Annotated in this window: 54 protein-coding genes and 2 pseudogenes (2 of these 56 only partly in view); 28 read left to right on the forward strand and 28 right to left on the reverse strand. The window is 59.5% G+C overall.

Annotated elements, in window-relative coordinates; all coding sequences use genetic code 11:
• Both QTL94_RS16650 and QTL94_RS28345 read left to right on the forward strand, forming a co-directional pair.
• On the forward strand, nucleotides 1-851 hold the 3' portion of the coding sequence (locus tag QTL94_RS16650) for a mandelate racemase/muconate lactonizing enzyme family protein (RefSeq protein ID WP_289802563.1). Its footprint begins 301 nt before the window's first position; only the last 851 of its 1152 coding nucleotides appear in the window; the start codon falls outside the window, past its left edge; its stop codon occupies nucleotides 849-851.
• Between the two features lie 192 nt (nucleotides 852-1043).
• Nucleotides 1044-1166: a hypothetical protein gene (locus QTL94_RS28345; protein ID WP_354666064.1), complete on the forward strand. Its 123-nt coding sequence runs from the start codon at nucleotides 1044-1046 to the stop codon at nucleotides 1164-1166.
• 474 nt (nucleotides 1167-1640) lie between these two features.
• On the opposite strand, the gene QTL94_RS16655 is transcribed toward QTL94_RS28345, so the two are convergent.
• The 3 genes from QTL94_RS16655 to QTL94_RS16665 all read right to left on the reverse strand — a co-directional run bounded on the left by QTL94_RS16655 (nucleotide 1641) and on the right by QTL94_RS16665 (nucleotide 4022).
• On the reverse strand, nucleotides 1641-2051 hold the full coding sequence (locus QTL94_RS16655; RefSeq protein ID WP_065690389.1) for a VOC family protein: 411 nt from the start codon (nucleotides 2049-2051) through the stop codon (nucleotides 1641-1643).
• 148 nt (nucleotides 2052-2199) lie between these two features.
• Nucleotides 2200-2799 (reverse strand): Crp/Fnr family transcriptional regulator, encoded by a 600-nt coding sequence (locus QTL94_RS16660; RefSeq protein ID WP_065690478.1) that lies wholly within the window; start codon nucleotides 2797-2799, stop codon nucleotides 2200-2202.
• A 470-nt stretch (nucleotides 2800-3269) separates the two neighbouring features.
• Complete coding sequence (locus QTL94_RS16665; protein WP_289802564.1) at nucleotides 3270-4022, reverse strand: SDR family oxidoreductase; 753 nt, start codon at nucleotides 4020-4022, stop codon at nucleotides 3270-3272.
• A 97-nt stretch (nucleotides 4023-4119) separates the two neighbouring features.
• Here QTL94_RS16665 and QTL94_RS16670 point away from each other — a divergent pair, with 97 nt between their 5' ends.
• Entirely contained in the window at nucleotides 4120-5025 is a 906-nt protein-coding gene (locus QTL94_RS16670) for an AraC family transcriptional regulator (protein WP_289802565.1), read from the forward strand.
• Nucleotides 5026-5249: 224 nt separating this feature from the next.
• Here the strand turns inward: QTL94_RS16670 and QTL94_RS16675 are convergent, their stop codons facing one another.
• From QTL94_RS16675 to QTL94_RS28350, 3 genes and pseudogenes are all read right to left on the reverse strand, one after another.
• Complete coding sequence (locus QTL94_RS16675; protein WP_289802566.1) at nucleotides 5250-5546, reverse strand: type II toxin-antitoxin system RelE/ParE family toxin; 297 nt, start codon at nucleotides 5544-5546, stop codon at nucleotides 5250-5252.
• Nucleotides 5543-5869 carry a type II toxin-antitoxin system ParD family antitoxin gene (locus QTL94_RS16680; RefSeq protein WP_289802567.1) on the reverse strand — a complete coding sequence of 109 codons (327 nt, stop codon included), beginning with the start codon at nucleotides 5867-5869 and terminating at the stop codon, nucleotides 5543-5545. Before QTL94_RS16680 ends, QTL94_RS16675 begins: the two co-directional genes overlap by 4 nt.
• Nucleotides 5870-5884: 15 nt before the next feature.
• Nucleotides 5885-6067: pseudogene (locus QTL94_RS28350) on the reverse strand (DUF4172 domain-containing protein); the annotation flags it as partial.
• Nucleotides 6068-6817: 750 nt separating this feature from the next.
• On the opposite strand from QTL94_RS28350, the gene QTL94_RS16685 reads away from it, so the two are divergent.
• Both QTL94_RS16685 and QTL94_RS16690 read left to right on the forward strand, forming a co-directional pair.
• On the forward strand, nucleotides 6818-8695 hold the full coding sequence (locus QTL94_RS16685; RefSeq protein WP_289802568.1) for a sensor domain-containing phosphodiesterase: 1878 nt from the start codon (nucleotides 6818-6820) through the stop codon (nucleotides 8693-8695).
• A 282-nt stretch (nucleotides 8696-8977) separates the two neighbouring features.
• The gene (locus QTL94_RS16690) at nucleotides 8978-9175 is read left to right on the forward strand and encodes a hypothetical protein (protein ID WP_289802569.1); all 198 of its coding nucleotides are present in this window, start codon (nucleotides 8978-8980) and stop codon (nucleotides 9173-9175) included.
• 1934 nt (nucleotides 9176-11109) lie between these two features.
• On the opposite strand, the gene QTL94_RS16700 is transcribed toward QTL94_RS16690, so the two are convergent.
• From QTL94_RS16700 to QTL94_RS16710, 3 genes are all read right to left on the reverse strand, one after another.
• The gene (locus QTL94_RS16700; protein ID WP_289802570.1) at nucleotides 11110-11706 is read right to left on the reverse strand and encodes a TetR/AcrR family transcriptional regulator; all 597 of its coding nucleotides are present in this window, start codon (nucleotides 11704-11706) and stop codon (nucleotides 11110-11112) included.
• Between the two features lie 2 nt (nucleotides 11707-11708).
• Nucleotides 11709-12173 carry a nuclear transport factor 2 family protein gene (locus tag QTL94_RS16705; RefSeq protein ID WP_065690397.1) on the reverse strand — a complete coding sequence of 155 codons (465 nt, stop codon included), beginning with the start codon at nucleotides 12171-12173 and terminating at the stop codon, nucleotides 11709-11711.
• Between the two features lie 904 nt (nucleotides 12174-13077).
• Entirely contained in the window at nucleotides 13078-14280 is a 1203-nt protein-coding gene (locus QTL94_RS16710; RefSeq protein ID WP_289802571.1) for an MFS transporter, read from the reverse strand.
• A gap of 341 nt (nucleotides 14281-14621) precedes the next feature.
• Between QTL94_RS16710 and QTL94_RS16715 the strand changes: the two genes are divergently transcribed.
• Nucleotides 14622-15527: a LysR family transcriptional regulator gene (locus tag QTL94_RS16715; RefSeq protein WP_289802572.1), complete on the forward strand. Its 906-nt coding sequence runs from the start codon at nucleotides 14622-14624 to the stop codon at nucleotides 15525-15527.
• Nucleotides 15528-15584: 57 nt separating this feature from the next.
• On the opposite strand, the gene QTL94_RS16720 is transcribed toward QTL94_RS16715, so the two are convergent.
• Both QTL94_RS16720 and QTL94_RS16725 read right to left on the reverse strand, forming a co-directional pair.
• Nucleotides 15585-16598 carry an aldo/keto reductase gene (locus QTL94_RS16720; protein ID WP_289802573.1) on the reverse strand — a complete coding sequence of 338 codons (1014 nt, stop codon included), beginning with the start codon at nucleotides 16596-16598 and terminating at the stop codon, nucleotides 15585-15587.
• 573 nt (nucleotides 16599-17171) lie between these two features.
• Nucleotides 17172-18059, reverse strand: a complete 888-nt coding sequence (locus tag QTL94_RS16725; protein ID WP_289802574.1) for an AraC family transcriptional regulator — start codon at nucleotides 18057-18059, stop codon at nucleotides 17172-17174.
• A gap of 132 nt (nucleotides 18060-18191) precedes the next feature.
• Between QTL94_RS16725 and QTL94_RS16730 the strand changes: the two genes are divergently transcribed.
• The 3 genes from QTL94_RS16730 to QTL94_RS16740 all read left to right on the forward strand — a co-directional run bounded on the left by QTL94_RS16730 (nucleotide 18192) and on the right by QTL94_RS16740 (nucleotide 20211).
• Nucleotides 18192-18935: an SDR family NAD(P)-dependent oxidoreductase gene (locus QTL94_RS16730; protein ID WP_289802575.1), complete on the forward strand. Its 744-nt coding sequence runs from the start codon at nucleotides 18192-18194 to the stop codon at nucleotides 18933-18935.
• A gap of 33 nt (nucleotides 18936-18968) precedes the next feature.
• A complete protein-coding gene (locus QTL94_RS16735) occupies nucleotides 18969-19319 on the forward strand; it encodes a nuclear transport factor 2 family protein (RefSeq protein WP_289802576.1) in 351 nt (116 codons plus the stop codon).
• 115 nt (nucleotides 19320-19434) lie between these two features.
• Entirely contained in the window at nucleotides 19435-20211 is a 777-nt protein-coding gene (locus QTL94_RS16740) for a carbon-nitrogen hydrolase family protein (protein WP_289802577.1), read from the forward strand.
• Between the two features lie 583 nt (nucleotides 20212-20794).
• Here the strand turns inward: QTL94_RS16740 and QTL94_RS16745 are convergent.
• The 6 genes from QTL94_RS16745 to ligD form a co-directional block, all read right to left on the reverse strand.
• A complete protein-coding gene (locus QTL94_RS16745; RefSeq protein ID WP_065690410.1) occupies nucleotides 20795-21169 on the reverse strand; it encodes a response regulator in 375 nt (124 codons plus the stop codon).
• Between the two features lie 760 nt (nucleotides 21170-21929).
• Nucleotides 21930-22151 carry a hypothetical protein gene (locus QTL94_RS16755; protein ID WP_065690411.1) on the reverse strand — a complete coding sequence of 74 codons (222 nt, stop codon included), beginning with the start codon at nucleotides 22149-22151 and terminating at the stop codon, nucleotides 21930-21932.
• Nucleotides 22152-22407: 256 nt separating this feature from the next.
• Nucleotides 22408-23490: a DNA polymerase IV gene (gene dinB, locus QTL94_RS16760; protein WP_065690485.1), complete on the reverse strand. Its 1083-nt coding sequence runs from the start codon at nucleotides 23488-23490 to the stop codon at nucleotides 22408-22410.
• 10 nt (nucleotides 23491-23500) lie between these two features.
• Nucleotides 23501-23923 (reverse strand): hypothetical protein, encoded by a 423-nt coding sequence (locus QTL94_RS16765; protein WP_289802578.1) that lies wholly within the window; start codon nucleotides 23921-23923, stop codon nucleotides 23501-23503.
• A gap of 84 nt (nucleotides 23924-24007) precedes the next feature.
• The gene (locus QTL94_RS16770; protein WP_065690413.1) at nucleotides 24008-24781 is read right to left on the reverse strand and encodes an SOS response-associated peptidase; all 774 of its coding nucleotides are present in this window, start codon (nucleotides 24779-24781) and stop codon (nucleotides 24008-24010) included.
• A gap of 56 nt (nucleotides 24782-24837) precedes the next feature.
• Entirely contained in the window at nucleotides 24838-25890 is a 1053-nt protein-coding gene (gene ligD, locus QTL94_RS16775) for a non-homologous end-joining DNA ligase (RefSeq protein WP_065690414.1), read from the reverse strand.
• Nucleotides 25891-26181: 291 nt separating this feature from the next.
• Between ligD and QTL94_RS16780 the strand changes: the two genes are divergently transcribed.
• The 3 genes from QTL94_RS16780 to QTL94_RS16790 are packed head-to-tail and all read left to right on the forward strand — an operon-like array spanning nucleotide 26182 to nucleotide 31632.
• Complete coding sequence (locus QTL94_RS16780; RefSeq protein WP_065690415.1) at nucleotides 26182-26946, forward strand: ImuA family protein; 765 nt, start codon at nucleotides 26182-26184, stop codon at nucleotides 26944-26946.
• Nucleotides 26867-28378 (forward strand): Y-family DNA polymerase, encoded by a 1512-nt coding sequence (locus tag QTL94_RS16785; RefSeq protein ID WP_289802579.1) that lies wholly within the window; start codon nucleotides 26867-26869, stop codon nucleotides 28376-28378. Before QTL94_RS16780 ends, QTL94_RS16785 begins: the two co-directional genes overlap by 80 nt.
• Entirely contained in the window at nucleotides 28375-31632 is a 3258-nt protein-coding gene (locus tag QTL94_RS16790) for an error-prone DNA polymerase (protein ID WP_289802580.1), read from the forward strand. Before QTL94_RS16785 ends, QTL94_RS16790 begins: the two co-directional genes overlap by 4 nt.
• A gap of 153 nt (nucleotides 31633-31785) precedes the next feature.
• On the opposite strand, the gene QTL94_RS16795 is transcribed toward QTL94_RS16790, so the two are convergent.
• The gene (locus QTL94_RS16795) at nucleotides 31786-32055 is read right to left on the reverse strand and encodes a helix-turn-helix domain-containing protein (RefSeq protein ID WP_065690418.1); all 270 of its coding nucleotides are present in this window, start codon (nucleotides 32053-32055) and stop codon (nucleotides 31786-31788) included.
• A gap of 95 nt (nucleotides 32056-32150) precedes the next feature.
• On the opposite strand from QTL94_RS16795, the gene QTL94_RS16800 reads away from it, so the two are divergent.
• Nucleotides 32151-33041, forward strand: coding sequence for a LysR family transcriptional regulator (locus QTL94_RS16800; RefSeq protein WP_289802581.1), 891 nt, complete (start codon nucleotides 32151-32153; stop codon nucleotides 33039-33041).
• A gap of 201 nt (nucleotides 33042-33242) precedes the next feature.
• Nucleotides 33243-33323: pseudogene (locus QTL94_RS28465) on the forward strand (DUF1778 domain-containing protein); the annotation flags it as partial.
• A gap of 74 nt (nucleotides 33324-33397) precedes the next feature.
• On the opposite strand, the gene QTL94_RS16810 reads toward QTL94_RS28465, so the two are convergent.
• The 4 genes from QTL94_RS16810 to QTL94_RS16825 are packed head-to-tail and all read right to left on the reverse strand — an operon-like array spanning nucleotide 33398 to nucleotide 38041.
• Nucleotides 33398-34264, reverse strand: coding sequence for an alpha/beta hydrolase (locus QTL94_RS16810; protein ID WP_083199297.1), 867 nt, complete (start codon nucleotides 34262-34264; stop codon nucleotides 33398-33400).
• Nucleotides 34265-34278: 14 nt separating this feature from the next.
• Nucleotides 34279-35727, reverse strand: coding sequence for an NAD-dependent succinate-semialdehyde dehydrogenase (locus QTL94_RS16815; RefSeq protein ID WP_065690486.1), 1449 nt, complete (start codon nucleotides 35725-35727; stop codon nucleotides 34279-34281).
• A 56-nt stretch (nucleotides 35728-35783) separates the two neighbouring features.
• Nucleotides 35784-37010, reverse strand: a complete 1227-nt coding sequence (locus QTL94_RS16820) for an iron-containing alcohol dehydrogenase (RefSeq protein ID WP_065690420.1) — start codon at nucleotides 37008-37010, stop codon at nucleotides 35784-35786.
• A complete protein-coding gene (locus QTL94_RS16825) occupies nucleotides 37007-38041 on the reverse strand; it encodes an Ldh family oxidoreductase (protein WP_289802582.1) in 1035 nt (344 codons plus the stop codon). The genes QTL94_RS16820 and QTL94_RS16825 overlap by 4 nt, the downstream gene beginning before the upstream one ends.
• Before the next feature lie 110 nt (nucleotides 38042-38151).
• On the opposite strand from QTL94_RS16825, the gene QTL94_RS16830 reads away from it, so the two are divergent.
• From QTL94_RS16830 to QTL94_RS16855, 6 genes are all read left to right on the forward strand, one after another.
• Nucleotides 38152-38832 (forward strand): GntR family transcriptional regulator, encoded by a 681-nt coding sequence (locus QTL94_RS16830; RefSeq protein ID WP_065690488.1) that lies wholly within the window; start codon nucleotides 38152-38154, stop codon nucleotides 38830-38832.
• A 28-nt stretch (nucleotides 38833-38860) separates the two neighbouring features.
• The gene (locus QTL94_RS16835) at nucleotides 38861-40420 is read left to right on the forward strand and encodes a sugar ABC transporter ATP-binding protein (protein WP_065690489.1); all 1560 of its coding nucleotides are present in this window, start codon (nucleotides 38861-38863) and stop codon (nucleotides 40418-40420) included.
• A complete protein-coding gene (locus QTL94_RS16840; RefSeq protein WP_065690422.1) occupies nucleotides 40417-41409 on the forward strand; it encodes an ABC transporter permease in 993 nt (330 codons plus the stop codon). The genes QTL94_RS16835 and QTL94_RS16840 overlap by 4 nt, the downstream gene beginning before the upstream one ends.
• Before the next feature lie 57 nt (nucleotides 41410-41466).
• Nucleotides 41467-42417 carry a substrate-binding domain-containing protein gene (locus tag QTL94_RS16845; RefSeq protein ID WP_141683918.1) on the forward strand — a complete coding sequence of 317 codons (951 nt, stop codon included), beginning with the start codon at nucleotides 41467-41469 and terminating at the stop codon, nucleotides 42415-42417.
• A gap of 62 nt (nucleotides 42418-42479) precedes the next feature.
• A complete protein-coding gene (locus QTL94_RS16850; RefSeq protein WP_065690424.1) occupies nucleotides 42480-43097 on the forward strand; it encodes a DJ-1/PfpI family protein in 618 nt (205 codons plus the stop codon).
• A 454-nt stretch (nucleotides 43098-43551) separates the two neighbouring features.
• Nucleotides 43552-44010, forward strand: coding sequence for a CBS domain-containing protein (locus tag QTL94_RS16855; protein ID WP_275078378.1), 459 nt, complete (start codon nucleotides 43552-43554; stop codon nucleotides 44008-44010).
• Between the two features lie 375 nt (nucleotides 44011-44385).
• Here QTL94_RS16855 and QTL94_RS16860 read toward each other — a convergent pair whose 3' ends face one another.
• Nucleotides 44386-44658, reverse strand: coding sequence for an usg protein (locus QTL94_RS16860; protein WP_065690426.1), 273 nt, complete (start codon nucleotides 44656-44658; stop codon nucleotides 44386-44388).
• Nucleotides 44659-45124: 466 nt separating this feature from the next.
• Here QTL94_RS16860 and QTL94_RS16865 point away from each other — a divergent pair, with 466 nt between their 5' ends.
• On the forward strand, nucleotides 45125-45358 hold the full coding sequence (locus QTL94_RS16865) for a hypothetical protein (protein WP_065690427.1): 234 nt from the start codon (nucleotides 45125-45127) through the stop codon (nucleotides 45356-45358).
• 48 nt (nucleotides 45359-45406) lie between these two features.
• A complete protein-coding gene (locus tag QTL94_RS16870; RefSeq protein WP_289802583.1) occupies nucleotides 45407-45829 on the forward strand; it encodes a hypothetical protein in 423 nt (140 codons plus the stop codon).
• 510 nt (nucleotides 45830-46339) lie between these two features.
• Here the strand turns inward: QTL94_RS16870 and QTL94_RS16875 are convergent.
• From QTL94_RS16875 to QTL94_RS16890, 4 genes are read right to left on the reverse strand one after another with little or no spacing between them, the layout of a single operon-like run.
• Nucleotides 46340-46564 carry a hypothetical protein gene (locus QTL94_RS16875; protein ID WP_065690430.1) on the reverse strand — a complete coding sequence of 75 codons (225 nt, stop codon included), beginning with the start codon at nucleotides 46562-46564 and terminating at the stop codon, nucleotides 46340-46342.
• 22 nt (nucleotides 46565-46586) lie between these two features.
• Entirely contained in the window at nucleotides 46587-46865 is a 279-nt protein-coding gene (locus tag QTL94_RS16880) for a hypothetical protein (protein ID WP_065690431.1), read from the reverse strand.
• A 49-nt stretch (nucleotides 46866-46914) separates the two neighbouring features.
• Nucleotides 46915-47928: a substrate-binding domain-containing protein gene (locus tag QTL94_RS16885; RefSeq protein WP_065690432.1), complete on the reverse strand. Its 1014-nt coding sequence runs from the start codon at nucleotides 47926-47928 to the stop codon at nucleotides 46915-46917.
• A gap of 10 nt (nucleotides 47929-47938) precedes the next feature.
• Nucleotides 47939-49291, reverse strand: coding sequence for an ROK family protein (locus QTL94_RS16890; protein WP_065690433.1), 1353 nt, complete (start codon nucleotides 49289-49291; stop codon nucleotides 47939-47941).
• A 186-nt stretch (nucleotides 49292-49477) separates the two neighbouring features.
• On the opposite strand from QTL94_RS16890, the gene QTL94_RS16895 reads away from it, so the two are divergent.
• The 6 genes from QTL94_RS16895 (at nucleotide 49478) to QTL94_RS16920 (ending at nucleotide 55545) form a co-directional block, all read left to right on the forward strand.
• Nucleotides 49478-50290: a sugar phosphate isomerase/epimerase family protein gene (locus QTL94_RS16895; protein WP_065690434.1), complete on the forward strand. Its 813-nt coding sequence runs from the start codon at nucleotides 49478-49480 to the stop codon at nucleotides 50288-50290.
• 44 nt (nucleotides 50291-50334) lie between these two features.
• Nucleotides 50335-51456 carry a substrate-binding domain-containing protein gene (locus QTL94_RS16900; RefSeq protein WP_083199300.1) on the forward strand — a complete coding sequence of 374 codons (1122 nt, stop codon included), beginning with the start codon at nucleotides 50335-50337 and terminating at the stop codon, nucleotides 51454-51456.
• A 113-nt stretch (nucleotides 51457-51569) separates the two neighbouring features.
• Complete coding sequence (locus QTL94_RS16905; RefSeq protein WP_065690436.1) at nucleotides 51570-52736, forward strand: levoglucosan dehydrogenase; 1167 nt, start codon at nucleotides 51570-51572, stop codon at nucleotides 52734-52736.
• A complete protein-coding gene (locus tag QTL94_RS16910) occupies nucleotides 52733-54307 on the forward strand; it encodes a sugar ABC transporter ATP-binding protein (protein ID WP_289802584.1) in 1575 nt (524 codons plus the stop codon). The genes QTL94_RS16905 and QTL94_RS16910 overlap by 4 nt, the downstream gene beginning before the upstream one ends.
• Nucleotides 54300-55235 carry an ABC transporter permease gene (locus QTL94_RS16915; protein WP_065690438.1) on the forward strand — a complete coding sequence of 312 codons (936 nt, stop codon included), beginning with the start codon at nucleotides 54300-54302 and terminating at the stop codon, nucleotides 55233-55235. The genes QTL94_RS16910 and QTL94_RS16915 overlap by 8 nt, the downstream gene beginning before the upstream one ends.
• A 4-nt stretch (nucleotides 55236-55239) precedes the next feature.
• Entirely contained in the window at nucleotides 55240-55545 is a 306-nt protein-coding gene (locus QTL94_RS16920; RefSeq protein ID WP_065690439.1) for a putative quinol monooxygenase, read from the forward strand.
• A 90-nt stretch (nucleotides 55546-55635) separates the two neighbouring features.
• Here QTL94_RS16920 and QTL94_RS16925 read toward each other — a convergent pair whose 3' ends face one another.
• Nucleotides 55636-56353: the 3' portion of a hybrid sensor histidine kinase/response regulator gene (locus tag QTL94_RS16925; RefSeq protein ID WP_289802585.1), read on the reverse strand. It continues 1988 nt past the right edge of the window; only the last 718 of its 2706 coding nucleotides appear in the window; the start codon falls outside the window, past its right edge; it ends in the stop codon at nucleotides 55636-55638.

Below are 56353 nucleotides of genomic sequence, written 5' to 3' on the forward strand. Positions count from 1 at the left end.
TGGGTGTTCCCGTTCACCAATTGCTGGGAGGCAAGCATCGCGATTGCGTTCCAGCCTTTGCCACTGCCCCGGCCGATCCAGGGCCTGAGATGATTGAGCAGGCCAAGGTCCTTTGGGATGCGGGTTGGAATTGCATACGCTTCGTGCCATGGGGCCAGCATTCGGTAGACGTTTTCGAGCCTCGGGAATCGATCGCCCGCACGGCGCCCTGGATGGTAAAAGCGCGAGAGGAGTTAGGACCGGAAGCGGTCCTTGGTATCGACTATCACCATCGGCTCTCGGTCGCCGAGGCGGCGTCATTCTGCCAGAAGATGCCACGCGCCACGCTGGACTTTATCGAAGAGCCTATCCGGGACGAAACCCCCGAGGCCTATGAGGCCCTGCGGCGGATGACCGACGTGCCTTTCGCCATCGGGGAGGAGTTTTCATCCAAGTGGCAGTTCCTACCCTACATTGAGCGCGATATCCATCAGTTCAACCGTTTGGACATATGCAATGTCGGCGGCTTTACAGAGGCCGCCAAGGTCGCGGCCTGGAGCGAAGCCCACTACGTCGACTTGATGCCGCACAATCCGTTGGGTCCGATATGCACGGCGGCCACCCTTCATCTTGCCGCGGCCGTCCCCAATTTCGCCTGGCTCGAGTGCCGGGCGTCCCCGGTGGAGCAGCTCGGCTTCGATTCGCGTGAACTCTTCCCAGAGCAAGCGGTTCTCGAGGGCGCCCGTTACCGCGTTCCCGACGGCCCCGGTCTGGGGATTGAAGTCAATGAGGAAGCTCTGACAGAGGTCGACTTCCAGTATTTCGAGCCGCCGCACCTCCGGCGTCGCGACGGTAGCTTCACCAACTGGTGAAGAGATAGAGGAGGAGGAAAAGTTGGCAATTTCATGTAGCCGGCAGGGCGCTGAGCGAAGGTCCACGTCGGCTCTCAGAAATTAAGAGAGATTGTCGTCTTATTTCGGCTAAGGTCCTAACGAGCCGCTTGCGCGATCTGCAGGGCCGCGATGTCATTTCTCGACAAGTGATGCCGACCTACACCACCCACTGTGGAATACACGCTGACGGCGCTGGGGAAAGAGCTATTGCCGGCCATAAGGGCGATAGTCGAAGTTGGCACAAAGCTGCATGCGCGGCGAGAAGTGTCGCGAAATCCGCATCTCACGCGGTGAGAGGAGACGTGGTAATCACGATGGTAAAGTTCATGTCGAAGTCTCGTTACTGGTCAGCTACCGCGGCCGCTATCAAAATTTAGGCCGGGCCGTTGATGTGAGGTGGGGGCTTGTAACATGAGCAAGCACTGCAGATTTTGAGCGAAGGAACTTCAATTCGATCCGCTGCATGGGGCGTAGGGCGCTTCCACGACGGATCAGAGGCACCAGCTACTCTTGAAATTGGGCGAAGCGACTGCTCCAGACGATCTCGAGGTTCTGATTTTTCCTCATGCAAACAACCCCCGATAGGTTCCAATCAATAACGCTGCAAAAGCGATCGTGGCGGCAAGACCGCATCCTCAATTTTTAAAATGGCATCGTGCGGCCGCCTGCATTGTGCTCGCCTGCACGATCGCGATGAGGCCCGCAGCGATCGGCGAATAGCGGTTTGTCGACCCGCTAGCGGGTCGACGACTACTGGAATGACTAACATCAGCCACCGGTAGACATCGCGTTCGGATCCATCCACACTGCTTCCCAGACATGTCCATCCGGATCGGCGAGATTGCGATTGTACAGGAAGCCGAGGTCTTGCATCGGATTGATGTCAGCTTCCCCGCCATGTCGGGCGGCAGCCTCATTCATCTGGTCGACCGCCTCGCGGCTCTCGCAGGAGATGGCCAGCATTACTTCGCTCGACGTTGCCGGCGGGATCGGACGGCTGGTGAAACCGCGCCATTTATCGTGGGTGAGAAGCATGACGTTGATCGTCTCGCTCACCACCATGCAGGCCGAGTTATCGTCGCTGAACTGCGCGTTGTTGGTGAAACCCAGGGCTTCGTAGAAAGCCTTGGCCCGAGCCAGGTCGGTCACCGGCAGGTTCACAAAAATCATCTTGGTCATCGTAGAGCCCTCTGGTCGTAGCGGGATACGGCCGAATCGGGGGCAATATCCGTGATTGAAGCCCCGCCATGACCTTCACGGCGGTTGCTTGGCTGCAGAGATGGGGCAATTCGGTCGCGGAAGAATTGATATTTGTTAAGAAATCGCCTCAGCGTTTGTCGGATCTTGTGATCGCGATTGTCTTCCGCAGTCGGCTGAGGCTTTCCGGGGTTATGCCCAACCAAGCGGCGATGTGATGCTGCTTCAGACGCTTATGCAGTTCCGGCTCCCTATGGATGAAGTCGATGTAACGCTGCATCGCGTCGTCATGCCGAAAAGCGATCTCGCCCGGCTCTTTATTGATAATCCAATGGCGTTCCATATAGCTGATGTAAAACGCTGCAATGTCGGGAAAGTCACTCACGAGCGACTTGAAAGCTGCAAAGTCATATTCGAGAACGGTGCTGTTCTCGATCGCCGTAATTGCGAATGGGCTGGGCTTGCCGAGCAGAGTCGCGCTGACCGATGAGGCAATGCGGTTCTCAGGAAAGAAGCATTTAATGACCAGGTCGCCGTCGCGGCCGACATAGCGCTGACACAGAAGGCCTTCGACAACGAAGGCATAGGTCGTCGGTACGTCGCCCGCGCGAATGAAGGGCTCCTCCTTACGATATTGTCTCTGCCGCAGGAGTGACGACCAGGCGAGCTCGGCTTTTTCTGACAGATCGGTGTAGGTCCGGATTTTGGTGAAGAATGCTTCCGTGTTCATGAGCTCAGTCCGTGAGTCGGCGATGGTCTTAGTCTGGCTCATTCATCGTCGTGGCAAAAGACCAATTCGTGTGCTGTGCTCACGTAGAGCGAGACGTTCCGCGGCACTGGGCAAACCAGACCATCATCGTTGCGACACGCCGGTGGCTGGCCAACCGCTCAGGTGCGATCTGGATGATTGCCCGAAGCACCTTTGAATTCGTCGATTTCGGCGATCAGCGACCGGATTTGAGGCGCTATCCGGACGGCCTCCATGTCTAGAAATTCCATTTCAACATCCATTCCCATCCAATCCCTAGACACTCTCAGACACCATTTATCCGTCCGCAAATGGTTCACGGAAACGATCCATGAGGTCTCAGTGACTTAGGTTTCGCAGTACGGCGCCGCGGGCTCAAATGCCTCTAGGAGCCAAATGTGTTGAATTATCACCGCTAGAGAGAAGAGGCAGCCTTTCGGCTGCCGCTTGGCCTACATTCCAGCTTCGGTCATCCAGGCCTCAGCATCAGCCCCTCCAGGAATGCGGAGCGGCGTCTTAGGCTGGGTGGCGGCGCGCCAGACCGCTTCGGCTACATCCCGTGCATAGGTTACCGGGCCTTTATCGTCCTGCACGTTCTTCCCGAACTGCTGTAGGAGTGACGCATAGTCAGGATCATCCAGGCCGCGCAAATGGGGCCGGGCATTGGCGCCAAACTTCGTTTCCGGAGACCGGCCTGGTAAAACGATGTGCACACGAACTCCGAATGGCTCCACTTCCACTGCCAACGACTCGGAGATGGCGTTCACCGCAGCCTTGCTCGCGCGATAGACACCGATGACCGGAAGCGTCCTGACCGTTACCGTGGAGGTGACATTGATAATGACACCCGCCCGACGCTGGCGCATTTGCGGAAGGAAAGCCTGGATCATCGCCAACGTTCCGATCGTGTTGATCTCAAACAACGACCGAACCGTTTCCGGTGTTGTGAGCTCGATCGGCGATGGTGCGCCTAGGCCGGCGTTGTTCACCAGGACATCAACCGGGCCAGCAGCTTTGACGGCCTCCCCGATGCTCGTCGGATCAGTGATGTCGAGGGGCAGCAGTCTAAGACGAGTGGCGGCCGGTAGCACCGCCGCGTCGGGGTTGCGCATCGTCGCGATCACATCCCAGTCGCGTTGCAGAAAGAGCTTTGCTGTTTCCAAGCCAAAGCCGGACGAGCAGCCGGTAATTAGTATCGTAGGCATATATGTCTCCGGATCAAAAGGAACACTCTGACCGTAGTGACCCGCAGCCGGACTTGATATAGGCTGAGATCCTCATTTCTTTAGTATAAGTCTTGATATGGCCGTTGATCCCCTTGCCGAAATCGTCACGTTGCTCCAGCCCGCCGCTCGTTTCTCCAAACTGGTGGAATGCAAGAACGCGTGGCGAATTCGACGTGGGGCCATGGGCGAGCCGTTCTACTCCGCAATCCTGAAGGGCAGTTGTCGCGTCAAGTTCGGGCACGGCGAACCGATCGTTCTTCACGCTGGCGATTTCGTTCTGGCGCCTGCCGCGCACGACCTGGTCAACGAGAGCGTCGAAGCACCGTCGCGCCCGATTGAAACAGTTCCGGTCCAGGTTGCAGAAGGCCATTTTCGCGTTGGTCCCGAGGAGGGGGCCGCCGATCTCGTCATGCGCATCGGACACTGCAGCTTCGGCGCGCCAGACGCCAATCTTCTGGTATCGCTTCTTCCAGACGTGGTCGTCGTCCGTGGAGAACGTCGCCTTACGACGCTGATGGAGTTAATCGGCGAGGAGACGCGGGGGCGACGACCCGCCCGCGATCTCGTGCTCGAGAGACTGCTAGAGGTGTTGTTGATCGAGGCCCTACGGTCAGGGACTGACCACACCGCGGCTCCCGGACTGAGTCGCGGCCTCGCCGACGAACGCCTGTCTTGCGCACTACGCGCGTTTCATGGACGTCCAGCGCATCCATGGACCGTCGCAGATCTTGCGGCGGCTGCGTCTCTCTCACGGTCGGCCTTCTTTTCGCGGTTCAGCCGCATCGTCGGGGTGCCGCCCATGGAGTACCTGCTTGCTTGGCGCATGGCCCTCGCAAAGCAGTTACTGCGTATGGGGGGAATTGGCGTGGACCAAGTGGCGGAACGTGTCGGGTACGGCTCGGCAAGTGCGTTCAGCGTGGCGTTTGCTCGGTACGCGCGCGTCCCGCCGGCGCGGTATGCGCGCACCCATCGAGCGGATTGACCGCAAACAGCAAATTGTTGGAAGTGGCGTCGACCTTGTTCACGCCTGCACCGGCAGAGGCTCCGCCTCATGACGGGATGCCACCCGCTGAATGCGCCACGATACGGACAAAGCAGCGCGCCGATCGAAATAGGCCTTCCGGTAGACGTCGGTCGTCGGTCAATCACAGGGGCGGCGGGTCGGATGATTTAACTTCCCGATAGTGCACCAGCGCAGGCGCTGGTTCATTCCCCGAACAGGATGGCCCCATAGTCGGTGGCGCCATGTAAGATGTGGATGATGACCACCCTTCCGGCTTCGACGCGGTAGAAGATCAGATAGTTTCCATGAACGCGACAACGAATATGATGGTGCTCGTAGCGGGGGACGAGGGCGAAGCCGTTCGGACTATCGACAAGATCCTCACACCTGCTCCGCAGCACCCGAATTAACAACAAGGCGCGCAGTGGATTATTCTCAGCAACATAATCGGCGATCTCCTCAAGGTCATTTTCCGCCTCGCTGGAGAGCTCAAGGATCATGTTGATTTTTCGGCCTTGTCAGCCATCGCACGATATTTGGCGTCGAGACGGTCGAAGACATCGCTCGCCGGTTTCGTTCGGCCAGCGTCCGCATCGGCAATGCCGCGCATGATAGAAGCATCCAGCGCGGCGAGGCGGGTCTCGCGATCCTGAACCAGTCGCACACCTTCACGCAGGACTTCGCTTTTCGAACCATAGCGACCCGTATCGACGAGTGGCTGGATATAGCTTTCGAGCTGTTTCCCAGATCGGCACTGATCGTGCCGTTCTCCATGTAATGTGATGGAGACAAGATAGGCCCGAGGACCGGACCTGTTGTTCATCCAGCTGTTCCCCTCGATCGCTGACGATTTTACAACATCGTCCGTCGACGCCCGTAGAAATGTTGCCTCGCGCGTACGAAAGCCGAGGCTCTCGACGCAGCCAATAAGCCTTCCTTGATCAAGGCGTACGACCGCAATTCTTGATGTCAGGCGGTCAATGTGCCAATCGAAACTTGGCCATAGGGTACTGCCAGATATAAGTCATCTTCTACAAGAAAGCCGATGTGCGGAGAATTTCAAGATTTTCCTCCGTATATTTGCGGAGATTATCATCCGTATTCTCCGCACCCGCTCCAAGGGTGGCATACAAAACAGCATCGGTTTTGCCGCCCTCGCATAACGTCGTTGGCTATGAGGACCGAAACTGGCTGATCAAAACCCACTTTGAGGCAGCCCACAGCCTACCATGAGCCGACGGACTTGCGCAGGTGGCACAATTGGGGCAGAGCGTTTTGAGCTTTGAAAGCACGACGTCTCGCCGCAGCTTTCTCTCGCTCTCGGCGCTGGCGTGTTGCGCCCCACCTTCAGCACCGGCCGGATGGTGGGGCAGCAGTCGACGCCTCACCCAGATGCGATCCGCCCTCCAAGACGCCCACGGCTTTCGAGCCGGCCGTCATGTGCGGCCCGATCGCGGGTGGTGGGTTCCTGATCAGGTGGTTTCCTACCGCAGATCGATTTACGCCACTATCGCCGGCAGGTTATCGATCACGATCTTTGAGCGCCCGGACACTATCGTCGTCGACATCCCCTCGCGTCTCCGCTTCACGACTCGATCCATGCCGGTTCATCCGCTCTGCCGTCGCCGGCCAGGCCCGACAATGCAAGCAAGCGGCTAGGTGCCGAACTCTGGAAAGCTTTCATTCAGCAAAGTCATTGAATGTCTACTCGCCGATAAGTAATTTGCAACCTCAGCTGGATTCAATGCTTTCCAGCCGCATGGAGACATCAATGTTACAAAGCCTGCAAAACATCATCCTCAGAATGGTTGCGCAGGGCGACGAGCTACAAGCGACCTTGGAAAGACTTTGCGTTGAAGTCGAGTACCTTCTACCGGGCGCTGTTGCATCGATACTGACACTCGATGATCAGGGGCGCCTACACCCATGTGTCGGACCCAGCTTGCCTATGAGCTACTCGATAGCGCTTGACAATCTCGAGATCGGCCCGGCGGTTGGTTCGTGCGGATCAGCGGCTTTTCTTGGCGAGGCGGTGATCGTTGATGACATTGAGCATGATCCGCGATGGGCTGAATTCAAGACCTTGGCACTGCCTCACAGTCTCAGGGCGTGTTATTCCAATCCGATCTTTGGCAGCAAAGGCAAGATCCTTGGCACGTTCGCGCTTTATTTTCGGGACGCACGCGCACCTTCTATTCTTGAACAAACCATCGTAGAGAGCTGTTTACCGCTGTGCATGATTGCGATGGAGCGTCACGAGCGGTTGCGGGAATATCGCCGACTTGCCTTCACCGACGTCCTGACCGGGCTACCCAATCGCGCAAAATTCAACGTCGCGATGGACGAAATGTTGCCGGGTGACTGGGCGCTTTTGCTTGTCGATGTCGACAACCTGAAGGTCGTCAACGACACGTTTGGCCATGCGGCCGGCGATGACCTGATTGCATCGGCTGCACGAGGATTGCTGAGCGTCGTCAGCCCTCGGGCCGTCTATCGCCTAGGGGGCGACGAGTTCGCGATCGTCCTCGAACCCGCTTCGGGCACTGAAGCGGAGAATATCGCTGCAGAGTTTGCCCGAAAGGTCCATCAGCCAACCCTATGCGCCGGTCATACGGTGTTTCCATCCATCACCGTCGGAATCGCGCACTCCGAGCAAAGATATTCGGCGGAAGAAGTCCGCCACTTCGCCGACCTCGCCCTTTATCATGCCAAGGACAAAGCCCGCGGTGGCTTTGTGACCTATGACGCGGCATTGACATCGACAATTGCGCAGCGCTACGAAGTTGTGCAGAGCGTAGCGACCGCCTTGAGGGATGATCGTTTCGAAGCCTGGTACCAACCGATCGTCCGCATCGATACCGGAGAGATCGTCGGCGTCGAAGCTTTGGCGCGCATGCGTCTGGTGACCGGCGAGGTGTTGCCGGCCGCCGCTTTCCATGAAGCCACGAAAGATGCCCATGTCGCGGCATCCCTGACACGCACGATGATCAAGCACATTTCGATGGACCTCGGTAGCTGGCTGAGATCGGGTATCCCAATCCAGCATGTGGGGATCAATCTCTCCGCCGCAGATTTTCAATGTGAGGATTTTCCGGAGAGCCTCCAAGCCGCGTTCGCGCGGGAGGGTGTTCCGCTCCATCACGCAATTCTCGAGGTGACTGAATCCGTTTATCTAGGTGGACGAGATCAGATCGTTGCCAAGAAGATCGCCTCGATGCGTGCGGCTGGCTTCAAGATTGCGTTGGATGACTTCGGCACTGGCTTTGCCTCACTCACTCACCTGATCACAATCCCGGTCGACCTGATCAAGATCGACAAATCGTTTACCGATCGGTTGGGTGACGATGATGTGGGTGTAGCGATTGTTGAAGGTATCCTCCATATCGCCAAGCGAATGGGAGTCCCTGTGGTCGCAGAGGGCGTGGAAACGCCTGCGCAGGCCGAAATGCTCCTGACGCGTGGCTGCACCCTTGGCCAAGGATATCTTTATGCCAAGGCGATGCCCGCTTCCGAAATGGGTGTTTTGCTTCGGGCCCGCGGCCAAAAGACGGACAAGGTGGCCGCTCGCGTTAACGTTGGGGGCGCCCCAGGTCGATCCCTGCTGATACAGAAGGGGAAGGCGCGAAGAGTTGACGCCTCCAATTTCTAAAACGTCGGGAACCCGCTATGGCCCGTCTGGCCTCAGCAGACGTGGAGAAAATTTTCGTCACATACGGCAGGAGCGTACTTCCTCAAGACAATGTGCTGCCTACATTTCCCGAAAACGATGAATGGTCCGTAATACTGGAAAGGTCGGGGCGCGTTCTCGCTCGACATAGACACCAACATCCTGACGCCAACGTCGGAGTTCAGGAAGATCTATGGTCTCTCAAAGCGCAGCTGGTGGATATCTCGGCAGTCGAGGCGCGCGTCTTCGATGAGGATAAGGAGATTGGAGCCAACGCCAGGAGCCGCCGCACTGGTCAGTCGCCGCTGGATGTCGAATATTGCATTCGACGGGGGAAATGACGGCCAGAAGCGCGAGATCGCCCGGCGAGGCGAATTCGAGTTCGACCCTGCGGGAAAGCCTGTCCGTTTCGTTGGTGTCGTCCAGGATGTGACGGATGGCCGCAAGACCGGCGAGACCTGAAAAATTGCGAAGCGCGCTTTCGAGCGCTAGCTCAAGCGATACCCAAGCACGTCTGGACGGCGAGGCCCGATGGCCGCTCGACTGTTTCAACGAGCGATTTTACGAGTACGCAGGAAAGCACGCGGGCGAACTGGACGGTGAGCTGTGGATAGGCATCGTTGGCCTGAAGCATGCGCCGAAACAGTCGGAAAAAGTTCGGCTGCCTGACGCTTCCGATGCCGGCAGGCCTGCGATCCGATCTTGGCCCCGCAGGCAATCCTTGACCTCGCGAACTCCGACAATCCTCCTCTTCATCGCCTGCTGGGAAGCGATGCTCTCCGTCGCACACGCAGCAAAATCGATCAGGTCGTCGAGGAGATTGACGCGTGGGAGGCCATCACGCGTTGGACGGATTTCCCAGGGGCATAGGGAGGCCGGTCTGTTCCTGTCCCGGATTTCATCAAGGAGAGGTTTCTCGACCGCGCAAGTTTTCACCCGTCCTATGCCGCGACGAACTTAAAGTGAATACCCGTTCGGTTTAAATTCTAGCGCAGGTTTCTGTAACGGGAAGTCGGGAACAGGGTCCTGTGTTTCGTGACAGGACCCTGTCTTTGAGACAGGTACCAGTAGGGGCGTCGGCACCCATCACAAACGCGAGCGCAGACGACCTTTCCAAGGCCCGAGCTCAGTGCCTAATACGATCCAGGACAGCCACAAGATCACCGACCGAACGGCTGGTGGTCGGCTTTCCACTCCCTCGATCTTGCTCCGATTACGCTAAGAAGACGTATCTAGGCAGACTAAAAAAAGCCGTGAAAAGCGCGGGAAACCCTCGTAAAAAGGTCAATTCCGCGATGGTTGGCCATTGACGCCAGCCAGCTTCGTGAAGCCGCCACATCGTTAACGGGTGAAGTTCCGAGGGGTGCATGTCGAAGGCAGAAGAAGGCCACGTGATTATTTCGAAGGCCGTTCAGAAATGGTATCGCCACTATCAAGTCGCTTGGGATGACGAGGCTTCATCTTTTCTTTGTGATGCCGCCCTCAAACTTACGACAACGGTTTTCGTTCTGTGGAGGAAGTCGCTGACAGGCTCATTAAGACCTATGTTGGCGTCCCCGATACTCGCGTTAATGCCTGTTCTTGAGATTCGGTTCGTTGAGTTGCTAGGTCCAAAATAATCAGCACTCGTCGCCTACGGCAGTTGGGGGTAATTAGTTTGGCGTACAGCGTCCCGCTTCATCACAGGTGAAGAGAGTTTCAAGGCGCACACAGGAAATCAAGCTTGACCGTGCAGTCAACCGTTCAGGCGTCGAAGTTCTCTTCACCCCCAATGCGGCGTCGAACAGGCCTCCAGCCGGGCACACGAGATGCAAATGAAGGGCTTCCCATGACGGGTGTGGCCCCGAGGTTCCATCTCAGCCACCGGGACGGCCACGATTGGATAACCAAAACGCGGCCCCTGAGTGACCGGTCCGCAGGGGCGGTGATCTAGATCCCGGTCGTTGTGGCGCGCTGTCCGTTGTGGCGCATCAAGCGGGATCATACTCCTCGACGTTGCGCATAGCTTTCAGATCTTCTGGTTCCTCTCCAGAGTGGGGACACGCGTGCGCAATTCTTCTTGGACCAGTGGCCAAACTACATTCATCGGTCCTTGACCGTGCCACGGGGGCTTCTGGTAGCGAGCCTCGGATGGTTCTGAGCTCCTGCGGCTGGATCACCTAAGCCTGCTCGGAACGTCCTGAAGCGAGATAGAGCCGGTTCAGAATTGCCTTGACATGTCGAGGCCAAACCTCTGGCTTTGTAATCCGTCGCGATCGACCGTGGCACTGTAACGTCCGGTGATCGTCCCGGCGCGACCAGACGCCAGCGTCATGCCAAGGCCGCTCCGTGAGATCTTCCTAGGATTGTGATAAAGTCCCTCGGCGCGTGTCAGGAACTTGGTGTGTTCATATCCTTCAGGGCAAGCTGTCGCCGGCACCATTGGCCTCGTTGCCTTCAACCACCAATCGTCCACGGAGCTGTTCGATAGCACGTTGAAAAACGGACGGATCGTCCAGTGCCCGAGAAAGAACAATTGCTCCTTGAATAGCAAGAACGGCCTCCTCCGCGAGGATGCGCGACTGTTTCGCGTCACGGCCTTGCCGGGTAAGCGCTGACTGCAACGCGTCCACCCAAGCGATGAAGTAACCCCGAATGGCTTGCGCGAAAAGGTCACGCGTATTGGAAACTGCCAACGCTCCGACAAGGCACACGCGCCTGCCGGACCTGAAATATTGGGCCGTCGAGTCGAGCATTGCTCCGATGGCGCCATTCGCGTTGCGCTCGTTACGCAACGGCGAATAGACGGCATCCTCGAACCATTGGCCGATTTCGTCGAGAACGGCCCGCACCATCTCTTCCTTTCCGTTCGGGAAGAAATGGTAAAGGCTGCCCTTTCCAAGGCCGGTGGCCTTGCCAATCAAGGCAAGGCTTGCACCCTCATAGCCATGTTCGCGGAAAACTTCGGCCAACGGGGCTATAGCGTCGGCTCTTTCAGCGACCATACGGGCCATGATTAGAGGCCCAGATCGCTGAGGCTGGGATGATCATCCGGCCGACGGCCAAGAGGCCAGTGGAACAAACGATCGCTTTCAGAAATCGGCATTTCATTGATGCTCGCGTGTCTGTGCGCCATCAGACCGTCCTCTGCGAATTCCCAGTTCTCGTTACCATACGCCCGGTACCAGCGGCCGCCATCGTCGCGATATTCATATGCATAGCGTACCGCGATGCGGTTGCCTGTGAAAGCCCAAAGCTCCTTGATAAGGCGGTAGTCGTGTTCCTTGTTCCACTTACGTGTCAAAAATGCCTGGGCTTCTTCGCGATTGCTCGCGAATTCCACGCGGTTGCGCCAGCGGGTATCGAGCGTATAGGCGAGAGCGACTTTGCCCGCGTCTCGGGTGTTCCAGCCGTCTTCGGCCAAGCGAACCTTCTCGATGGCAGATTCGCGGGTGAATGGAGGGAGTGGGGGCCGTGACATTTCGATCTCCTTTGTCAATTAATCTGTACCGAGTGGTAATCACTGTACCGATCAGTACAATATGCGAAAGAATGGGGGAGTCAAGCAAGTCTTGCCGCAGCTGAAATATTTCTGAGCGTTTTTCAGTTCGTGGACAGCGTGCGCCGGTTCCCGAAACAGTTCAAAACGAAGCGAGCAGTCCGTACAGCCAGGCGCTCGGACGCACCGGTTTCATGCGAAGAACGCTACGAAACCCGCGATCGAAACGATCACCGGCCGGCCCCAGCGATCGCAGAACGAATATTTCCGGCTATGCGCCCAACCCCCGCCCGTTCCTTCAGATTGGCTGGCATGCCGCTCGCCGCGGAAAAAGGTAATTCTCTAGTATGCGGTCCGCACCTCGGTGAGGGGTAGTGGCGCCCCAAAACTATCTGATCCCTCGCATTGTCCCATAATAGGGGGCACGCCGTAGTTCCGTCCTTCAACGCCTTATTTGATTGAAAGAGATGGCCACGGGTTCAACTGCCACGACAAGGCGTACAATACCGTGCCTCGGGGCCCTGCAGATCTTGAACAGTACGGAAAGATCCCGCCGTTCGTCCACCACTCGGACGATCTTCGCGCAAGCAAAGGTCGGCTTGTGTCACAAAATCTGCCGGCATGTTTTCTTCGGCGTCTATGCCAAGTTGCCTCGAGATATAAAGCACCTGGCCCAGGTCAATCGTGACAATGCGGTACTGTCGGCAGCACCAGTGGAGTGAATTTTTTCGAGCATGATTGGCCTCGATAATCATGTGGAAGCCTCATGATACTATTGGGCCGAGTTGAAAACTCCGATCCATTTCAGAAGAAGCGGACCGGAGCGCTATGAGACTACGGAACTTGGCCTCCGTGGGACACTTGTCACCGGCAAGGCATTCAGATCCTAGCCGCGCCGGTGCAACAGAGTCAGGCCGAACACGAGCAGTCCCAGCAGCGTTACGGAAAAGCCGGCCCAGGCGGAGGACAGGAGACCATAGCCAGCTCCAACCGCGACACTGCCTGCCCAAGCGCCGATCGCATTGGCGACATTGAGCGATGCAAGGTTCATCGCGCCCATGAGGCTGGGAGCTTCAGGCGCTAAGCGGGTCAACCTTACCTGGATGGTCGGGATCGCTGCCATCATGGCCGCACCAACGCCGAACACGGCGGCGAAGAAGATCCAGGGATTGGTGCCGCCAACCGCCAGCGCAGCTAGGATCAGCAGTGTGCTACCGAAACCAAGGACGATTCCGCGTGCAGGATAGAGATCGGCGAGCTTGCCGCCAAAGACGTTGCCCACCGTCATACCGATTCCGAAAATCGCCAGCGAGGCAGGAATCATGTCGGGCGACAATCCTACAACGTCGGTGACCAGCGGTGCAATGAAGGTATAGACGGCGAAGATGCTGGCGATGCCGAGTGCCGCGACGATCATAACGCCCCAGACCTGTGGCTTACGAAGCGAAGACACCTCCTGGATCACCGGAACGCCATCGAGCGCCCTGGTGCGCGGCACCCATTGGAAGATTGCGGCGAATGCGAGAAGCGAAAAGGCCGCGACTGCAAGATAGGTTTCACGCCACCCGATCGTCTGCCCCAGAAGGGTCGCCAGAGGTGAACCGAAGATCGTCGCAACCGTCAGTCCGGTCATGACGATGGCAAAGGCCTTTCCGGCCTGCCCCGGCCCGACGATGTAGGAGGCGACGACAGCGCCTGCACCGAAATAGGCACCCTGTGGCAGGCCGCTGATGAAGCGGGCCAGCATGAAGAAGCCGAGGTTGGAGGCCATGGCCGACAGGACGTTACCGGTGATGAACAAGCCCATGAGAGCAAGAAGCAGAGTGCGGCGATTGAGCCGTGCGGCGGCAAGTGTCACAAGTGGAGCGCCGATGACGACGCCGAAGGCATAAGCGGCGATCGCACTGGTCGCATCGGGAATGCTGACGCCGAGGCTCTCGGAAAAGAGCTGGATAATGCCCATGCTGGCGAATTCCGAAGTTCCGATCGAGAAACTGCCGAGCGCCAGCGCCAGCAGTGTCAGATTGCGGGAACGCGCATTATCGGCTGGCGCTTGGATGTAGGTGTTAGCTTGCGAGACGATTTCCATGATGCTGATCCTTTCCGAAACCGTGTGGGGAACAGTCTTTTGCGGAACTCACGTCCGGCTTGCTGCTCTGACGATCAGATCTCACATCGGAGGCGCGATCAGTAGACGCGGATTGTTCTCAGCATTTGAGAAACCGTTTCACAGGAGGGGTTTTTTGGCGACCGAGGGCTCGCTCCAGGCCAGCGGGATCTGAAGTCACCCTTCAGCAACTGCGCTCTTCCCCGGTGCAACTGAGGCGTCTCCTCGACGATGTTTGATATTCCAGTCCAAATATCTCAGGACAGACAGGCGGAACACCTGGTAGAAAGCTCCGTTTGGTGAAATCAGATCACAGGTTCGGCATGGATAACCGCGCAGGCGAAATGATGGTGTTCGTTCGTGTTGTGGAAGCGGGAAGCTTTTCGGAGGCGGCGCGGCTCATGTTGATGACGCCATCGACCGTGTCGAAGTTGATCGCCCGGCTGGAATCCCGGCTGGGTGTCCGACTGATCGAGCGCTCGACGCGCCGGCTGGCCCTCACCGTCGAAGGACAGTTTTACTATGAGCGCAGCCAGGCGCTGCTCGCCCAGCTCGACGAGACAGAGCAACAGATCGCACACGGCGGAGCAGAGGCCGAAGGTGTTGTTCGCATCACCTCCTCGGTGAGCTTCGGCACGACGGCTGTGGAACCTATCCTGCCGATGTTCTTCCAAGCCTATCCTAATGTGATCGTGGATTTGTCGCTGTCGGACGAGGTGGTCGATCTCTATCTGGATCGCACGGATATCGCGATCCGCGTCGGCAAACTTCCCGACTCAAACCTGATGGCGCGCAAGATTGGCGAGACCAAACGGTGTATCGTGGCCTCACCGGCCTATCTGGAGCGCCACGGCACGCCGACAACGCCGGAAGAACTTGTCCATCACAATTGTCTCGGCTTCAATTTCCGCCGGGCCATGCCCGTATGGCCGATGCGCGAAGGCGGGCGGATCGTCGAGCGCATGCTTAGCGGGTCTTTGCTGGTCAACAACGGCGATACCTTGCGCCGCATGGCAATCGCCGGTGTCGGCATTATCCGGCTTGCAGACTATCACCTGCGGGGGCCGATCGAGCGTGGTGAGCTTGTCGAGCTACTGGCTGACAGTGATATCGGCGTTGTGGATGAAGTCCACGCCCTTTACCGGGGATCGCAGTTTCTGCCGGCCCGCGTGCGCGCGTTTCTGGACTTCGCGATCCCTCGGATGCAGAAATTCTTGCAACCCCGTTAAAAATCCAGGCCGACCGGGAACCGATTGTCCGGTCGGTAGGAGTCTCGATATTTTGGGTCAGTCGACGATCGGGAGTGGAGCTGCCGGGTCGACGAGGCCACCATCACGCAATTCGCGCCAGAAATCTGTGGGGATAGTCTCGCCTAATGCAGCGCCGTCTTCAGCGATCCGGGCAGGGCGGCTGGCGCCAGGGATAACGGCGGCAACCGCAGGGTTGGCCAGCGTAAACTGCAAGCCGGCAGCCTTCATCGAGATGCGGTAGCGATCAGCGATTGCCTTGATCGCGGCGACCTTGGCGAGGATTTCCGACGTCGCCGGCACGTATTCGAAATTCGGGCCGCCGACGAGCGCCCCCGAGCTGTAGGGCCCGCCGGCGACAATCCCAAGGCCGCGTTCGGCCACGGTGGGCATGACGCGCTGAAGAGCGCGTTCGTGATCGAGAAGCGAATACCGACCGGCCAGCAGGAAACCGTCTGGGCGGGGTTCGTCGAGCGCAAGCAACAGCTCGATCGGCTCGACCTTGTTGACGCCGAGACCCCAAGCCTTGACCACGCCTTCATCGCGCATCCGGTCGAGTGCGCGAAACGCCCCCTTGCGCGCCTCCTCGAACTTGCCGAGCCACTCGTCGCCGTAAAAATCCTGTGCAATGTCATGGACCCAGGCGATATCGATATAGTCGGTCTTGAGGCGCTTGAGACTGTCTTCGATCGACCGGTAGGTGGCGTCCTCGGTGTAGTCGTTGACGATCTTGTTGGGCCGGCCATACTTGAAGACCTCGCCCTTTTCGCCGAGATCACGGGCGCTGATATTCTCGATTTCGTCGAGGATCAGCCGGCCGACCTTTGTGCTGATGACGTATTGATCACGCCGCTTGCCGGCGAGCGCCCCGCCCATGCGTATTTCTGCCAGGCCCGCGCCATAAAACGGCGCATTGTCGTAATAGCGAATACCGTCGTTCCATGCGGCCTCGACAGTTGCCAGCGCTTCATCCTCGGGAATATCGCGGAACATATTGCCGAGTGGCGCCGCGCCAAAGCCGAGCTTTCCGGGTAGAATATCTTTTATAGTCATTGTCTTATCCTTTCATCCTGGTGCGGTTGAAACAGGTTCGCTCCTGTTGACCCGGAAGATGGAGGAAGCAGAGCTGCCGCGATAGCCGGCAGACGTTCGCAGCATCTTCGAAGGAAATTCACAAATAGCCGTAAAGGTCATCTGCTTGCGGAATTGCTTTCGCGGGTGACTAGCCGGAACGCACGGCCAATATCGAAAACGGTTCAGGTTCTTCTGGAAGGTCAGCCAGCCCAGTTTCGACCGCAAGGCTTTGGTCATACTGTTGTTGCTTCGAACTGCATGTGGTCTTGCAGTCAAGCCGCCGAGCGCGATCCTGTTTTGTGTGTATAGGATCTGCTGGGAATCTCGAAAGCGCCCCGCATCACCGCTCTTCTACCATCGCTTCGGACCTGATCTCGATCACCGATTACCGAAACCACGCTGCGGCCGCGGGACGCGATTCATGTCCATTGCTCAGCCATCTCCTGCCATGCCATTTTGCATGCGCGTCGATGAGGGCGACTTCTGTCTGGAATCTCATTGGCCGCGTCTGCCCGATAGGCTTGCGGTAGATCTCGGCATGTATAGGCGAGATCAAGCGCTCTGCGTGTATCCCCGCAATGCTTTGACGTCCAACGAGGGCGGCCGCCCGAACTGGCGCGTATATTCGCGGCTGAACTGGCTGGGGCTCTCATAGCCGACCCTGAAGGCGACGCTTGTGGCATTGCCTTCGCCTGATATCAGGAGGGTACGCGCATGCAGCAAGCGGACATGCTTGTGGTACTGCAATGGGCTGAGCGCGGTCACGGCTTTGAAGTGCCGATGAAAGGCGGATACGCTGAGCGCCGCCATGTCGGCCAGGGTTTCCACGCGCAATGGCCGCGCGAAATTCTCGCGTATCCACCGGATCGCCAGTTCGATCCCTGCGAACGTGGTCTCCGGAGTGGCGATGTCGCGCAGCATAAACCCGAGAGGACCGTTCAGCACACGCAGCAGGATTTCGCGCTCATAAAGCGGCGCAAACAGCGCTATCTCCTCAGGGCGCTCGATAAGGCGGAGCATGCGCATCCAGGCGTCCAGCAGATCATCTGATACTGGTGCCACCGAAAACCCGCTGGCCACGGCGGGCGGCCCGTCAAGCTTGGGGAAGTCGGCCAGAAGCTCTGCCAGGAGTGCAGGCTCCAGCGACAGGCTGATGGCGAGATATGGATCGCCATTGGCAGAAGCGCTGACCGTTCCAACCGCCGGCAGATCGACGGACATGACGAAATAGGTCGCCGGATCGTAGCGCAAGGTCCGATTGCCGATCGTCATCGTCTTGGACCCGCTGAGGATCAAGTTGATCATCGGTTCATAGACAGTGGCCAACCGGTGCTCAGGGATTTCGCCCTTGACCATGGCGACACGGGGAATGCCGGTCTCCGTGCGCCGATTTTCCGCCCGCGAAGCAAGTCGACGCAGTTCACGAAGTCGATTTCCCATCATGCTCATCCTCACAGATGAATGCGTAGTACGCAATGGCCAAGCAGGAATAGGCAAGTTCCAGCGAGGATCGTGGATGCGCGCCTGTTGTCGTCAGTGCTATCGGTCGCCCGTCGGGTCAAAGGAGCAGCTATGCCTATAGTCATCATCACTGGCGGAAGTCGTGGAATCGGAGCCTCTACGGCGCTTGCTTGCGCCGAGCGGGGAATGGGTGTCCTGATGACATTCAACGCCAATCCTGAAGCGGCCGAAAACGTCGTCGAGCGCATTCGGCAACAGGGCGGTCAAGCGGCCGCCGTAAAGCTCGATGTCGCAGACAGCGCGTCCTTTCCCGCATTTCGCGACGAGGTCGCCCGTCAGCTTGAAAAAGTCTGGAACACGGACCGCTTCGCCTTCCTCGTCAATAATGCGGGTTTCGGCCAGTTCAATCCCATCGTTTCCGTCACGGAGGATGAGTTCGATGCGCTCTATCGCGTGCATCTGAAGGGCCCCTTCTTCCTGACCCAGATCCTTTTGCCGCTGATGGCGGATGGCGGCCATATCGTCAACATCGGCAGCGCAACGACCCGCGTGGCCACATCGGGCGTTGCTCCCTATGCCGCCTTCAAGGGTGGTTTGGAGATATTGACCCGCTACATGGCCAAGGAGTTCGGGGGGCGACGCATTCGCGCCAATTCCGTCGCTCCGGGCGCGACCCGCACGGATCTGGGTGGCGGGCTTAATGATGAATTCGAGGCCCTGCTGGCCGGGCAGACGGCGCTCGGCCGCATTGGCGAGCCTGACGATGTCGGCGCGATGATCGCCAGCCTGCTCGGCGAAGACAATCGCTGGATCAATGCGCAGAACATCGAAGTGTCGGGCGGATACATCGTCTGACCTCACAAGGTTCTCGGAGAAGGAGAGACTACCATGACACCAATGACAGCTGACGTCTGGCGCAAGGCTGCCAATGCGCTGATTGCAGCGCTGAACGCCTTCGATGCCAGCCGTGTCCAGACGCTTTTTGTCGCCGATGCGGTGATCGATGACCCCTCGACAGGACACAGTTTCGAAGGCCATGACGGGATCGGCGATTATGTCGAACGGTACTTCAAGGGCTATCACACGGTGACGCGCTTTCTGTCTATAGACGATATCGGCGCTGACAAAGCCCGTCTCCGCGTGGATTTCACAGGCGATTTCGGCCACGAGACCGGCGTGCTCGTCATCCGCGCGAATGCCGAGGGGCTGTTGGAACGCATAGACGCCGACCTCGAATAGGTCCCAGGACAGCCACGCGGATTTTCGTGCTGGCCGACCGTGAGCCTGATAGGATTGCATTGAAGTCCGGAATGAGACGCGGTTTGAACGACCACCTTTCTCGAAGGGAACGACCATGGTGACGGCATGCGCAGTGGAGTGGCCTGACGGACTGGTCGTCGGCAGCGAGCAATGGCGCTGCTGCGCCGATGCTGTCAGCCGCCTCGCGCCGGACATCCTGATCACCAATGAAATGCCATTTGGAGCCTGGCTGCCGAAGACGCTGCCATACGATCAAGCCCGCGCCGAGGCGTGGGCGGAACTGCATGCGCAGTCTCTCACAGCACTTGGGGAACTTGCCCCGGCGGTCATTTCCTCGCGGCCAGTGGTCCATGGCGGGCGGCTCGCGAATGAGGCATTCGCGCTCGAAAACGGCGTCTATCGCTTCCTGCATCATAAGCACCTTTTTCCCGCCGAAGAGGGCTGGCAGGAGGATGGCTGGTTTGCGCCCTCGATCCCAGGTTTCGACACGAATGTGATCGCGGGCCTGACCGTCGGCGTCCTTCTCTGCACCGAGCTGATGTTTCCGGAACGGGCCCGCGCCCTCGGTCGGCAAGGCGCGCACCTGATCGCTGTTCCGAGAGCCTCCGGGCGCAGCATGTCCTATTGGCGCACGGCCGGTGCAATGGCGGCTATCGTCAGCGGAGCCTATGTGATGAGTTCGAACCGTGTCGGATCGGCTTATGGGGAACCGCCGATATTCGGCGGCGGGGGCTTCGCCTTCGATCCCTCGGCAAACCCCGCTGGCGACACCAGACAGGATCAGCCGGCATTGCGGGTGTCCATCGACCCAGATGCTGCCGAAGCCGCTAAGGCGTCCTATCCCGTGTATGTGCGGGAACGAGATTTTTGAGCCCGCTCGTCTAGCTCTATAAATACACCTAATTAGTGTTGTCGCAAAGCAACGGATTAGTGCCGTCGTTGCATCTGCAGGATTCACGAAATGTCAGGACGCCCGCCAAATGAACTGCTTGCCTTATCGCTTCCCGACCTTCGAGGTGCAACCGACATGTAAAAACACAATCGCGGCGCCACCACTGCGTTCGGTGAGTGGGCTCTGAGCCTACTCGGCCAATCGCGTGATCGGTTAACTTCGGCGATTACTGAACCGCGCCAAGTTGGACGAAGACGTGACCATTGCCGACGTCGATCCGTTGCAGTAGGTCTGCTCTGACCTCCTGCCGCGCGACAGACTTGAAGGGCCGCCATTTCTGGCTCTTCGCACTTGCGGGCAGAGGCGCCCCCTCCCGCAGAAATAGCGTGATATGAGGTACTTCATCTGATTTGTAGATGCAAATCCTCAACGGCCGGGTACCCTCGTCAACAGAGATGGATTGTGCGCCGCAACAACGAGAATTGCAAACCTAATTTGCCGGTAAATTATCTGGGTGGTTGATAGGGTCTTTGGCGTGCCAGACTTGCTGTCCGTCCACAGGTTAGAAAGCCTGGGCGACCTCGTTGAAGGTCGGCTCAGCCAACAGGGATATTATCAGGTTTACGCTGTAAGGCTTTTGCAGGAAATGGCAGTCAACCGGACAATTCTCCGGGCCGTGCCCACCGGATGCGACAACGACCTTTGTTCTCGGCGCCACAGTTCGAACCATGTGCGCCAGATCCAAACCGTTTAGACAGCCTGGCATATCGATGTCTGTGATCACAGCATCGAAGGCCGGGTTGCGCCCAAGCGCCGCCACCGCCTCCAGTACATTTCCCGCTTCAACAACACTGTAGCCCTCTTCCGTCAGGACATCTGCCAACATCAAGCGGATGAGGATCTCGTCTTCAACGATAAGTACGGTGCCGTTGCACATGTCTGGGTGACCTCCGTTGCTTCATGCAATCAACGAGTTCGCACCACGAACGGTCCGCCGTCGAACTCCATAATTTTGGAACATATTTAATAAAATGCGAATGAATGGAGGGTATTGCTGGGTTTGTCGTGTGGACGAAGTGCTTATCTCGTTGCTCTGATTTGCGAGGGAAAAGAGGACATCCCGCCGCCACAATGTATTGGCAAAATTGAAGAAGACTGGGGTTCTAATGAATAGAAAACAGATATCTCGCTGCCTAGCATTCTTCACGTTGTCATTTCAGTTGATTGGTTGCTCTCATACCGAACCACTTGAGACATCGGCAATCTCCACGACCTCACCGAGAGCCGTTCCGGTAACCGACCAGGCGATCATTGCCGAGACTGTTGGAAACGCGCCTACCGGTGTCAATAAGCTCGCGTGGGCGAACCCTGCAACAGGCAGTGCCGGCGTCATTGAGAGGGTCGACACGGGGAACGGTGGCATCGAAGGCTGCCGACAGTTTGTTACGAGCCAGCAGAGCCTGGAAGGTGCGACGCGGTTCGATGGCATGGCGTGCCCATCAGATGGCTCATGGAAAATCGCAGGTACGCCGGGATTGCATTGAATCTTTGGTGCCGCTGATGACGCCAATACTCGAGGACGACAGTCGTCAGCGTTGTATTGAACCGCCGAGCGACGAGGCGATCAAAACGACGCCAGAGGTTTCTCAAACGCGCACGCATCCAATCATCGCTGCGCCGACAGGTGGGGCCCGAGATTACTCGGCCGCCTGACGCAACGAGTATCCTTCCAGCGGCTCAACGAGCGCAATGATCTCGAAATCACCGATCATGTGATGTTGGTCGGATCCAGGGACCGCCAGGGTCCAGAAGTCCGGATCCTCGCCGAAGATCGTAGACACCTGCACGATCGTCGTCCGGCCACCGGTGTGCCTGTCAGATCGCGCCCAGTAAAATGCGTCTGGAACCAAACTCTTCATAACGTCTACTCCCCACACTATACGGTCACGATATCAGGAAATTCAAATATGACCATTGCTCGTGTTCGCTACCCACAACGAGGATAAGAGAGAGCAGGGAAATCGCTGCACGGGCTGTGCTGCATCGACGGCGACCCGACGCCGAAATGTCGCCTGTCGTCTGCTTTTCCAATGCGGGGGCAGCTTGCTGCAGCTTTTCCCTGAGCCTCAAGCTGGCCGAGAGAAACTCCTGGTCCCTTGTGGAGATGTCGGCGGGTCACAGCGTTAAAAGCAACTGGTCTGTCCGAAGGTCATCGGCTGCCTCAAGCGAGGACAGGGTAACGCCCAGCAATCGAACGCCCTTCGGGGGCGGGAAAACGGGCTTCAGTAGCGAGCCGATCGTTTCCTCGATTTCGCCGGCCGATAGGAAAGACCGCTCGCCGGTTCTGGCGCGAGTGATCTGCGTGAAGTCAGCATATTTCACCTTGAGGGTGACGGTCTTGGCCCTGATCGCGTTGGCTTCGCAATATCGCCAGACCTTGGCGATCAGTGGCCGAAGCCCCTCGATTGCCGGCTCATAGCTATGGATGTCCTGCGCGAAGGTATCCTCGGCGCCGACGGATTTGCGAACCCTGTCCGGCTTGACGCGGCGTTCATCGATGCCCCGCGCAATGCCATAAAAGTATGGACCCGACTTCCCGAAATTCTGGGTCAGGAACTGCAGCGACTGTGCCTTGAGGTCGGCGCCTGTCCGGATGCCGAGGCGATGCATCTTCTCGGCCGTGGCCGGCCCGACGCCGTGGAATTTCTTCACTGCCAGCCCTTCGACGAAAGCGGGGCCATTCTTCGGCGTGATGACGGCCTGGCCGTTCGGCTTGTTGAGATCGGAGGCCATTTTGGCGAGAAACTTGTTGTACGAGATCCCCGCTGACGCATTCAGCCCGGTGACCGTCTTGATCTTTGCACGGATCTCCAGTGCGATCTCGGTGGCAATCGGCATATCCTTCAGGTTCTCGGTGACATCGAGGTACGCCTCGTCGAGCGAGAGCGGTTCGATCAGCGGGGTATATTCGGCAAAGATCTCACGGATCTGCTGCGAAACGGCGCGGTAGACATCGAAGCGCGGCGTCACGAAAATCAGATCAGGGCATTTGCGAGCGGCCGTGACCGAAGGCATCGCCGAATGAACACCAAATTTTCGGGCTTCATAGCTTGCAGCCGCAACCACGCCTCGCGCGGCAGCGCCACCGACCGCGAGCGGCTTGCCGCGCAGCTCCGGATTATCTCGCTGTTCCACCGACGCATAAAAGGCGTCCATGTCGACATGTATAATCTTTCTGGTCGCCGCATTGACATCCATCGGTGCGACCTCAGGCGGGACCGCCATTATTCGGACCGTGCTTGCCACCCGATGCTATGACTTGCTGCCAGTAACCCGTCTCGTCTTCGTCGAGCTCCTCGTCCAGCTTTGGATAGGGGCGCGTTTCATCGGGCAGTTCGACCCAAGCGGTGTCGGCGGCAAGCGACGACCCGACCTGCAAGTCAACCGTGCTGGAGTCCGGCCGATGACATGAATCGTAGGGGAATTCGCCAAATCTCGTAAGCAGATCAGCGGCGCCGGGCGAGAAATAATAGATCGGCCGCTCGTCCCGGCTCCGATAGAAGGCGGCGACATCCCAGTCGAAGCTGTCGCGGTGCGGCAGAAACAGTTTCAGAAAATGATCCTGGACCGCGAGCCGAAATTCAGGTTCCGACATCGACGATCTTGCGGGGTCGAGTTTGAGCCAGCTCATGTCCATATCCTTCCCTATCGATCGGAACAAAATAAGAACATTGTTGGCGAGAGTCAAATGGCGAAGGCGACCCAAGACTGTCAGTTACAAGACCATGGCTTGCTGCAGCACTTCGCCGTCTTTAGCAATGATCGATGAGCCGTATGGCTCGCGGGACGATATGATCAGCGCGCCGTCGGGCAGCGGTCGCGCCAGGTGCATCACCTCCTCCCACGGCGCCCGCATCCAGACGTCGGTCTCGTCCGGCGTGAGCAGCAGCACCGGCATCGCCTTTTCGTGGATGGGCTTCACCAGCGCATTCGGATCTGTCGTCAAGAAGCCATAGAGGTCATCGGTCGTCAGGCCGTCCTTCACCTTCCTGACGCTCTTCCAGGCCGGTACATGAATGCCGGCGAAGAACATCAGCGACTTTGCCTCGTCACGGGCGAACCAGGCGTTCGGCACCTTGCTGCCATCTTCCTGGCTGGCCGGATCCGGCTCCGCGAAGCTGGTGACCGGCACGAGGCACCGATGCTCGACGCCGAACCAACGCCTCCAATGGGGTAGGGTGAGCTTGCGGATATTGGTGACGCCGCGGTCGGGCTCCATGCGAATGAACTCGTCCATGTCGATGGCGTGACCTTTGGCTCTCAGCTTGTCGGCCCGGGCTTCCGCAGCTTTCTTCTGGACGAAAAGCGGGGACGGAAGCCCCCAGCGCGCATGGACGAGCTGATTGCGCCCGTCGGCTGTATTGCGAAGGATCGGCCCCATCTGGTCTGGGTTCATCTGGTAGACCGGCATGAGATTGATCAGGCTCTCGACGTCCTGGGCCCACTTGCTGACCCAGTCCTTGTCTTCCATGCGATAAAGGTTGCACATCTGATGCCCCTCCCTTCCGATAACGCGGACCAACTTAGCGCATGTTGCGCCATCTGCTAGTCGAGGCGGAAGACGTCGGCGTTGTCCTGACGTTCGCGCAATCCCTTGTAGGATGCATGGCGAAGCTTCCCGTCCGCCGTCCAGGCACGGAACTCGATCTCGGCAATCAGGGTTGGCTGGACCCAGATGACATTGACGGCGTCAGTAGTCTCCACCGGCGGGCGCTTTTGCTTCCAACGCAGCTTGTCCAGCGTCTTGCGCAGTCTCGCTGTCTCGGCTTGCTTGAAGCCGGTGCCCACATTGCCGACATGTACGAGTTCATCGTCGCGATACGCTGCAACCACCAAGGAGGCGAAGCCGCCCGTCAGCGCGGTCGAGGGCTCATACCCGACAATGAAAAAGGCTTCGCTCTCGATACATTTGACCTTCACCCAGTCGCCAGTCCGACCGGATCGATACGGTTGATCCCGGTCCTTGCCGACAATGCCTTCCAGACCGAAGCGACAGGCGTGTTCCAGCAGGACATCAGGATCGGCATCCAGTTCCGCGGAGATTTGGATCGCGCCGTCCTGGCCCTTCAAAAGACCCTCAAGCAGATGGCGCCGGGATCGATACTCGACCCCGCGCAGATCGTGGCCGTCGAGATAGATGAGGTCGAAGGCATAGAGCATGGCGGCGGACGCCCGGTTGCCTGCCTTGTTGCCTGAGGCTCCAAGCGACTTCTGCAACAGCCCAAAATCCGACCGGCCCTCTGCGTCGAGAACGACAGCCTCGCCATCGATGATCATCGTCGCTGGCCCGAGAGCGCGGGCAGCCTCTGCGATATCAGGAAACCGATGGGTCCAGTCATGCCCGCCGCGCGTCAGGATCCTGATGCCATGCGGTTCAACGTGGATAGCCAGCCGATAGCCGTCCCACTTGACCTCCCAGCCCCATTGGTCGCCGCGGGGAGGCCGCTGCTTGACCTTGGCGAGCGCCGGCTCAACCCGGTCAGGCATGGGATCGAAGAGAAGCTGTGGTTGCGCAGGATTGCGCTTCCGCTGTGGCTTCGAGCGGATCGGCGCGTCGGTATCACGAAGGAGCGGCTTTGATTTCGGTGGCTTCGTCATTGCGGCAGTTCAGCAGGGAAAGTGAAGAACACTATGACGATCTCAGCTTTATCCCCGTTATCCAAGCGAAGAGAGATCGCGAGGGCCGTAAGCGGAAAAAATTCTCGCACGAGCTACCTGCCTGATTCCCATGGCAATTCGCGGAATTTCCAGTCTTCAGGATAATATTCCCATCCCGTGGGTTGCTTGACTCTTTGTTGCGGCAGGAACAGAAACAGAACATCCGCATTTTGCTCGACATGATGTCGGCCCGATCCTGACGCCACACGAACTTGAAGGGAGCCGTGAACGATGACTGCTGCCCGTGAACGGGTGATTTCAGATGTGATCTCCGATCTTCGCGAGCGGATCTCGACGCTGGGAGGTGTGACTGCCAGGAAGGCTGGCTGTCTTCCCTTCGGCGTGCCCGAGATCGACGCCGTCCTGCCCGGCGGAGGTCTCGCCTATGGCGCGTTGCATGAGTTCGCCGGCGGCGGGGCAGGCACTGTCGATGGTGCCGCGGCCGCACTATGCGCCGCCGGCATTTCGGCGCGTACCAAGGGTCCGATCGTCTGGTGCCTGACCCGGCCCGACCTGTTCTTCCCGGCCCTGGCCCAGGTTGGCCTTCATCCCGACCGGGTGATCTTCGTTGAATCAGACAAGGAAGAGGACGTGCTTGCCAACATGGAGGAGGGCTTGGCCTTCGGAGGCCTCGGCGCTGTGGTCGGCGAGCTCGTCCGATTGCCAATGGTCAGCTCCAGGCGGCTGCAGCTTGCCGCGGAACGCACAGGCACGATGGCGCTTGCGGTGCGACGATGGCGACGCCAGACGGAGGCTAACGATTTTGGCCAGCCGACGGCCGCGACGACGCGGTGGCGGGTCAGCGTCATGCCGTCGGAGGACCTTCCGGTGCCTGGTGTCGGCCGGGCGCAGTGGTTTTTGGAATTGATGCGCGTGAAAGCGGGTGAGTGTGCTGAGTTTCTCGTGAGGGCGTGTGATGACAAGGGTCGTATCGATCTATCTACCGGATCTGCCGACCGATCGGATCAGACGCGCCGATCCGTCTATTCCGGCTGAGCAGGCAATCGCGGTGATCGCCAGGAGCGGTTCAAAACGCTGGGTGTCATCAGTCGACGCAGCCGCGCGCAAAGCGGGCCTGCGTGTCGGCATGTCGGCGGCCAAGGCCCAGGCTCTGTTTCGCGGGCTGATGCTGGTCGATGCGCAGCCGGAAGCCGACGCGGCCGCGCTCGAGCGGATTACCTTGTGGGCCCTGACGCAATATTCCCCGATTGTTGCAGTCGATGGAACCGACGGGATTGTGCTCGACACAGAAGGCGCCGATCATTTGCAGGGTGGTGAGGTGCCGATGGTGACGAAGATCTCCAACCAGTTCCTGGCCCGAAAACTGACGGCCCGTGTGGCGATCGCCGACACCTTGGGTGCAGCCCACGCCTGTGCGCGAGCCATCAGCCGCGAGACCGTCATCGTACCGATCGGCAAGACAGTGGCCGCAGTCGAAAAGCTGCCGATCACGCTGTTACGGCTATCGGAAAAGATCGTTGGTGATCTCCGCACGCTCGGCTTCCAGACCGTCGGTGAATTGGCCAATACCCCACGCGCACCACTGACACTCCGGTTCGGACCGGAGATCGCCCGGCGCCTCGACCAGATGTTCGGCCGCGTTTCCGAGCCGATCGATCCGATCCGAACGCCTGAGTTGATCGAGGTCGCAAGAGCCTTCGCGGAGCCGATCGGGGCTGCCGAGACCATCGATAAATATGTCGGGCGCCTGGTCGTGCAGTTGATTGGCGAGCTCCAGAAGCGCGGTCTTGGCGTGCGCCGTGCCGACCTGATCGTAGACAAGGTCGATGGTACCAGGCAGGCGATCCGCGCCGGAACCGCCAAACCGGCGCGTGATGTCGCCTGGCTGACGAAGCTGTTTCGCGACCGGACGGAAAAGATCGAACCCGGCTTCGGGATCGAGAAATTGACGCTGGTTGCCGTCATGGCTGAACCGCTTGAGGACATGCAAAGGGTCTCATCTCTGGTCGAGGACGAGGTGACGGATGTCACCCCGCTGATCGACATTTACGGCAACCGTGGCCAGCGGGTCTATCGTGTCGCCCCTGTGGCATCGGATGTGCCCGAACGCTCGGTCCAGCGGATCTCCGCCGCGTCTGATCCGCTCGAAGTTGCATGGGTCGGTCACTGGCGCCGGCCGGTGCGGCTGCTCGCCCGACCGGAGCTGATCACGGCCATTGCGCTGATGCCGGACCATCCGCCGGCCTCGATTACCTGGCGCGGCCGGCGGCGCAAGGTCAAGCGCGCCGACGGTCCCGAGCGCATCTTCGGCGAATGGTGGCAGCGCGACGCCGAGATGGAGGCCGTCAGGGATTATTTCGTGATCGAGGACGAAGCCGGCGAACGGCTCTGGGTGTTCCGGGCAGGCGATGGTGTCGATCCGGAGACCGGTGACCATCGCTGGTTCATGCACGGGATTTTCGCATGAGTTATGCCGAGCTCCAGGTCACGACGCATTTCTCGTTTCTGCGCGGAGCATCGTCGGCCGACGAGCTCTTCATGCGCGCCGCGGAGCTTGGCATCGAGGCGATCGGCGTGGTCGATCGCAACAGTCTGGCTGGTATCGTTCGCGCGCTGGAGGCATCGCGCGCCACCGGCCTGCGGCTTGTCGTCGGCTGCCGGCTGGATCTCGCCGATGGCATGTCGGTGCTGGTCTACCCGACAAATCGCGCCTCCTATTCCCGGCTGACCCGCCTGATCACCCTCGGTAAGAGCCGGGGCGGCAAGAACAACTGCATTCTTCACTGGGACGACGTCGTCGCCTATTGCGACGGGATGATCGCCATTCTGGTGGCCAATCTTGCGGACGAGACCTGCGCCGTGCAGCTGCGCAAGCTGGCCGAGATCTTCGGCGACCGCGCCTATGTATCGCTCTGCCTGCGCCGGCGCCCGAACGACCAGCTGCGCCTGCACGAGATCTCCAATATGGCCTTGCGGTTCAAGGTCAAAACCGTCGTCACCAACGATGTGCTGTTCCATGAGCCGGGCCGGCGGCAGCTGCAGGATATCGTCACGTGCATCCGCCACAGAACGACGATCGACGATGTCGGCTTTGAGCGCGAGCGTCACGCTGATCGCTATCTGAAGCCACCAGAGGAAATGCAGCGGCTGTTTCCGCGTTATCCAGAGGCGCTGGCGCGGACGATGGAGATCGTGCGGCGCTGCACGTTTTCGCTTGAGGAGCTGACCTATCAGTATCCGGAGGAGGCGATCGTGCCGGGCAAGGACGCCCAGTCCTCTCTCGAACACTATGTCTGGGAATGTGTGCCCGATCGGTACCCGGAAGGCCTGCCGCCTGATGTGCTGAAGATCGTTCGCCATGAGCTCGACCTCATCCGCACCATGAAATACGCGCCTTATTTTCTGACCGTTTTTTCGATCGTCCGTTACGCCCGCAGCCAGGGGATCTTGTGCCAGGGACGCGGCTCGGCCGCAAACAGTGCGGTCTGCTATATTCTCGGCATCACCTCGATCGACCCCTCGACCAACGACCTGCTGTTCGAGCGCTTCGTCAGCCAGGAACGCGACGAACCGCCTGATATCGACGTGGATTTCGAGCACGAGCGGCGCGAGGAGGTCATTCAATGGATCTATCGGACCTACAGCCGGGAGAAAGCGGCACTTTGCGCCACCGTCACACGCTACCGGGCCCGCGGCGCCATCCGCGATGTCGGCAAGGCTCTCGGACTGCCCGAGGACGTCATCAAGGCGCTGTCCTCAGGCATGTGGTCCTGGTCGGAAGAGGTCTGCGACCGTAATGTCCGCGAACTCAATCTCAATCCCGACGACCGGCGTCTCGCCTTGACCCTGAAACTGGCGCAGCAACTGATGGGGGCGCCGCGCCATCTCGGCCAGCATCCGGGTGGCTTTGTGCTGACCCATGACCGGCTCGACGATCTGGTTCCGATCGAGCCGGCGACGATGAAGGATCGCCAGATCATCGAGTGGGACAAGGATGACGTCGAGGCGTTGAAGTTCATGAAGGTCGACGTGCTGGCGCTTGGCATGCTCACCTGCATGGCCAAGGCATTCGAACTCATCCGGGAACACAAGGACCAGGATATCGACTTGGCGACGATCCCGCAGGAGGATCCGGCGACCTATGCGATGATCCGCAAGGCTGACACGCTTGGGACCTTCCAGATCGAAAGCCGCGCGCAAATGGCGATGCTGCCACGGCTGAAGCCGCGTACCTTCTACGACCTCGTCGTCCAGGTGGCGATCGTCCGGCCAGGGCCGATCCAGGGTGACATGGTCCATCCCTATCTGCGTCGGCGCGAAGGCAAGGAGGCGGTCGAATACCCGACGCCCGAGCTTGAAGCGGTGCTCGGCAAGACGCTTGGCGTGCCACTGTTTCAGGAGAGCGCCATGCGGGTGGCCATGGTCTGTGCAGGGTTCACCGGCGGCGAGGCAGACCAGCTGCGCAAATCCATGGCGACCTTCAAGTTCACCGGTGGTGTGTCGCGCTTCAAGGACAAGCTGGTGTCCGGCATGGTGAAGAACGGCTACACGCCTGAATTCGCCGAGAAGACATTCAGCCAGCTTGAGGGGTTTGGATCCTACGGCTTTCCGGAAAGCCATGCGGCGTCGTTCGCGCTGATCGCCTATGCCTCGAACTACATCAAGCGCCATCATCCCGAGGCATTCTGCGCGGCGCTGATCAACAGTCAGCCAATGGGGTTTTACGCACCGGCCCAGATCGTCGGCGACGCGCGAGCCCATGGCGTCGAGGTGCGTCCCGTCTGCATCAACCGATCCCGGTGGGATTGTACTTTGGAGAGGATCGGCAATAGCGACCGGCATGCCGTCCGGTTGGGTTTTCGACGGGTCAAGGGCTTGGCGGTCGCGGATGCTGCCCGCATTGTCGCCGGTCGCATGAACCGGGATTTCCAGTCGGTCGATGATACGTGGCGTCGGTCCGGTGTGTCCGCTGAAGCCCTCGTTCAACTCGCCCAGGCCGATGCCTTCCTGCCGTCGCTGAAACTTGAACGTCGCGATGCGCTCTGGGCGATCAAGGCGCTGCGCGACGAACCTCTGCCGCTGTTTGCCGCGGCGGCCGAGCGTGAAATACAAACCATCGCCGAGCAGCAGGAGCCAGAAGTGGAGCTTCGGCAGATGACGGATGGCCACAACGTTATCCAGGACTACAGCCATACCGGCCTGACATTGCGCCAGCATCCAATTGCCTTCCTGCGCAAGGATCTGCAGGAGCGCAACATCATCACCTGCGGCGAGGCGATGAACGCGCGCGACGGACAATGGGTCTATACGGCTGGCCTCGTCCTCGTGCGCCAGAAACCCGGGTCAGCCAAGGGCGTTATGTTCATCACCATCGAGGACGAGACCGGGCCGGCCAACATCGTCGTCTGGCCGACGCTGTTTGAGAAACGTCGCCGCGTCGTGCTCGGATCCTCGATGATGGCGATCAATGGACGTATTCAGCGGGAAGGGGAGGTGGTGCACCTGGTGGCGCAGCAGCTGTTTGACCTGTCGGGGGATCTTTCAGGGCTGGCCGATCGCGATACCGAGTTCAAACTGCCGGCGGGCAGAGGTGACGAGTTTGCGTATGGGGGTGGTCCTGATCCGCGCGATGCGCCGAAGCCCGTCGTTCAGCCGCGGGATATGTTCGTCCGTGATCTCCACATTGATACACTGAAGGTGCGGGCACGGAATTTTCAGTGACTTTCATAATCATTTGGCCGCTAATTCGAATTGGAGCAGTCAACGCCAATCACTAGCCCGGAACCGACACACCACGCGGACACGAACACAGGACATGAACATGGCCATACGTGGCCGCTGTCTCAGGATGCCAGATGAGAGTTCGGTCCAGTTCTAATTTCTTCCCTTAGGCTTCCGTCCGGACCGAAGTGGCTCGGGTTTTCCTTCACTCGGGCTGATTTCTTCGAAGAGGGACGCAACGCTGACGGAAAGAACATTTGCAATCGCCTCTAGCGTGGCCACCGTGACGTTTTCTTCGCCGCGTTCAACTCGCCCGACATAGGAGCGGTCGATGCTCGCCTCGAGCGCAAGCCTTTCCTGCGAGAGGCCCCGCTGCACGCGGATGCGCCTCAAATTCCAGCCTATGGTCTGCTTCGTGTCCATTTGCGCAGAACACAGTTAAACGGCTTGACAATCGACGGACTGTAGGTCCCATATTAATCCTTGCTTGCTGAATTGCCTAAGACGGAGGGTGAGCTGTGGAACTTCGCCAACTTTCCTTATTCAAAGCGGTAGCCGAGGAACTGCACTTCGGTCGTGCAGCTGCAAAGATGTGCATCGCCCAACCGGCATTGAGCAACCATGTCATGGCACTGGAGAAGGAACTGGGTTGCCCACTGTTCATCCGCTCGACCCGCCGGGTCGAGCTGACGAGGGCAGGGGCCACCTTCTATGATCGGGCGGTCCGGATCTTGAGCGAAATGGACCTGACCGCCGAACTGACACGGGCCGCCGGCGGCAGTCGTATTCGTCAGATCAAGATCGGAACCGTCTATCCCGCCACCATGGGCATGCTGCCGGTGTTCCTGGGCAAGATCGCGCATAAGTTTCCAGATGTCCGAATCCATATCGCCTCGGGCAATACCAGCGATATCATCCGTGGTCTGGAGACAGGGCAGATCAATCTTGGCTTCATCCGCCCCGTCGAAAACATCAGATCGTTGCGCTTCTTCTCGGTTGCCCATGAGAAGTACCTGCTGGCCGTGGCAGAGAGCAGTCCACTGGCTCTTCGCGACGAGATCTCGATCGAGGATCTGCGCGACCAGAAGATCATTGCCTTCAATCGTCAGAACCTTTCTTTTACGGAGCGCTATTTCAATGAGAAGTTCGAGAAATACGATCTGACGAAGAACATCGCCTATAGCTGCGATGACACCTATTCGCTCGTGTCACTTGTTTCCGCCGGGCTCGGCATCGGCTTTGCGCCGGAATGGACAATGGACATTCCCAACCGGACCTTCGTCCTCAAGAAGGTGAGGGGGATCGATTTCAGGATCGGGCTTGGCATTGCCTGGAACAGGGAAGATCCGACGGCATCGCGCGACGACATACTTGAGATTGCCAAGTCCATGGTGCGGGCGGCTCGGTGAGTATAATGCGCCGACGGCGGGACCCGGGAGCAGCCGAGAGCGCTGATCTATCCGGTACATTTTGCGCAGCGAAAGGAACTTCCGGTGCCCACTTCACGAACCGGTAAAAGCCGAGACGCACGCGTGCATAGTAATCAAGCCTGCGACCCGCGACTGATTGACAGTGCGCCCGAACCGTTTGGCAAGACGAGCACGGTTTTCATGCTTGAGGCTTCCGAGCGCCGCGCTGAGAAAGTGCTACTCGGCCGAACCATATGCACCGCAAGCCCTGAACTCTATGCCGAATATCTTGCACGGCTCGAAGCGCCGACACACCCCAATGAGCGTCTGAGAGCCGCGACATCGACCAATATGCTTCAAATCCGCGGGGCAGCACGACCATGCGTCGTCGCGTTTGTTTCACGGTGCCCGGCGGTTATGAAGCCGATCAGAAAGTCTCCCGCCTCGGTTCCCGGCACACCCAGGTCGCGGACAGAGCTCATATGATTGCGACCAGCCATGATCCTGGACGATACCGAGAAGCCTTGGGCTGCAAGGTGATTGTCGAAGGCATTGGATTGTTCATGAAAAGGACGTGTTTCGTCTTCGCCGACAGCCAGGACAACGTGACAATCCCCATCATGGCGCCGGGAAAGGGGTGTGAAGCGAGATACCTCGTCCTCGGTCAGCGCTATCTCCCTTTGCAAAAAAGATTGTTGCAGCGGCGCAAGATCATAAAGGCCGCCGAGCAGGAAAGCGCCCTGAACTCCGGAGGCTTTTTCGCTCTCCTCGAAGGTGAACGTCGCGAGATGCGCTCCCGCAGAGTGTCCGCTCACAGATAGATGCAAGGGATTGCCGCCATAACTTGCAATATGCTGGATGACCCATTCTTTGGCGCGGACGACTTGGTCGACAAGAACCTCCATGCGCTGCGCCGGCATGAGAGAATAATCAACGATCACGGCGATAGCACCCGCCAAAGTGACGGTGTTGGCGATGCAAGAGTAATCTCGCTTGGAGAACATCCGCCAATAGCCGCCGTGGACAAACAGGTGGACAGGAAGGTTCTGACGCGGACCCTTGGGAAAGAAGATGTCCACAGTTTCATCTGGTCCGTCGCCATATGCGACGTCCGGTATCATAGGAAGGGCTTCGCGCGCCCTCGCACTCGCCGCGACGATCTCACCAACAATGGCGTCGAAATCCGCGACATGGTCGCGGATCCGGAATGGGTCGGTTTCCATAAAAGCCCCCCGCTTCAGAAACTCGTAGCGATATATTTGGCTTCCATGAATTCGGCAATGCCATGGTGCTGTCCGCCCTCGCGCCCCAGCCCGCTCTGCTTTACGCCGCCGAACGGCGCTGCCGGATCGGAGACCAAGCCTCGATTGAGGGCGATCATACCTGCTTCGATGGCGGAGGAAACGCGCAGGCCGCGTGCAAGGTCACGCGTGTACACATAGGCCGCAAGCCCATATTCCGTATCGTTGGCACGCGCTATGGCTTCTTCCTCGTCATCGAAACGGTAAAGCGGTGCAACGGGACCGAAAATCTCCTCTGACATCATCTCGGAGCTTACCGGGACGTCGGCAAGGACAGTCGGCGGGTAGAAGAAACCAGACCCGGACGGCGTCTCACCGCCGCATAGAACGCGCGCACCCTTGGCTTTTGAGTCATCAACCAGGCGACTGATCTTTTCGACCGCCTTTCGAGTGATCATCGGGCCGCAGTCGGTCTCGGCGTTGATGCCCGGACCCACGTTCAATGCCGCCATGCGCCTGGTCAATCCCTCGGCGAATGCGTCATAGATGCCCGACTGCACGTAAAAGCGGTTTGCCGCCGTGCATGCTTCGCCCGCATTGCGCATCTTGGCGATCATTGCCCCGTCGAGAGCGGCATCGAGATCGGCATCATCGAAAACCACGAAAGGCGCATTCCCGCCGAGTTCCATTGAGCACGAGATGACATGCTTCGCTGCCTCTGCGAGCAGTTTTTTACCGACGCCTGTCGATCCCGTGAAGGAGAGCTTCCGGACACGCGGATCGGCCAGGACATGTGCCGTCATCGATCCAGGGTCAGTAGTCGTCAGAACGTTGACGACGCCCTTCGGCACGCCAGCCTCTTCGTAGATTGCCGCAAGCGCGTAGGCCGTAAGAGGCGTCTCGCTGGCAGGCTTGAGGATGACTGTACAGCCTGCGGCCAGGGCAGGGGCGATCTTGCGGGTTGCCATTGCTGCCGGGAAGTTCCAGGGCGTGATCATCAGGCAGATCCCTATCGGCTGATAATCCACGATGATGCGGTTCGTGCCGGACGGAGCGATGCCGAACTCTCCGGTGATGCGTACCGCCTCTTCGGCGTTCCAGCGGAAGAATTCGGCAGCATAGGCGACTTCGCCGCGCGCGTCCCGCAACGCCTTGCCGTTCTCCAACGAGATCAAGGTCGCCAGCATCTCCGAGCGTTCGACCATGAGTTCGAAGCAGCGTCGCAGGATCTCGGATCGCTTGCGGGGCGGGGTGGCACGCCAGGCAGGCGCGGACGCCGCTGCTGCATCAATGCATGCCTGGGCATCCTCTACCGTTGCATCGGGCACAGCTGCGAGAACGACACCAGTCGACGGGTCGACGACATCGATTTGCCGACCGGACTGCGAAGGCCGCCATGACCCGTCGATATAGAGCCCGCGTGCGGCTGCATCGATGTCGGGCATCTCGCGCTCGGTTGCATGGATCTGCTGGGCAATGGTCATGAGTCTCCCCTCGATGTTCAGATTGCGGAGGCGGCGAGATCGCCGTCGTAAGCTGCTCTTACAAGACGCTTCATCGCGTCGAGATCGAACGGCCTGGGATTGTTCTTGATGAGCCTGTCGATGCCGAAGGCCTGCTCTGCCGTCCAATCGAGCTTGTCGGCGGCCAGCCCGAGATCGGCAAGGGTGGGGGTGATACCGATCGCTGCGAACAGCCTGCGAATTTCCTCTATCGCGGCGACGGCAAGCTGCTTTGGATCGCCATCCATGCTGTGAAGGCCAAGCGCTCCGGCAATCTCGGCCATTTCGGAGGTGGAAGCCGACCTGTTGTAGTTCATCACGTACGGCATCATGGTTGCGACACCGAGGCCGTGGGCGGTGTGGGTCAGCGCTCCGGCCGGGTACTGGATGGCGTGGGCCGCTGCGGTCCCTGCTGTCCCGAAGGCGCAACCCGCTGCCAAGGCTCCCATCATGACATCGGCCCGGGCCTCTTCGTCAGAACCATCCATGCAAGCCTTTTCGAGACTGCGGCCCAGAAGCTTGATTGCCAACAGTGCAAAATGATCGGTGAGGGTGCTCTTTCCGATGAAGACGTGTTCTTGCGCCAAGGCGGGGTCGGTGCCTCTGCGAGCCGCAGTGAAAGCCTCGATAGCGTGGGTGAGGGCGTCGGCTCCGGCGATTGCGGTCAGTCCGGGAGGGCAGGTCATCGTCAGTTGCGGATCACAAATAGCTACGGCCGCAATAAGATGGGGGCTTGAGATGCCGACCTTCAGCGTGCGGTCGGTGTCGGAGATGACCGCAACCGGAGTGACTTCGGATCCCGTTCCTGCCGTCGTTGGTACGGCAATGACGGGGATCGTGGGACCTGGGACCTTGTACTCGCCATAGTAATCCTTCAACGCGCCGCCGTGGGTGAGCAGCAGGGCCGCACACTTCGCCATATCAAGGCAACTCCCTCCGCCGATCCCGATCACCAGATCGGGATCAAAGCTGCGTGCGTCCTCCACGCATACCGAAACGGTAGCGACCGGAACGTCAGGCTGGACACCATCATGAATCAGCACTGCAATGTTCGCAGCCTCCAGCGACTTGACGATCTCGGCGAAGACGGTCGTGCCTGCGAACCGTTCGTCCGTGCAGATCAGCGCGCGACTGCCTAGTTTGGCCGCAACCGAGGGGAGGGCATGGCGCTGCCCCTTGCCGAAGAGAATTTCACGAGGAAGACGAAGCGCGGCGAAAAGGGTCATTGTCCATGTCCTCTGACGGGTGGATTGTTCGAATAAGAAAGGGCGTTGAGCTCGTCCCAGAGTTTGGGGCTGATCTCGATTCCGTCCTTGTGCGCCTGTTCACGCCGCGACGATGCGCCGTCGCCGGGAACTGTCACGGGGCGCAAAGGATCAGCGGGGATGGAAGTTCGGATGCGCTCGAGATAGTCACTGAAGCGCCGGAGCAAGGCTGGCTCTGCACCGACGTCAATGACAATCAACACATCGCCCTTGTTGCAGATATTGTCGGCGTCGAGCGTGCCGCGCACGTCGGGGGCCAGCGCCGACCCCGCGATCGAGGCGACGAGGAGCTCGAGCGCCATCCCAAGAGCGTACCCCTTTGCATCGCCGAAAGGCGCGATCGATCCCCTTGTGGCAGCCGCGGCATCCGTGGTCGGCTTTCCGTTGCTGTCGCGAGCCCAACCTTGCGGAATGGCGACGCCGTTGGCAGCATGATGGTGGATCTTGCCCATTGAAACGAGACCGGTTGCCAGATCGACAACGAGCGGCCTTCCGGCCGTGGGAACCGCGATCGCGAGCGGGTTGGTTCCCAGCAGCGCGCGCGTCCCTCCATAGGGGTGAACAAGCGCTTCGCTCGAGGACATGGCAATGCCGATCTGGCCCCGATCGGCGACACATTCGACGTAGTGTGCAAGCATGCCGAGATGGTTGGAGTTGCGGATGCCTGCAACTGCAATGCCAGTTTCACGAGCCCTTTCTGCGATCCGGTCGAGCGCGGCATGGGCGACAACTGGTCCCAGTCCTTTCTGGCCATCAACCTCAAGGTACGAGGACGAGCGCCAGTTTTGCATTCCCGCGGCCGATGCGTCGATAAGGTCGCGCTCAATTCGGGACAAGATACGCGGCAGCCGCTGCAGTCCATGGGACGGATGGCCTTTCAGTTCCCCTTCCACCAGCACGCGTGCCTGCATTGCAGCGTGGGCCGCAGGCGTCCCGCGGTCCGCAAGGAGGCGTGTTGCTAACGCCACGGCGCCGTCTTCATCTACCCTCACGACATCTCCGATATAAAATCCTATAGGATATGGGATTGCATATCACGGAGCATCATGTTAGCGATGGGTTGTGTCAAGAGGCAAAAATAATGCAGGACCGGAATACGACGATGTTGAACGAAGCGCCCGACCCAAGTGGATTCATTCAGCGGAGCAACAGCCTCGCAGGCAGTGTCTATGACGCGATCTTCGCCCAGCTGATGTCCTTGAAGATTGCCCCAGGCGCGAGGATTACCGTCGACAACCTCGTCCGTGAACTCAACGTGTCGCAGACCCCAATCCGCGAGGCGCTTGGTCGCCTTGAGGGGGAAGGACTTGTCGTCAAGACCCATCTCATCGGTTACAGCGCAGCGCCTCAGATCGCTCGGAGACGTTTTGATGAACTCTATCAGCTCCGTCTGCTGCTTGAGCCTGCGAGCGCAGCCAAGGCTGCATCTGTCATGGACGAGCACAAGCTCTCTGCACTTAAAGAGGCCGCAGGTGTGATGGGTCGGCGAGACGGCGGCGACGAACGACTGCGCTATTCGACCTTCGCTCGCCAGGACGCGCTCTTCCACGACAAGATTCTGGAAATTGCTGGAAACGAGCTCATTCGCGAGACGCTGAACCATCAACACACTCACTTTCACATTTTCCGATTGATGTTTCACTCCCGGGTCACCGAGGAGGCTCTCGATGAACATGAGGCCCTGATCACCGCGTTCGCTGCGGGCGATGCTTCCGCGGCCGAAGTGGCAATGCGTGTCCATCTCGAGCACTCGCGTGACCGACTGCTCCCCGCGTTCGATTAAGAGGCCGCCGATGTCGAGCGTTGTGAGCATGGAACGAAACGGAGGGGCCTCGGCGACGGAGACCCATAGCGTTACGCGCGCCCCCGTTCTCCGCGCCGAGGGTATCTCCAAGCAGTACGGACCAGTTACGGTTCTATCTGATATCTCGCTCGATATCTTCCCGGGGGAGATCCACGCGGTCATCGGCGAAAACGGCGCTGGCAAGTCGACCTTCATGCGTCTCTTGTCGGGCTACGCCGAACCGAGCTCTGGATCTCTTTCCATGAGCGAGGCTGCGGTCCGGTTCTCCAGGCCGGAGCAGGCTCAACAGGCAGGTATCGTTCTTGTGCACCAGGAGATCCTGCTCGCAGACGCGCTTACTGTTGCAGAAAACCTGTTCCTCGGTCGTGAGCTGATGCGAAACGGGGTCGTCGACGACAAGGCCATGCGTCGTATCGCCAGGGAGAAGCTCTCCGAACTCGGCTGTGATGTGTCACCCAGTTCGCTGGTGCGCAACATATCGCTCGCTGATCGCCAGCTCGTTCAAATCGCTCGCGCGCTTCTCGACGACTATAAGCTTGCGATCTTCGACGAGCCGACTGCAGTCCTCACCGGGGAAGAGGTCGAGCGTCTGCTTTCGATCATCATGCGACTGAAAGAACAGGGCACCGCAATTCTATACATCAGCCACCGGCTCGATGAGGTGCAACGCCTGGCCGACAAGGTAACGGTGCTACGTGACGGCAAGATGGTTGGCAGCTATCCCGGCCACAGCCTAAGCCAGATGGACATGGCTCGCCTGATGGTCGGCCGCGATCTCGCCGCGCTCTATCCGCCCAAGCGGGTAAAGGCGCCAAGCGGCGTGGAACTGACTGTTCGAGACCTCTCGGTGCCAGGTTTCGTCAAGGGCGTGTCCTTCCAGGTGCGCCAGTCCGAGATACTGGGTTTTGCCGGGATGATCGGTGCCGGTAGGACGGAACTGTTCGAAGGCATCATGGGATTGCGCCCGGCAAAAGGTGTGGTTGAGTTGCTGGGCAAGCCCATCGACATCCATTCGCCGCGGGCAGCACTCGATGCGGGCATCGGGTATTTGACCGAGGACCGAAAGGGAAAAGGTCTTCTTCTGCGGGAAGGATTGGCACCTAACCTGACATTATCGGCTCTCGGTCGTTTTCACCCCGGGCTTCTGATGCACCGTCGCCGCGAGCGGGCCGCACTCGCTGACGCAATCGAGCAATACGATATTCGCCTCAAGAGTACGAGGGTCCAGGCGGGCCAGCTCTCAGGCGGCAACCAGCAGAAGCTGTTGCTCGCCAAGGTACTTCTCACCGCGCCGTCGATCGTCGTTATCGATGAGCCGACGCGCGGCATCGACATCGCCAACAAGGCGCAGATCTACGCCTTCATTCAGCAGCTGGTCTCGCAGGGCAAGACCTGCATCGTCATCTCGTCGGAGATGCAGGAACTGATTGGCATCTGCGACAGAATCCTTGTGATGCGTGAGGGGCGCATCGCAGGCGAGGTCTCTGGCGACGAGATGACAGAACACAATGTCGCGCTTTTGGCGACGAGCGATGCCGCTGAACGTGTTCAGGGAGGAACAAGATGACCGTATTAACAGGCTCCACTTCGGTCAGACCGGAGCGGGAATGGAATATCGGCTGGGCCGACGTCGGACCCTTTGTCGCTTTGGCCGCGCTGATGGTAATAGGCTTTGCGATCAATCCGGACTTTCTGTCCGCGACCAACCTCGGCAATGTCATCACGAGAAGCGCCTTCATCGCCATCATCGCCGTCGGCGCGACTTTCGTGATTTCCTCAGGTGGGCTCGATCTATCCGTCGGATCAATGGCCGCATTCATAACCGGAATCACCATCATGTTCATGAACCGGATGGCCCCGGAGTGGGGGGTAACGGCAATCCCGGCTGGCATGGTGGTCGCTGTCGCCGTGGGGTTGTTCTGCGGCCTGATGAATGGCCTGATCGTCACTGTCGGGAAGATCGAACCATTCATCGCCACGCTCGGCACGATGGGGATTTTCAGGGCGTTGATTACCTACATGTCGGACGGGGGCACCATCCCGATCGACCGCACCCTGCGCGACGCGTACCGACCGGTTTATTTCGGGACGGTCGCAGGTATCCCACTGCCTATCGTGATCTCGATCGCCGTTGCCGCGATCGCATCCTTCATCCTCTACAAGATGAAGTACGGGCGCAAATGCGCGGCCGTCGGCGCCAACGAGGACGTCGCGCGTTACTCCGGCATCTCGATCATCAAGACCCGCACGATCGCCTACGCGATCCAGGGTGCATGCGTTGCAATCGCCGCCATCTGCTACGTGCCGAGACTAGGAGCAGCCACTCCGACGACAGGTGTTCTTTGGGAGCTGCAGGTCATCACTGCGGTGGTGATTGGGGGAACCGCGCTTCGTGGCGGCAAGGGACACATTTGGGGAACGGTCGCTGGCGCGGTCATCCTTGAACTCATCGCCAACCTGATGGTGCTTTCCGACTTCGTCTCGGAATACCTCGTAGCAGGTGTCCAGGGTGTCATCATCATTATCGCCATGCTCATTCAAAGGTTTTCGAAATAATCCGTGTCAGGACCACACGGGTTCACGGTCTTAGGTCCAAATTCTGGGAGGAATGGAATGTCTACTACGAAATGGATAGCGGCAGCGGCCGTGAGTACTTTGTTCATCGCAAGTCATGGATTTGCCGCCGACAAGAAGGTCGTCGCGGTTTCGATCCCCGCAGCCGATCACGGATGGACGGCAGGTATCGTTTATCACGCGCAGGCGGCAGCCAAGGAAATCAACGCTTCATTTCCCAACGTCGAAGTCGTCGTCAAGACCTCGCCCTCGGCAACCGCACAGGTTAGCGCGCTCGAAGATCTCTCGGCAGGCCGCAAGCTCGATGCGCTGGTCATTCTGCCCTACACGTCCGAGGAGCTGACCACCCCTGTGAAAGCCGTCAAGGATTCGGGGACGTTCATCACGGTCGTCGATCGGGGCCTTAACGACCCGACCATCCAAGACCTTTATCTGGCGGGCGACAACATCGCCGTGGGCCGCAATACTGCAAAGTTCATGATCGACAAGCTCGGCGGCAAAGGCAATCTCGTTGTGCTGCGCGGCATTCCGACCGTGATCGACGATGAGCGTATCCAGGGTTTCCAGGACGCCATCAAGGGGACCGACCTCAAGGTTCTGGATATCCAGTACGCGAACTGGAACAGCGATGACGCCTTCAAACTCATGCAGGACTATCTTGCCAAGTACCCGCAGATCGATGCTGTATGGGCAAACGATGACGACATGCTGCTTGGCGTACTGGAGGCCGTCAAGGAGTCAGGTCGCAAGGACATCAAGCTGGCGCTTGGTGGTAACGGTATGAAGGACATTGTCAAGAAGGTCATCGACGGTGACGCAATGACCCCGGTCGAGACGCCTTACCCGCCTGCCATGATCAAGACTGCGATCTATATGACCGTTGCCAACCTCGTCGGGCAGGCGCCTGTGCGAGGAGCGGTCAAGCTGGATGCGCCGCTTATCACCCAGGAGAACGCCAAGGAATACTACTTCCCGGACTCTCCGTTCTGATTATCAACGTCAACAGGGGCGGCCAGCGCCGCCCCACCGCATGACCAAAGAGGAGTAAAATCATGCCAGGCAAGAAGATACTGATGCTGACGGGCGAGTTCACCGAGGAGTACGAGATCTTCGTCTACCAGCAGGCGATGGAAGCGGTCGGCCATACGGTGCATGTCGTCTGCCCGGACAAGAAGGCAGGGGATCTGATCAAGACCTCGCTACACGACTTCGAGGGCGACCAGACCTACACCGAGAAGCTCGGCCATTTTTTCACGATCAACAAGACGTTCTCGGAAGCCGAGGCGCAGCTTGATCAATACCACGCAGTCTATGCAGCAGGCGGGCGCGGGCCGGAATATATCCGCACCGACAAGCGTATTCAGGCCATGGTTCGCCATTTCCACGAGACGCGGAAGCCGATTTTCACGATCTGCCATGGCGTCCAGATCCTGATTGCAGTCGACGGGGTCGTGCGCGGGAAGCGTGTTGGTGCTCTTGGAGCTTGCGAGCCGGAAGTTACGCTCGCGGGTGGTACTTACGTCGATCTGTCGCCGACAGAAGCACTCGTTGATGGAAATATGGTTTCAGCGAAGGGATGGACAGCACTCGCAGCGTTCATCCGGGAATGCTTGAAGGTTCTGGGGACCGAGATTCACCATCGCGAAGATGTGGCTCAGGCTGCTGAATAATCAACCACGTTAGCTATGCTCGATCCGCAGCAGGCAGGGCCGCCAGCAACGGCGGCCCCGGCTTCTTCGGAAATACTGCATGTCTTTGTCCAAGCAGCGTCCCGCATGAACAGGACCTGGCCGGCATGTGCGAGAACCGAGGGTCCAATTTCGGGATCTCAGTGCTGTCGGGCGCGAGCACCAAACATGCTGCAAAGCCCCTCGAGGATCGTTGAGGGGAACACGCCAGAGGGTAGTTGGCCGTCTTGGGCGACGAAGAAAAGCTGCCCCAAGGAAGTGTTGACTGGCGCGAGGGAGACCGTGGCGAAGCTATTCCTTCGAGAGTTCGCGCCGGATTTACGCGTCGCCGGCACCGGTGCTTTGCGTTACGTCAAAGCGGCCGCCAAACCGACGCCGTATGGTTCACGCTCTTCCAGCTGGAGCCGTAAACATGACAATCCCTGCGAAGTCTGTGATGACAACGAATTTGGTTACGGTGTCGCCGGAGACCACCGTGGCCGAGGCGGCCAGGCGCATGCTGATCCACCAAGTCACCGCCGTACCGGTGGTGACACAAGATAACCGGCCGCTTGGATTGATTAGCGAAGGCGACGTGATGCGTCACTTCGGCGCGCAGTTTCAAAGCAAGCGAGCGCAATGGCTACGCATGCTGGCGGAAGGCGAGGCACTCGCGCCGGAGTTCCTCTCCGAAATCCGCCTCAACCAGCAGCACGTTCGCGACATTATGCAGTCGGCCATCATCTCCGCTGATGAGGAAACCTCGATTGCGGAGTTGGCTGATCTGATGCTGAAACACAGGATCAAGCGTGTCCTTATCCTGCGTGACGGCGTGTTGGTCGGCATCGTCAGCCGAGCTGATGTGGTTCGCGCCGTGGTCGAAAGACTGGACGACTTGCTTGAGCCAACGGATTAGCGCTGGAAGCGGATTGGCCGGTGGCAGACTTCGCCCAATACCGAAAAGAGAGAATTCAGATCCTAAGGATGTTTCGTTCGGCGACTTCGGTTCAAGTATTCGATACCACGTCCGACCCATCAACTCTTGAACAGCGCACAGGTCACCTCGAGTTCATCGCTCGAACGATCTCGTCGTCAGCGTCGGGCCTTGTCTCGTAGAGACACGGGCGCGCCGATCTTAGGGCATCACCATCTGGGCGTGCATTACGGCACACAGCGCTCGGGTACCAATACACCCAGGCGCTGGGGCAGGCGGCCCGGGAGCCTCATCCGACACGTTGTCACGTGCGTGACCGAGCTCATCGAGCCTAATCGCAGAATTCGGAATCAATCCTTACTGGAGCTTGAATTCGCCTTCAACGCGGCGCCATTCGTTCGGTCCGATCAGGCGCTGGTGCGTGTAGCGGACGGAATGCAGCGGCCCGTCGAGGTTTGCCTGCCAGTAAGCCAGGAACCTTTGCATCTCAGGGAAATCGGGAGCGAGGTCGTAATCTTGCCAAACGTAGGTTTGCAGTACAGATTCGAAATCGGGAATACGGTAGAGGATGTGTGCAGTGGTGAGCCCGTAGCCATTGAGCTGACATTCCAGGTCCGATGAAAATCGCATGCTTCATCTCCGTTTCATGACATTGCGAATGTGGCGTAAAACTTTGCGACTATCAACGGTTTTTCGAACGAAAGAACCGTGTTTGTTGTTCCTTTCCAGGATGTTAGCAGCCACTCTTTACGAGTGCTGATTTTTTCGTTTTGTCCCCTTGAAATCGGAAAAACGCCAAACCAGATCATTTTGTGCACAATGCTCGATTGAGGTTTTGCATCCGCCGGGACCCCATGGCCCCCGGTCAGGGATTGACGTCATCTTTTTTGTCCAACGGAGGAAAACATGTCGTTCCGACCGCTTCATGACCACAGTCTTGTCTCCGCCTGCTGGTGGCAACCGAAGCCATGATCGCAGAAAAACCCAAGAAGGACGCCGCATCGGCAATCCTCGCCGGCGCCGCCATGGGACTCCTAAGGCAATCGATGCTGGTCCGCCCTGCCGCAAGGGTGGGCCTTGGGAAATGGAGGAATAAATGGTTCAAACGATCATCAAGAAGTCGCAAGCGCCGCTCGATTCCCGTGATCTCGAAATTTGCCAGTACGTCTTCGATGAGCTCAGGGCGATGGCGGATGTGCCTCGCGATTCTGAAGAAGCCGAACGGATCGCTGCCATCGTGGTGGAGCTTTATCGCCAGGGCGTTCGCAATCCCGAACACCTGAAAACCATGGTTCAGGCTGCGCGCGGTCTGTTCGAAACGACCGCGTGACCACGAAAGGTACAAGGTCGATTGGACCTATATCAGTGGAGTTGGAGCATGAGAAAGGAAACGGATCACAATTCTGCAGCCAAGCATGCCGTAGCAACAATCAGCGCAGCGCATCTGTTGCACCCGGCCATGCACTTCGATCATCCCCGCGACGTTCTGACGGCGGGCGATATCAGCAAGGACGAGAAGAGGGCGATATTGGCCTCATGGGCGTCCGATATATCTACAATCGAATCAATGCCAGCCTGGCGACGTTACCCCGGGACAGACCACATCGTCTCCTACGACGAGGTTGTTGCGACTTTGAAGGCTCTTGATGGTAATGATCAAAACATGTTGGCGCAAAAGCAGACGGCTTGCGCCAACGACAACCGTGACCGCCGCTGGAGATGCCTGTCGCGCCCACCCGGCGGCTTCGGTCTGTGCAGCTACCGGAAGGGACGGCGTCGCAAACACGCATTCGAGATCTAGCCATTCCCTCTGATCGTCGCGTGCTTGGCCCGGACGCAGGGATGCTCTATTCACCGGCGTCACCTATCCCGAGCGAGCCGAACGGGTCGCTCACATGCCGATGAGCGCCTCGTCACAACGGCTCGATATCGCCGTCACGGCTGTTGCGTCGATACTCGAGGGACTATTGCCGCTCGTCTCCCGCGCTTTCCGGGCTTTCCTTCACCCTCCCGCGCCGGCGACCAGTCACAGGCGTGTTAAGCAGCAGTGACACTATCGCTATTGATTCGTGTCTCGGTGTAGCGTTCGATCCGCACGCCGTGCAGTTCAGCGTAAACGAGCCGCGGCTTCCGAGCGTCCTCTACGCGTGACGTTGCGGCGTCGTGATTGGCAATGGTTCGCAAGACGTCATCTTCCAATGTTCCGGCCGCTACATCGTGGTGGACATGATCGATCGCACAGGCGATATCCGCATTCACGCGAATGGATGACGCGGTTGGGTGACGCTTCGCTGATCAACTCAAAATCATGCTATCTGTCGTGCTCTTCCTCTTCGGCGCACAGCAGATCAACGAGCTCGGCAACCCTTCCTCCCGGCAGTCGCCGACCTTCACCTATCAAGGCTTCGTCGTTGCTGGCCCATGCAAATGCCTCGGCAAGTTCAGTCCGCGTCGCACCCGTCGCGATGACCTCGGCCACCAGCGTTTCATCGACAGGGCCAAGAATGGCGATAACGTCTTCGGAAGTCATGGTCATATCGTTGCTTCCTTCTCTTGCCTCATCCGAATCTGGTGACGCAGATGAAAAAATCAATTTCTGCGGCGAACAAACCATGGATCCTCGAAGGTGCAACCAGCTGAATTAAATCAGTATTGTTCGATATCCGGATATGGCGATGTGGGCAAATCTCGATTTCCATCATGTTCTGGTCGAACACCGGCTTGTAGAAGGCGCAGTCCCAGCTCAAGAGCACGGCCATCAAGAACTGATCGAAACGAACCCGCACGGCTGTTCGGTGCTGGGGCACTGCCCACAGCATCAGTTTGCCGGAAAGCATGGAGCCGACGAGCCTGGGCCGGCAGGCTCCATAAGGCTGCAAAAGACCGCTATTTGGTCGGGCCAACGAGGCTGAGCTTGCGTAGCACTTCGCGCGGCGCCGGCATACGCCAGACGGTCTGGAAACATTCCACGACATTTCGCGCGGTGACAGCAAGGCCGGGCAAGGCGACCCAGTCGGGGGCCAGGCGGCCAAGCAGAGCGGTCACGACGATGGAGGCCGCGGTTTCTCCCTGGCGGAAGGGTTGCTGCGCGGCGATGGCAACGAGGGGTTCGCTGGCGGCAAGTCCGATAGCGGCTTCCTGGCCAAGGTCCACCGTCGCCATGGAAAGCCTGTGTCCCATCGTGTCGAGAACCTGCGCGGCCGTCATTGCTGGCGTATCCCAGACGACAAACAGGCCGGCAAGCCTGGGGTGGGCTCCAGCGAGGTCTCGCGTAGTCTTCGCGACATCCGACAGGGCAGGGAACCGCCGCACGCGAAGCGTCAGATCCGGGCGATTGATCTGCATCCACTTCACAAAGGCTATTTCGCGTTCGTTCGTCGCGAAGAAATCCGCGTCATAGCCGAGCACGCCTACGTCCGCACCATCAGGCAGATGCGGCGACAAGCCTTCCGCCGCGATCTTCCCGAGCCCGAAATTGTCCGCCGAGACCAGCGAGATGTAGTCCTTGCCTGGAAGAAGGCCGGTCGGGACGTTGTCGAGCAGGACGAGTCTTATGCCGGCCGCGGAGACGCGCGAATGAGCCGCCGCCACTTTCGAATTGGCGACGGGCAGCGATATGATCGCGTCAGGCGCCTCGAGGATCAGGCGCTCCAGTGCTTCGATCTGTACCTCCGGGTTGAAGCCGCAGTCGACCACGTCGATGACCGCGACCCCGCAATTGCCAAGCGTGCCGACGATGCCCGAAAGCTGCTGCTTGGCCCAGTCGCTCTCAAGCGTGTGCAGCACGATCGCGACGCGGAAGCCACTTGCCCGTGCCCGCTCCATGTCCTCGGGCAGGAGCAGCACCCGCTCGGGTGCCGACGCGCGCTCACCATGGGGGCCAAGACCAGTAATTGCCATTCATTCCTCCTTACATGTCCGGCGGCCGGACATTGTCTCCCTTGATGGCCTTCCGCTGGGCGATCTCGTTCTTCATCTGCTGGAATAGCGGATGCGCCTGGGGCCGGCCCGACATGATCCAGTCTCGCAGCATGGGTGCTGCGAACAGGCCTTCGGTCGCGACGATGGCGGCCCCGACAAGCCCCGACGAGCTGCCCATCTGGGAGCGGATGATCTGCAGATCGCGGCTGACGAGCGGGTGGCAGGCACCATAAATTGCCTCCCGCGCCGACGCGAGAAGAATGTCATTGGTCTGGGCGATCGAACCGGATAACACGATGAGCGCCGGGTTCAGCATGTTGGCGAGCGTCGCGACCACCTGGCCGATCAGCCGGCCACTCTGCGACAGGATCTCGATTGCCGCAGCATCGCCAACCTGGGCGGCCTGGGCGACTTCCAGCGCCGTAATGTCGCCGCCGCGTCGCACAAGCTCGGCGAGGACCGGGCTCGCTCCGTTCTCCGCCGCGAGCCTGCCGTCCTGGGCTATGTGGTCCGATCCCGCCATCGCTTCGAGCGTGCCGGCCCTGTCGCCCAACGTCACCGGTACGGAACCGATGAGGCCGACCGTACCCTGAGCGCCGCGAAACAGCACCCCTTCGCTTGCCAGTCCGGCGCCGATCCGTTTGCCGACCTTGACCAGCAGCATCGTGCGTTGATTGCGTCCGGCCCCGGCGTGGAGTTCGCCCATCGTCATCGTTTCGACGCTGGAGCGAAGCCAGACTGGAGCATCAAAGGCTGCAACCAGTGTCTCGACCAGCGGAAAGCTTTCCCAGCCCGGGAGGACACCCGGTGTGGTACGCTGAAAAAGCGCCTCGCCGCCGTCGGAAACGGCGCCGGGTACGGAAATGGAGATGCCGTAGAGCTGAGGATTTGACTGCCGCTCGAGAATCCAGCGGAAGAGCGTCACCAGCCGTTCCGCAAGGGCCGAGACCGGTTGAGCGAGTTCGGTCGCCTCGTGATGTTCCATGAGCAGTGAGCCGGCGAGATCGGCAACGCCGACGCCGAGTGCGGTCTGGTCGAGCGTGGCGACGAGAATGCGTCCGCGATCCGCCGCAAACCGCACGAGGCGTGGCGCCCGGCCTCCGGTGGCGGTGCCAAGCTCGCTTTCATCGACGAGACCGAGTTCGCTGAGCATTCCGAGCCTATCGGCGACGACAGCGCGCCCAAGCTCGCTTTGGCGCTCGATTTCCTGGCGAGTGGTGGCCTGTTCGGTGCGGACAAGATTGAGGATATCGACGAGGCTGGGTGCGGCGGTCTCGGAGACGCGCGGACGGCCTTTGCGGCGCGGATGTCCATCAGTTTGCATGCTCGCCGTCGTCGGCATGGTTTTTCCTTCCTGGCCGCTTCGCCTTCCTTCCCTTGATAAAGCTGCTCGTTTCGACTGGCAACACCATACTTTTGCATTAAAACAGCAAAAGAAAGCCATGATATGCAGATAAATAATTGACATCGATTTTTCTTCGACGTAAGACTTGCTGCAAGTCACGACGGTCACTGGGAGGAGGCGCCGATGTCGAACTTCAAGCTCGCTTATCATGCGAATTGCTGGGGCAGCCTTGGCGGGGATCCCGTCGGCGTTACGTCGATCACCAATCTCGCCTACCGGACGTTCGGCGACATGCGTCGCGCCTTCGCTGATATCGCCGTGGCGGGCTACGAGGGTGTCGAGCTTTTCGACGGCAACCTTCTCGATTTTAGGTCCGAAGACATGCGCTCCCTGCTTGCCGACAACGGTCTCGCGCTCGTTGCGACCTATGCCGGCGGCAATTTCATCTTCGATGATATCTTGCCAGAGGAGCTTGCCCGGGTCGTTCGTGCCGCCGATCGCGCCGCTGAACTCGGGGCGCCGCATCTCGTTGTCGGTGGCGGCGCGAAGCGCTTCGATGGCATCCGCGAGGCGGATTATCACAAGCTCGCGGCAGCACTCGACCGGGTGAAGGAGATCGCCGAAGCGCGGGGTCTTACCGCCCACTATCACCCGCATCTTTCCACGATCGTCGAAGGACCGGCGCAAGTGCGCAAGATCTTTGCGCTCACCGGTATCAATTTCTGCCCGGACACGGCCCATCTCGCCGCTGCCGGCGGCGATCCCGCGGCGCTGGTCCGCGAGCACGCGGCACGCATCTCCTATGTGCACCTGAAAGGGTATCAGAGAGAGCCCTTCGCCTTCACACCGATCGATCGCGGCGACGTCCCAACGGACGGGATCATCGCGGCCCTACGAGAGACCGGCTTTGCCGGCTGGCTTTGTACCGAACTCGATTCCTGGCCTGATCCGCTGGAGGGAGCGAAAGCGAGCATGGCCTATCTTAAATCGGCCTGACGGCCGTGACCGGGGCTGGAGCCCCATTTTCGGGAGGAAAAGTGATGATAAAAAGACGAACTCTGTTAGGCACGGCCGCCGTGCTGGCGCTCACTCTTGCACATGGCGTACCGGCATTCGCCGATCCGGACAGCGCGCTGGCGCAACTTCAGAAGACAGTTCTCTCCAAGGGACCTTCGGGCGAATCTCCGTCGCCGGCCTCCGATGTGACGCTGACTGACGAAGAACTGACCAAGATCAAGGCGATGAACGCGACGGCTGCGATCGTCATGCACTACGGCGGCAACGACTGGTCGCGCGCCCAGATCAACGGTCTGAAGACACAGTTTGCCGCCATGGGCATCAAGGTGCTTGCCGTGACCGACGCCGGCTTCAAGCCGGAAAAGCAGGTCTCCGACATTGAGACCATCATGGCGCAGAAGCCGAGCATAATCGTCTCGATCCCGACAGACCCTACGGCGACCGCCGGGGCATACAGGGCGGCAGCGGAGGCCGGCACCAAGCTCGTTTTCATGGATAACGTGCCGACCGGTTTCGTGGCCGGGAAGGACTACGTTTCGGTCGTGTCGGCAGACAACTACGGCAACGGCGTCGCCGCGGCACATCTCATGGCGAAGGCGCTGAAGGGAGAAGGCGATATCGGACTGGTCTTCCATGCCGCCGACTTCTTCGTTACCAAGCAGCGCTACGATGGCTTCAAGGCGACGATCGCGTCCGACTACCCCAATATCAAGATCGTGGCCGAGCAGGGCATCGGCGGACCAGATTTCTCGGGCGATGCGGAAAAGGCGGCTTCGGCTATCCTCACCTCCAATCCGACCATCAAGGGCATTTGGGCGGTTTGGGACGTGCCGGCCGAAGGTGTGATCTCGGCAGCGCGCGTTGCCGGTCGAGACGATCTCGCCATCACCACGATCGATCTCGGCGAGAACGTGGCGATCTCGATGGCCCAGGGTGGTTTCGTCAAGGGGCTTGGCGCGCAGCGGCCCTACGACGCCGGCGTGGTCGAAGCCAAGCTTGCCGGCTATGCGCTGCTCGATAAGCAAGCACCCGCCTTCGTCGCGCTGCCGGCGCTACCGGTGACGCGCGAGACGCTGCTCGAGGGCTGGAAGGCGGTCTATTCAACCGAGGCGACCGACAACATCAAGTCAAGCCTCGGACAGTGACCGACCACGCCCGGGGCGCGACGACCGTGCCCCGGGCCGAATGATTTGATCCGGCTTGCGCCGGCAGATGAACGCGGCTCGTTGCAGCCAACCTCTTTCATTGGAGAAAACTGATGACCAAAGTGATGAACGTCGCCATGATCGGCGGCGGTTTCATGGGCAAGGCGCATGCCATGGCTTATGCCTCCATGCCGATGTTCTTCTGGCCGGCGCCGGCCATTCCACATCGCAAGGTCGTTGTCGACGTGACAGACGGCATGGCAGAGGAGGCGCGCCAGCGCTACGGTTTCGAAGAAGCGTCCTCCGACTGGCGCGCCGTCGTCAACCGGCCGGATATCGACGTCGTGGACATCTGCACGCCGAACAACGTGCATGCCGAGATCGCCATTGAAGCGGCGAAGGCCGGAAAGCATATCATCTGCGAGAAGCCGCTCGCCCGTACCGTCGAGGAAGCGAGGGCGATGCGCGACGCGGCGAAGGCCGCCGGCATCGTTCACATGGTTGCCTTCAACTACCGCCGTACGCCGGCTGTGGCGCTCGCCAGGAAATATATCGAAGAGGGCCGCATCGGCCGGATCCTGAATTTCCGCGGCACTTATCTGCAAGACTGGTCGGCAGACCCGGATTCACCGCTCTCCTGGCGCTTCCAGAAAAAGATCGCCGGATCAGGCTCGGTCGGCGACATCGCCACCCATGTGGTCGATCTTGCGCACTATCTCGTCGGCCCGATCGCCGAGGTGAACGCGCTGACGACGACTTACAACAAGACGCGGCCGCTCCAGCAAGGCGGCATCGACAAGCTCGGCGCGGCGGAGAAGGCGACTGATGTCGAACGGGGTGAGGTGGATGTTGACGACGAGGTCGTCTCGATGCTGAAATTCGAGGGCGGTGCAATCGGAAGCCTGGAAGCAACCCGCAACGCCTATGGCCGGAACAACTTCATCACTTTGGAAATTCACGGCACCAAGGGCTCGATCCACTTCAATTACGAGCGCCGCGACGAGCTGCAGGTGATGTTTGCCGACGATCCGGGCGATGCCCGCGGCTTCCGCACCATCTATACCGGCCCGGCGCATCCCTATGGCAACGGCCTGTGGCCGATCCCTGGCCTCGGCATCGGTTATTCGGAGACGAAGATCGTCGAGTGCTACGATTTCTTCTCGGCCATCGCGAAGAACCGGCAGCCGAGCCCGAACTTCGAGGACGGCCTGCTGACCGAACTCGTCGCCGACGCCCTTATCCGCTCCGGTGAGACGGGACAATGGGAGAAGGTGGGATGACTGCGAGTGCCGCTGCCGTCCGCATGACCGGCATTTCAAAGGCTTTCGGGGGGGTGCGCGCGCTCGAAGACGTATCCTTCGAGGTCCTGCCGGGCGAAGTTCATGCTCTGCTTGGCGGCAATGGCGCCGGCAAGTCAACGATCCTCAAGGTGCTGAACGGGGTGCATCGCCCCGACCAGGGGGCAATCGAGGTTGGCGGCGTGCCTCTGACGACGCATACGCCGGAGGCGTCGCGCGCGGCCGGCATCGCGATGAACTACCAGGAAATGAGCCTGGTCCCGACGTTGACGGTCGCCCAGAACATCTTCCTGACGCGCGAGTGCCGTGACGGAACGGGGTTTATCGATGACCGGGAAGCCGAGCGGCGCGCGGCGGGCATCTTCGCACTCCTCGACGTCTTCGTCGACCCGAAGGCCGTGGTCGGCGATCTCGGCGCCGGCCAGAAACAGTTGACGGAGATTGCCAAGGCAATCTCGCAGGATGCCAGGGTGTTGGTTCTGGACGAACCATCGACGGCGCTTGCCGTTTCCGATGTCGAGCGGCTCTTCATCTTCCTGCGCAAGTTGAAGGCGAAAGGGGTGGCGATCATCTATGTCAGCCACCGCATGGACGAGATTGCTCGCATCGCCGATCGCGCGACGATCCTGCGCGACGGTCGCCACGTCATCACTGCGCCGCTTAGTGAATTGCCGATCGACACGATGATCGAACATATCGTCGGCCGGCGCTCCAAAGGGCTGTCGGACGTCGAGCGCGGCGAGGCCGTGAAGGGCGAAGTGCTGTTGGAGCTCGCGAATGTCAGCGGTCGTCAAAAGCCGGAGAACATTTCCCTGACGTTGCATCGTGGCGAAATCATAGGGCTTGCAGGTCTGCTCGGGTCGGGCCGTTCGTCGCTTGCGCGGGTGATTGCCGGCATCGACCCGGCCGTCAACGGAGAGATATACATCAAGGGCGGTGCGGTCGCGTTCCGCAAGCCGGGCGACGCTATCGCTGCGGGTGTCGCGCTGGTGCCGGAAGCGCGTGCGACGCAGGGCATCATCCCCGCCCATTCTGTCGCCTCAAACATGATCCTTGCCGTCATCGATCGGCTTTCCACGGGCGGCCTCGTTGATACGAAGGCCGCAAACGATCTGACCGACGCGCAAATCGAGCGCCTTCGCGTGAAAACGGCGAGCCGCGATCACGCCGTCTCGACGCTTTCGGGCGGCAACCAGCAAAAGGTCGTCATCGGCAAGTGGCTTGCGACCAACCCCGACATCCTCATTCTCGACGAGCCGACCGCCGGTATCGATATAGGCTCGAAATCCGAGATCATCCGCCTGGTGCGCGAGCTTGCCGCTGCCGGCAAGGGCATCATCATGATCTCGTCCGAACTTTCCGAGCTTTTGACCGCCTGCGACCGCATTCTCGTTATGTCCGAGGGGCGCGTCCACCAGGACCTGGCGCGCGAGGCGCTTGATGACCCGTCGGTGCCTCGCGATGACCTTGCGCACCGTCTCCAGGCGGCCGAACAGCGGCTGCAGATCGAAATCCAGAAAGCCCTTGCGGTTCAAGAGGTATCCAATGGCTAACGCCATCTTCGCCAACTGGCGCCAGAACATCATCTACATTGGTTTCATCGTCATCTTCCTCGTCTTCGCGGTGGCGTTGGCCGACAAGGGGTTCCTCAATCCCAACAATTTGCTCAACATCGTGCGGCAAACGGCGATGATCGCCGTCATGGCGATCGCCATGACCTTCGTGCTTTCGGCCGGTGAGATCGATCTTTCGATCGGCGCGGTCGCTGGCCTCTCGACCGTCACCGTTGCAATGGCGATTGCCGCCGGAGGGCCGCTCGTCGGCGTCGGGGCCGGCATCGCCACCGGGCTTGCGGTCGGCATGTTCAACGGCTGGCTGACCACCCGTATTGGCATTCCCTCGTTCCTCACCACGCTCGCCATGATGGGCATCGCCAAGGGCGTCGCCATGTGGATATCCGCAACGGCGGCGGTACCGATCCTGTCGACCGGCTATGCCTGGCTCTTCGGCGGTGGCAATCTCGGGCCGGTGCCGGTGCTGCTGTTCTGGATGGCAGTGCTTGGCGGAATCGGCCATGTCGCGCTGCGGCGCTCGGGCTTCGGCAGACGGGTGCTGGCGACCGGCGGCGGCGAGACGGCGGCGCGCTATTCCGGCATCGACACGAAGGCAATCAAGTTCAAGGTGCTGGTCATCTCTTCGCTGGCGGCAGCGCTCGCCGGCATGCTCTATGCGGGGCGCCTGCAATCTGGCCGCTTTCAGCTTGGCGAGGGCGACGAACTTTCGGTCATCGCGGCTGCGGTGCTCGGCGGCACAAGCCTATTCGGTGGCAGGGGGACGGTGATCGGGACCATCGTAGGCGCCCTGATGATCGGCCTCATCAACAACGGTCTCATTCTGATGGGGCTCGAATTCAGCCAGCAACTGATCGCCCGCGGCGGCATCATCATCCTTGCCGTCGCGCTCAGCCAGAAGCGGAGCTGATGCCATGACCGTTTCGCTCATTGCGACACTGACAGCCCGCCCGGAAACGCGAGAAGAGCTTTTCCGCCTTCTCGTCGATCAGGTCGAGCCAACCCGGGCCGAAAACGGCTGCATAGACTACAACCTTCACGTCGATGCCAGGGATCCACACGTCTTCGTGTTCTACGAGAAATGGCAGAGCCAGGCGGATCTCGACGCCCACATGGAAATGCCTCACCTGAAGCCGCTGCTGAGCCAGATCGACCGCTTGCTGGCAAAACCGATCGACATATGGCGGCTGCTTCCGGCGCAGCCCACGGGGAACGGTTGATCGCACTGCGCCTGATGAGGGCGGCTATCACCCGCTGCCCGCGAAACGGCCTTGGTCGCTCCTCGTCTGACTAATCCCCGACACAGGCGCTCATCGATCGTCCTGCGAAGCGTCGATCGCCGCCCGCAATGTCTCCGCAAGCTGCCGGCGGGTATAGGGTTTTGAAAGCGGCCGGTATCGCGACGTGTCGCAAATGCGTTCGACGTCCGCGTAGCCGGTCGCGAGGACGACCGGGACGTTCGGATACAGCGTCATGATCTTGACCGCCATAGCGTCGCCGTCGATTGGGCCGGGCATGACCACATCGGAGAAAACCAAATCGAACCGCGCGTCTGCTTTGAGGATCTGTAACGCTTCCGTTGCGTCGTTCGCGCATGTGACGAAATAACCGAGCGAAACGAGTGTGCCCGCTGCGAATTCGCGGACCATTGGATCATCCTCCACGACGAGGATTCGTTCATTGCCACCATCCAGCATCCCGTTCGAGATAGGCTCCGCGGGTATTTCGGTGGACGCCAGTCGAGGAAAGGACATGAAAATGGTTGTTCCCATGCCCGGCTCCGCTTCAATTTCGATCCGTCCCCCTGATTGCCGCACGAAGCCATACACCATGCTGAGACCTAGCCCGCTGCCCTTTCCGAAGGGCTTCGTGGTGAAGAACGGCTCAAAGGCCTTGGCCCGCGTCTCCGCGTCCATTCCGAAGCCGTTGTCCGAGATTCGCATCACCGCGTCGTCACCGCTTTGCGCCGTCGAGATTGTCAGCCTGCCGCCCTCCGGCATCGCGTCGCGCGCGTTGATGCACAGGTTC

Origin of the sequence: Rhizobium sp. S96 (assembly GCF_030382195.1) — a bacterium.
Lineage (GTDB): Bacteria > Pseudomonadota > Alphaproteobacteria > Rhizobiales > Rhizobiaceae > Rhizobium.

Bases quoted from the DNA above. Each gene is read 5' to 3' on its own strand.
- QTL94_RS16720 (WP_289802573.1), bottom strand. From the start codon at position 16,598: ATGACTATAAAAGATATTCTACCCGGAAAGCTCGGCTTTGGCGCGGCG.
- QTL94_RS16735 (WP_289802576.1), top strand. From the start codon at position 18,969: ATGACACCAATGACAGCTGACGTCTGGCGCAAGGCTGCCAATGCGCTG.
- QTL94_RS16840 (WP_065690422.1), top strand. From the start codon at position 40,417: ATGACCGTATTAACAGGCTCCACTTCGGTCAGACCGGAGCGGGAATGG.
- QTL94_RS16655 (WP_065690389.1), bottom strand. From the start codon at position 2,051: ATGACCAAGATGATTTTTGTGAACCTGCCGGTGACCGACCTGGCTCGG.
- QTL94_RS16740 (WP_289802577.1), top strand. From the start codon at position 19,435: ATGGTGACGGCATGCGCAGTGGAGTGGCCTGACGGACTGGTCGTCGGC.
- QTL94_RS16920 (WP_065690439.1), top strand. From the start codon at position 55,240: ATGACCGTTTCGCTCATTGCGACACTGACAGCCCGCCCGGAAACGCGA.
- QTL94_RS16755 (WP_065690411.1), bottom strand. From the start codon at position 22,151: ATGAAGAGTTTGGTTCCAGACGCATTTTACTGGGCGCGATCTGACAGG.
- QTL94_RS16860 (WP_065690426.1), bottom strand. From the start codon at position 44,658: ATGCGATTTTCATCGGACCTGGAATGTCAGCTCAATGGCTACGGGCTC.
- QTL94_RS16745 (WP_065690410.1), bottom strand. From the start codon at position 21,169: ATGTGCAACGGCACCGTACTTATCGTTGAAGACGAGATCCTCATCCGC.
- QTL94_RS16725 (WP_289802574.1), bottom strand. From the start codon at position 18,059: ATGGGAAATCGACTTCGTGAACTGCGTCGACTTGCTTCGCGGGCGGAA.
- QTL94_RS16670 (WP_289802565.1), top strand. From the start codon at position 4,120: ATGGCCGTTGATCCCCTTGCCGAAATCGTCACGTTGCTCCAGCCCGCC.
- QTL94_RS16865 (WP_065690427.1), top strand. From the start codon at position 45,125: ATGGTTCAAACGATCATCAAGAAGTCGCAAGCGCCGCTCGATTCCCGT.
- QTL94_RS16905 (WP_065690436.1), top strand. From the start codon at position 51,570: ATGACCAAAGTGATGAACGTCGCCATGATCGGCGGCGGTTTCATGGGC.
- QTL94_RS16830 (WP_065690488.1), top strand. From the start codon at position 38,152: ATGTTGAACGAAGCGCCCGACCCAAGTGGATTCATTCAGCGGAGCAAC.
- QTL94_RS16665 (WP_289802564.1), bottom strand. From the start codon at position 4,022: ATGCCTACGATACTAATTACCGGCTGCTCGTCCGGCTTTGGCTTGGAA.
- QTL94_RS16815 (WP_065690486.1), bottom strand. From the start codon at position 35,727: ATGCCCGACATCGATGCAGCCGCACGCGGGCTCTATATCGACGGGTCA.
- ligD (WP_065690414.1), bottom strand. From the start codon at position 25,890: ATGACGAAGCCACCGAAATCAAAGCCGCTCCTTCGTGATACCGACGCG.
- QTL94_RS16855 (WP_275078378.1), top strand. From the start codon at position 43,552: ATGACAACGAATTTGGTTACGGTGTCGCCGGAGACCACCGTGGCCGAG.
- QTL94_RS16790 (WP_289802580.1), top strand. From the start codon at position 28,375: ATGAGTTATGCCGAGCTCCAGGTCACGACGCATTTCTCGTTTCTGCGC.
- QTL94_RS16780 (WP_065690415.1), top strand. From the start codon at position 26,182: ATGACTGCTGCCCGTGAACGGGTGATTTCAGATGTGATCTCCGATCTT.
- QTL94_RS16675 (WP_289802566.1), bottom strand. From the start codon at position 5,546: ATGATCCTTGAGCTCTCCAGCGAGGCGGAAAATGACCTTGAGGAGATC.
- QTL94_RS16885 (WP_065690432.1), bottom strand. From the start codon at position 47,928: ATGGCAATTACTGGTCTTGGCCCCCATGGTGAGCGCGCGTCGGCACCC.
- QTL94_RS16785 (WP_289802579.1), top strand. From the start codon at position 26,867: ATGACAAGGGTCGTATCGATCTATCTACCGGATCTGCCGACCGATCGG.
- QTL94_RS16915 (WP_065690438.1), top strand. From the start codon at position 54,300: ATGGCTAACGCCATCTTCGCCAACTGGCGCCAGAACATCATCTACATT.
- QTL94_RS16890 (WP_065690433.1), bottom strand. From the start codon at position 49,291: ATGCCGACGACGGCGAGCATGCAAACTGATGGACATCCGCGCCGCAAA.
- QTL94_RS16880 (WP_065690431.1), bottom strand. From the start codon at position 46,865: ATGCTTTCCGGCAAACTGATGCTGTGGGCAGTGCCCCAGCACCGAACA.
- QTL94_RS16715 (WP_289802572.1), top strand. From the start codon at position 14,622: ATGGATAACCGCGCAGGCGAAATGATGGTGTTCGTTCGTGTTGTGGAA.
- QTL94_RS16910 (WP_289802584.1), top strand. From the start codon at position 52,733: ATGACTGCGAGTGCCGCTGCCGTCCGCATGACCGGCATTTCAAAGGCT.
- QTL94_RS16680 (WP_289802567.1), bottom strand. From the start codon at position 5,869: ATGAACAACAGGTCCGGTCCTCGGGCCTATCTTGTCTCCATCACATTA.
- QTL94_RS16820 (WP_065690420.1), bottom strand. From the start codon at position 37,010: ATGACCCTTTTCGCCGCGCTTCGTCTTCCTCGTGAAATTCTCTTCGGC.
- QTL94_RS16845 (WP_141683918.1), top strand. From the start codon at position 41,467: ATGTCTACTACGAAATGGATAGCGGCAGCGGCCGTGAGTACTTTGTTC.
- dinB (WP_065690485.1), bottom strand. From the start codon at position 23,490: ATGGATGTCAATGCGGCGACCAGAAAGATTATACATGTCGACATGGAC.
- QTL94_RS16895 (WP_065690434.1), top strand. From the start codon at position 49,478: ATGTCGAACTTCAAGCTCGCTTATCATGCGAATTGCTGGGGCAGCCTT.
- QTL94_RS16900 (WP_083199300.1), top strand. From the start codon at position 50,335: ATGATAAAAAGACGAACTCTGTTAGGCACGGCCGCCGTGCTGGCGCTC.
- QTL94_RS16705 (WP_065690397.1), bottom strand. From the start codon at position 12,173: ATGTCACGGCCCCCACTCCCTCCATTCACCCGCGAATCTGCCATCGAG.
- QTL94_RS16730 (WP_289802575.1), top strand. From the start codon at position 18,192: ATGCCTATAGTCATCATCACTGGCGGAAGTCGTGGAATCGGAGCCTCT.
- QTL94_RS16770 (WP_065690413.1), bottom strand. From the start codon at position 24,781: ATGTGCAACCTTTATCGCATGGAAGACAAGGACTGGGTCAGCAAGTGG.
- QTL94_RS16835 (WP_065690489.1), top strand. From the start codon at position 38,861: ATGGAACGAAACGGAGGGGCCTCGGCGACGGAGACCCATAGCGTTACG.
- QTL94_RS16850 (WP_065690424.1), top strand. From the start codon at position 42,480: ATGCCAGGCAAGAAGATACTGATGCTGACGGGCGAGTTCACCGAGGAG.
- QTL94_RS16660 (WP_065690478.1), bottom strand. From the start codon at position 2,799: ATGAACACGGAAGCATTCTTCACCAAAATCCGGACCTACACCGATCTG.
- QTL94_RS16870 (WP_289802583.1), top strand. From the start codon at position 45,407: ATGAGAAAGGAAACGGATCACAATTCTGCAGCCAAGCATGCCGTAGCA.
- QTL94_RS16875 (WP_065690430.1), bottom strand. From the start codon at position 46,564: ATGACCATGACTTCCGAAGACGTTATCGCCATTCTTGGCCCTGTCGAT.
- QTL94_RS16710 (WP_289802571.1), bottom strand. From the start codon at position 14,280: ATGGAAATCGTCTCGCAAGCTAACACCTACATCCAAGCGCCAGCCGAT.
- QTL94_RS16795 (WP_065690418.1), bottom strand. From the start codon at position 32,055: ATGGACACGAAGCAGACCATAGGCTGGAATTTGAGGCGCATCCGCGTG.
- QTL94_RS16685 (WP_289802568.1), top strand. From the start codon at position 6,818: ATGTTACAAAGCCTGCAAAACATCATCCTCAGAATGGTTGCGCAGGGC.
- QTL94_RS16765 (WP_289802578.1), bottom strand. From the start codon at position 23,923: ATGAGCTGGCTCAAACTCGACCCCGCAAGATCGTCGATGTCGGAACCT.
- QTL94_RS16810 (WP_083199297.1), bottom strand. From the start codon at position 34,264: ATGGAAACCGACCCATTCCGGATCCGCGACCATGTCGCGGATTTCGAC.
- QTL94_RS16700 (WP_289802570.1), bottom strand. From the start codon at position 11,706: ATGGCCCGTATGGTCGCTGAAAGAGCCGACGCTATAGCCCCGTTGGCC.